The sequence below is a fragment of the Spirosoma humi genome (genome assembly GCF_054776575.1).
In genome coordinates this window covers 422,695-480,365 of sequence record NZ_BAAHBR010000017.1, presented here as the reverse complement: position 1 = coordinate 480,365, position 57,671 = coordinate 422,695, and the positions used below count along the sequence as shown (strand labels likewise).

Genomic DNA, 57,671 nt, shown 5'->3' with positions numbered 1-57,671 from the left:
GGCTTGCACAGACCGCAGATCGCCAACGTTGTACTCGCTCAACTTATTCTTGATCAGGCGTGGTACCGAAATACTCAGGTACGTTCGGTCGTTGCTCAGGTAAATACCGGTGCCAAAATTGGGTAGGATCTTCGAGATGTTACTGGCGAAGGCTGGATCGATCTGGCCATCAGGCGACGTTTTGACCTCCGTTAGATTTGCCTGATAGCTCGATGCACCGGCCTGAAGACCTAACGCCAGAGTACTTTTTTCGCCTACTTTGATGCGGAAGGCGTAGGAAGCGAACGCACCCGTTTCCTGGATAACACCCGCTTTATCGCCGTACAACTGTAGACCGATACCAACACGCTCATTATTGAGGGGCATATCTGCCGTAAACGTTGCCGTTTGCGGAGCCCCGGGCAGCCCGGCCCACTGGTTCCGATAAAGGGCTGACATGCTCAGCACATCGCGACTGCCGGCATAAGCCGGGTTGAGGGCCATCATGTTGAACATGTACTGCGAGAACATCTTGTCCTGCTGAGCCCGGACCTGACTGCTACCGATCCCGAGGATCAGTAGCAGCGCGACTGCCGACTGTTTTATTGACAACTTGTTTGACATCGGTATTAGCGGTTAATCGTCATGTATCGTATAAACTTGCGCCCGTCGCTGGTATTGATCACGTAGTAGTACGTTCCATCCGGCACACCGTTCGCATCCGAACTGATGGAAATTCCTTGGTTTGGTTTGCCATCCCAATCGTTGCGATACTCCTCGTTTTTATAAACCATATGTCCCCAACGGTTGTACACTTCCAGGCTCACGGTTAACCCGGCCGTACCCCGAATGACGAACAGGTCATTGATACCGTCGCCGTTTGGCGAGAAGCCTTCCGGAATGAAAATCGACAGGAACGTCTGTGGCAAGTTCAGAGCGGTAGCCTCGCGCTCGTTCGAATCGGTTGGATTGTTATTGCCATTCAGATCAGGATTCAGTCCGCTCGTCGATATGTCGCTTACCTTCCCTGATTTCGCCAACCCCTCCGCATAAGCCGAGTTCAGGAAGGTGGTCGTGCTACCACTGCTTGCCACATTGACAACCATATGAAGCGTATCCACCTTGCCCGCAGCTAAGGTACTGGTGCTGTCGCCAAGTACCAGAACGGGGTCCGAATCTCCATTGTAATTTGGGTTCAGTTTCAGAGCGCTGCCGGTAGAGGTTGTGAAAGGAGTTTTGACCACCCTGAAGGTCGAGCCAGTCTGGCTATTGAAGACCTTCGACAGGGTATCGGTGATGCTCACATTTTTCAGATTCTCTGAACCGTAGTTTTTCACCACAATCTGGTAGGTAACATTGAAGCTACCGTCTGTTTGCCGGACCGTATCCCGTACGCTCATCGCCAGCCCGATGTACGATGAGGTGGAGAGACCGTTCAGCACAATCGGCGTTGGATTATTGTTGTTCCGTGGATCCAAATCATTATCCGGATCATTGTTGACACCAGCCGTTGACCTGTCGTTTACTACTTCGTTCGTTGGGGTCAATGCCGTTGCATCAGCGACGTTGAAGAATGTCAGCGAATCAGCATTTTTCACATCTACCCGAACCGTGAAGCTTAGCAGGCTCCTGGCACCAACGGCCAGCGTACTCATCGAGTCGATCAGCATTTTGGTAACCGTTCCCTGACCTGTGTAGAGCGAATCGACCGCGATATTGCCCGTGCTGGTCACTTTGACACGGTTGCTTACGATCAGCGCACCATGCCCAAACGTCTGCGCAAGGTTGTCCACTACCTGTACATTCTTCAGGGGTACGGTTCCCATGTTGCTCAGCAGGATGGTGTATGGAACATCGTAGATACCTTCCTGAACCAATGTGGGCGTCCCAACGGATTTAGCCACACCCAGCAATCCCTTGGGCAGGTCGAACCGAACCGTTGTCGATACAGAACCAGCCGGAGCCGGGTCAATTCCGTTGTTCGAAATGTCTTTGACCACCTGACTCGAATCGACCGTATGACCAACTACCGTTGCCGAGGAGTAGAACGGACCGTTGTTACCGTTAGGCTTAACGTTTACCGTAATCAGCACCGTATCCTGAACACCGACAGCCAGCTTGCTGGCACTCGTCAGGATAGTCGGCTCCGCGTTTCCATTGAAGTTAGGATTGACGACCAATGTGCTGCCGGTTCCAACAGCCGGGCTGCCAACGACGCTGTAGGATGCGGGAGACGCAAACACACGAACCAGACTATCGGTCAGTACAATTCCTTCCAGATCGACATTACCAGCGTTTTTGAGCGTTGCTTTGTAAGTAACATTGTACGAACCGTCTGGCAGGGGCTCCACCTTGACAACCGCCAGCGCCAGACCAAGGCTTGGAGACTGAGCTTGTGGGGGAATCAGGGTGAAGGTTGAGAAGCCCATGTTGTTGGTCGGATCGCCGTCATTATCTGGGTCCGTATCCCCCCCATTCACCGACATATCCGTTACCAGCGTCAGGCTGTTCATAGCCGATACATTCGCGATGTTCCTGAAGGTCATGGTTGTATCCCCAGCCGTGCGTTTAACCGTAACATCCAGCCTGAACGTCTGCGAAGCACCAGGTAAAATGGTACTCAACGTATCAAGCAACTGGAAGTTTGGTACATGACCGGTAAAGGCAGGGTTCGCTTTCAGTGTAGAGCCGTTTGCCAGGATTATCTTCGTCGATTGTATTTTGTTGGGCGAGAACGCATACGCCAGATCGTCCGTCACCTTAACCGTACGCAGGGTGTCGTTGCCGAAGTTTGTCACCAGGAAGCTATACGAAACCCTGATGAGTGAGTCACCTATGGCTACGGGGTTACCCAGCACCGCTTTTGCCAACCCAATTCTACTGGTCCGGCGCGTCGATGATGTATCCTTCACCGTTACGCTCGATGTATTGTTGGTCAGGTTGGTGTCTTTATTATCGACATAGGTAATTTCGGCTTTATTCACCACGTCCTCACCGTTGATCGTCACACGGGCCGCAAAGACGATCTGTTCAGACTGCCCTGCTTTCAGGCTATCGATCCGTTTGGTGATAACGCCGTTCGACACCTTGTAGCTGGCGGTTGACGCTGGCAGCAAATCCAGACCTTTCGGCAGAATATCGCGAATATCAATGTTGTGAGCCGTGTATGGGCCTGCGTTGCTCACCGTAATGGTGTACGTTACAGGAGCCCCATTTTTCACGAAGGCGGTGCTGGCCAGTTTAGCAATGCGCACGTCGGCGGCCAGTGTATCGGCCGCGCAGTTGAAGACTTTAACGACCACTTTAGCCGGTGCACTGAAGCACCCCGAAGCATTCCGCTCAACAATCCAGTAGTTTCCTTCAGAAACCGAATCCGGACGGCTAACGATGTTCGATGTCGTGCATTCGCAGGTCCGGTAGCTATAGGAACTGCCTGCTCTTGGCGACAGCACCGCTTTCGTTAAATCAACAATTTTGGCCGGGCACTCATTGCGCAGGTTCGACACAACGGGCGCCTTTACCGGCTCCGCAACCGTCACGGTTACGGCATCCGATTTTGCCGAGCTACAGCCTTTCGTATCGAACAATTGAACCGTGTAGACACCGCTCGTTTTCACGACAATGGATGGGGTCGTGGCGTTGTTGCTCCATTTGTAACTCGCAGCACCGTCTGGCGCTTTCAGCGTTACGGAGTCGCCGAAGCAAAGTTTAGTCCCACCCACTACCGCGACTACCGGTATAGATTTGATGCCATCGATGGTCAGGATCATATCATCCTTGGCAACCGGACAGGCGGCATTGTTGGTGCTTACCGACAACGTCAGGGTTACTTTGCCGGATAGGATGTCTTCCGAACTAGCCGTATAGACGGCATTCAGCGCGTACGAATTATCGAAAGACCCGCTACCACTGGTGGTCCAGTGAGCGGTTTTACCCGCTCCGCCCATACTACCCTTCAACGGGTAGGTTTTGGCTACGCAAATGCTGGCATCTGCCCCCGCGTTTGCCGTTGCTGGATTCTTCGCATCGCAAGGCGTTGGGTCAACGCAGGCGTTGATCAGCACCTGAATGGCAGCGGGTAAACTCATACAGCCATTGACCGTTTTCTCAACAACGTAGTACGTTCCGGTACCAACCGCGGCAGGATTAGCCACTTTCAGCGCACTGCTTAGCGTAGCATCCGTATAATACTCGAATACACCTCCGGTCGTTGCGGTTTTGCTGGTGACAGCAGAAGCCAGATCGACCGTTACCGATGGGCATGTATTCGTTTTATCCACCACAACGGGTTGCGGCACCTTTGGTATCACGGTCAGGACAATTGGGTTCGACGGAGCACTCTTGCATGAGCCCGTGGTATAACACTGGGCTGTGATGGTCGTTGAGCTGGTCAGTGATACCGTGATCGACGGACCAACCTGCTTGTTCGACCAGATCACAGAACTGCCTGGCGAGCAACCTGCAGCAGTCAACGTGATGGGTGCGCCGGAGCAGGCTATCGTACCGGTCGTTGACCCAATGAGCGATAGTGTCGGGGCGGCCGGAACGCCAACCTTAATGGTCGTGTACGCTGACCAATCGCCCAGGCATTCGCCAATTTTGCAGCGCACGCGGTAGCGCACATCGGCCGTTGGCGTGATCGTTAGTGTATTGCCAACGGTCTTGTTGTCAGACCAGAGATATGCACCACCTTCACAACCGGTTGCCGTCAACGATAGAACTTCGCTTACGCAAACCGTTAGTGCATTGCTTGCAACAGTTGGGATAGCGGGTGCTGCCAGCGTAATTTTCAGGCCTGCTGATGGTTTGCTTGCACAACCGTCAATTGTGCAGGTCGCGGTCAGCGTTCGGTCACTGTTTATCGGTTTCGAGTAGGTTGCCCCCACCGTACCGTCAGACCAGTTTATTGTGCCCCCGACACAGCCGGTTGCGGTTAATGATACCGGACTGCCGTTGCAGACCGTAAGAGATGACCCACCGGATAAAATTGGCGGATCGACCACGCTCACCTTCACGGCAGCACCGGCTACATCCAGACTCGCACATTTGGTACCAATCAGTTGCAGCACATCCGTAGCGGTGGTAATCCCCGGTTTCAGGGCCGACAGATCGAGGTAGTTTTTGTCCGTCGCGTCGGCAGTATAGACCAGCGTATGGATGGTGTAGGCGGCTGCATCTGACGACACAACGAACTGAGGTATCGGGCTGGTTTGCTGAACGACTTTCTCCGTTCCTTTCGTCAGCACATACAGGATAGCGTAGCCAGTTGGCTGTACTAACCCACCATTCAATGAAGCCCCGATCGTTACCGTTGTGCTGGAGCCTCCGCATATGGTTCCATTTACCGCTACCAGCGTTCCGGCTTTAGCGGTGCAATTGCCCGGATTGACAACGATCGTTGCAGATGGATCGCTCAGGCAGTCGCGGAACTGACACTGCGCGTAGTAGGCCTGCGTACCTGCTGGCCGCACGACGATAGAGGTTCCTTTATTGTTTCCGTTGATGTCAATGGCCGACCAGATAACCGTACCAGCGCAACCTGCTGCCGATAAGGTAATCGTGCCACCTGGCTCAACCACCGTAGCCGAAGCGGTGATGATTGGGGCAGCTGTTGGAATTACGGTAATAAGGTACGGCTGCGTACTGGTACTCTTACAGACCCCGTCCTGACAATATACCGAGTAGCCCGTCGTAACGGTTGGCGATACAACAATGCTCGTTGTCGTTTCGCCATTACTCCAGGTGGGTGTGCCCTGGCAATTCGTTACCGACAGTTTCACCTGCTCGCCCGGACAGATCGTGTCCGTACTGCACAGGCAGCGAACGATGGACGGCGTTGGTGTAGGCGTTACGTCTACATTGATAATGTTCGACTTACCGGTACCGCACTGCGTACCAACCTGGCAAAGGGCGTAAAACTCGTGATTGGCAGTCGTTGCCGTCACCGACACGACTGACCCTGTCTGACCGTCAGACCATTTCACTACCCCATCACAACCCGTTGCCGTCAGCGATACCAACCCACCGCTACAGGCGGCCAATGTGGAGGCCGTGACGACCGGGGCTGGAGCCGTAGACGAGCTGACCGATACACGAACCTTGTTAGAGGCCTCGCTTTCACAGGTTCCCTGTTTGCACGTTGCATAGTATTCGAGCGTGCCCGTTGGGTAGATCTCGATGCTCGCGCCGGTTTTATTAACGCCATGCCATTGCACCGTACCGGCACAACCTTTCGCGGTGAGCGTTAATTTATTGCCGCTACAAAGCGTTGTGCTGCTGACCGAAATAATTGGCGTTGCTGGTGTGGCCACGGTAATGGTTACGGTATTTGACTGGGCACTCAGGCAGCTTCGGTATTTGCACTGGGCGAAGTAGCTGATGCTGGCCGTCGGATAGACCGTTATGCTCGGACCAGTCTGACCACTTACGTTCCACACAACCGTACCGTTACAATCAGCCGCCGTTAAGGTAACTGCGCCCTTTGCACAAACCGTGTCTGCACTGGCTGTTATCGTTGGAACGACCGGCGCGACAATACCGATCGTGTATACGGGTGACGACTTGCTCGCACAGGCCCCATTCTTACAATATACTGAGTAGCTGTTGTTACCAGGGGTTGGCGTTACAACAATACTGCTTGTCGTTGCCGTGCTGCTGTTCCAGACGGGTGTACCGAGGCAGTTTTCAACCGTTAATATCACGCTCTCGCCTGGGCAAACAACGGTTGTGCTGTAGGCAATCGTTGGCGCCGGACCATCCGTTACAATACCGATCGTTTTTGTAGCCGGGCTACTCAAACAGCTACCCAGAAGGCACTGAGCCGTATAGGTCGTTTTGGTATACGGCGTCACGACAATCGACGCACCGGTCTGGGCTTTATCGGACCATTCGATGATACCACCAGGGCAACCTGAGGCCGTCAGTGTTACAAACGCACCGGGACAGACATTGTCTGCACTGGCTGTAATCGTTGGTATTTTCGGATCAAGGACAACTACCTCAATGGCATTCGACGCAGTGCTTACGCAGCTACCCACCACGCAACTTGCCGTGTATGTGGTCGTTGTTCTGGGTGTTGAGAAGATAGTCAATCCTGTTTTTCCATTCGACCATTTTACAGTACCATCAACACATCCATTGGCACTTAGCGTTGTCGTTCCACCTCGGCAAATCTCGGTGATAGCACAGAGAATCGTTGGTGGCTGAACGGCACAGGCGTTGATATCAATGGTAACGGACGACGTATCATTTTCCGAATGGGCGGGATCGTTTTGCGGGCTACGAATGACTGCCGTACTCTTTGTTGAACCAGGCGTAATAACGGTGGCGTCAACGAGCAGCGTACGATCGGAGCCAGCGGCTAAGGTGCCAATTGTCCAGATACCCGTTGCCGAGCTGTATTCATCGGCTGGTGTTGAACTCACGTACGCTAATGAGGCAGGTAAAATATCACTTACATCGACACTCGTGGCGGTCATCGGACCCTTGTTCGTTGCCGTGATTGCATAGGTGATTTTCTGACCCACACTATAAGGCCCTGGCGTTACCACCGTTTTTACGACGGCCAGATCGGTCAGACAAGTGCCAACCGTGATCGTCAGCGATGTGCGTGCGCTTACACAACCGGCCTCTGTGAACGATTCGGCATAATACACAACCGCACCTGCTTTAACCGGTGTGACAATCAGTTTGCCTTCATCCGGGGTTGTACCAATCAGCTTACCATCCTGGTCGTACCAGTTGATCTGGCTACCGGGGGCAAAGCCAATCAGTTTGGTGCTGCTTCCCAGACAAACAAATGCGTCATCGCTGGCAACGTTTACCGGCGCTGCCGGACGCGTATTGATTTTGGCAATCAATGAACTGGTTGCCGATTGACAAGTACCTCCTGGTCCATCCGGATCGTTGGTTGTTGCCGTTAAGAGCACATTGCCCGTTGTGATGTCGGCGGCCGACGGTGCGTAAGTTGTTGTCAGACTGGTTGGGTCGCTGAACGTACCCGTACCATTCGTTGCCCAAACCACCGTTGTTGCCGAGCCGGAGAGAGTCGCTTTGAGCGGAATAATATCCGCAGCGCACACGGTCACGCCGGGACCAACATCGACACCCGCTACCTGTTGACAGTTGCAATCAACGATGCCAACCGTCAATACGGCCGGGGCGCTGTAGCAGTCGCCTGATTTCGCAAAGAGGTAATACTGGCCAGCGCCAACAGCCGTCAGATTCGTTACCATGGTCGATGCCGACCGGTTTTGGCTGGTGTACCACTCATAGGTATTCCCTGTGGCCCGGTTGCCGATATCAATCTTGGTTAGATCGACCGTCGTTGCCGGACAGGCATTTTGTATGTTGCCCAGAATGGCTGGCGTTGGCAGTGTGGTAACCGTTATAACAACGGGCTTGCGGGCACTGACGCAACCGCCATCCTGCGTGACAGCTTCCGCATAATAAGTCGTTGACTGGGTTGGGTATACTGTTGACGTTTGTCTGGATATACTTAGCGTGTCAAATGCGGTTCCCCCATTCGGTGTCAGATACCACCGCACGTAGGAAACCATCGTTGATGCGGTTAGTACAGCCTTCTCTCCACTACAAATCGTTGCATCGCCCGATACGACTAAGGTGAAGTCCGTTGGACATGATGGATAGAAACCAGCGTCCAGACTGGCATTGAACTCACCACTGGCCAGCGTCACCGATTGTGTTTTGCCCGTGGTTGGGTCAACGTCCGAGTCTTTGGTATCATCTCCACCAATGTGGGCCAGCGTTGCGGTATATCCTGCCGGAGCCGTGAAGGCAACCGAGTAGCTTTTGCTGCTGCCAAAAGCCAGTCCCGTAAACGAGTATAAACCGCTGTCGTTGGTAGTGGTATTTACTGAAACGACACCATTGACATGTAATGTTACTTTGACACCTCCCAAACCCGACTCACCGGCATCCTGAATGCCATTCTTATTCTGATCCATGAAGACAAAGCCGCCTAAGCCAGTGCTTTGCCCATAGAAACCCGCATCCACCGTCAGATTATTTCGGGCTGTGCTGGAGGTTGGCTGACTTGTATCGATCGTGTACACACCCGTAAATCCACCCACGCCAGCGTCACTGTTCAAATCGTCGGCGACACCGGCGGCATTAGCGGTGGTCAATTGGTAAGCTGCCGGCGTCAGGAATCGAACGACATAACGACCATCGGTCAGACTGTCGAACAAGTAGTTACCGCCACCAGCGGTAACCGTCGAGTCGAGCTTTGTTTTCCCGGACTGATCGTATAAGTACACGGTTACCTTATCGATACCGGGCTCCCCTGGCGTCTGGGCACCATCTTTATTCAGGTCATTGAATACGAAATTGCCCAGGCTACCATAAAGCCCAGGAATGACCTGAATAGCGCAGCAGTTTGTTGCCGGGCAACCCGTACGAAACGTCATAAACCGATAGGTTCCAACGCTTTTTATGGTCAGCGAGAAATCACTGTTGACTTCGGCAAGTGAAGTTGATACGGCCGATGTGCTGATCGGCACATCGTTACGGTACCATGTAATGTTATCGTAGCCGGACGGGATTGTTACGGTATACTCGTCACCAGGATACCAGAGGATGGGAATCGAAAAACAGACGGTATCGTAATCGTCTTCGGTCAGACTTTGATTATTCGGAACTGAATTTAGATCGGTCTGGCCAGCCGATACCACTTCCGCTTTGTTAAACCAGACTCCCGGTTGTTTTACCGTCGCGCTTAAGGTCAATACGGCAGAGTCGCCCGGCGCAATCGATGCGATACTCCATATACCTGTATCAGCAGCGTATGTCCCCGTACTGCGGACGATACTGGCTGAGCCTGGTACATAGGTGACTCCTCCGTCCGGTAACTCCTCTTTAACGGATACCGCAGTAGCGGTCGTTGACCCAGGGGCGTTTGCGACAACAAGTGTGTAAGTAACGACATCGCCAATTTTTGGTGATTGACTACTGATCTTATTATGAAGACTTAAGTTGATCGTTGTCGTCTGCGCCTGAGCTGATGAAACGACCAGCCAAAGCAGCAGAGTCAAAACGAAAAAAAACCCTTTCGCAATCGGAAGGAACATGCATTGAGAAATTCTGCCAAACGAAGCGGGTGAGCTCGAAAAGCCGCTCGTCCTCAATGCTTTCCCTCGCAACAACATAGCTCCTCCATCGGCGTCTGCTGCTAACTGGGGAGGATCTACGTGAAGTGATTCGTTTAGTATAAGTTGTTCATTCATTGTACGTTGTGTATGAGTAGTAGAGGATTTTGTGAATGGTAGGATTGAAAACCTAAATTTGAAGCAGAACGACCGGGTGACTCGCCATGAAACCTGGCAAACTCATCAACCACACGCGCTATACTGTTCAAAAATTCGGTTGTTGTCGGCAGCAACTTAGCCGTATGTGAAGACGTAGCTTTCTCCAGAGCCAGCCATGGCTTACGCAATACATCCAGAACGCACGTAATTGACCGTCCGGCGAAAGCAGCTACCTGGTTTTTCCAACCAATTGACAAGCCATAGGCGGTTGCCGGTTCAGCAGGAGTCAATAAGTTGAAACAGGTTGTATATAAGGTAGATCCTTCTTCCATCTGCAACTTCATTCGGGACGGTGTACTATGAGCAAGTTGAGAGCTGCAGGTTCATAAATAATTCAGACCAAATGACCGGCAATTGGTCACGGTTTATTACTTCTTAATCCGGGATCTCTTGTGCGATTAAGCCTTTCGCTAAAACTATGCCAAACCCCTCTACCAGGTATAAACTTGCCACGAATAACCAATAATACTCTGGTCTTTAAGCTATTACGATAAGGCTACTTGCTCCTACAATCGAGCGATTGGTCATCGCTGATCGAGCGTTCCTGATAGAGGAGGCTGCACGGGTCAGCAACAGACTAGCGAAAACTATGCCAACTATGGAATATCCAATTATATTCTGGTTACCTACCTCAGTCGAAGCGGTTCTCGATGCCAATGACAACAGCAAACGATAGCGGACTAATCGGATAAAGAGGGGGAAGAAGTGTACTAATAGCCATTTTTAACTACTACTCGTTAAAACTGAGCGAATATAGACAGGAAGACGCCTATTTTGTCCCTATTTTCCGTTCGGTGGTTCTTTAAATAAAAAATAGCCGCCCTTTTGGGGGCGGCTATCCAGCGCGAGTTCACGCTAACCTAAAAATCATATCCTAAGGTCAGGTAAGGGATTGGTTTGCTTACCGTGCGGTCTTCTAATCCCCAGCCATAATCGAACTTCACAAAATAACCAAAAATCATTGTCCGTATTCCGGCACCGTAGCCAATCAGGAAAGGGTTTTTGAAATTGGTTACCGTAGCCCTAAACGGTATACTTCCCCCGCCGACAATTTCTGTGTTCAGGCTATTCTGCTGACTGAATGGTCCACTACCCGTCCAGGCAGTGCCAATATCGGTGAAGGCGACCAACTGTAGGTTACGCAGAAAATTGGATGTGATATTTCCGCGGTACAGGTACCGAATAAGTGGTAAACGCAACTCCGCATTGAACAGCATGTAGCTGTTCCCCGTCAGCTTGCCCTGATTGAAGCCTCGCAATGGAGCAGCAAAATCCAGGAAGAAAACATCCCGATAATCATACGGAATTTCATTTTGTACGGCATTCGGTATCAGCAAAGGATTAGAGCCAACAAGTTCTTTTTTTCCACCGATCCAGTTTTCCATCCCGCCTAATGTGCTTTTCTTGGGGGCGGCTCCGCCCGATTGACTGAATGAGAACCGGGTAGCCAGAATCAGGTCGCGGTGAATCCGCTGGTAATGACGCAAGTCGAGCGACAGCCGCCGGAACCCTTGCGATGGGCCCCGTAAACCGGCATATTCCTCAAACCGAAGTTTGGCTTTCGTCCCAACAGTCATATTCATGCCGTTTACTTTGGTGTTGTCGAAAACAAACTCACCCCGCAAACCGGCATAATCTGACACACGATCCGGCTCTTCGAAAGATGATAGATCAATCAACCTTGTGATGGCGTAAAAAGGCGACACCGTAAAACGGCTGTTCACCGAAATCGGGTACGAAACATTTACCGCGACCCGGTTGTACCGGTATTTCTGCAGAATACCGGATCCATCCGCGAAAAGCGTTTGCCGATCCACACGAGCGCCATAATCAATGCGATGCGTCAGGTTTGTGTACTCGGCAAACAGATCGCTGTTCCGTAGGGTATTGGTTAAGCTCAGAAATCCACCAGCCCTGAGTACATGGTTCTCCAACAAGTCGGTTAGCGTAACTTCCTGCGCATACCCGAAGCCTTTGATGGGGTCGACACGCCAGTTGGAGGGGGCCTCATTGATACCAAAGGTAGACTTATAGTCGAATGGTCCGCGGATGGTGATATTTTCCCGGCGCCGATTACGGGGAAGCGTCGTGGTCAGACCAGGCGAAACACCCGTCACCGACCGGCGCTGGCGATACTCAGCCGCCTTGACTACTTCAGGATCAAACTGATAATTGTCCGTATCGACTTCGCCAGGCTCCAAAGCCAGCTTTGTTCCGGTTGCAGGCGATGCACCGGTTCCCGTGCGCCCGGCCGCCGTCGAATCGGCAATAGCCCGATTAGGCTGCTGAGTCGAATCGGTTTTGGCGGTACTAACCCGTGGTGTGGCAGGCGAATTCGCCTTGTTGAGCGCAGCACTCCGCTGCGTGGGTGGTACCTGAACCGATTGGGTAAGGCTTAGTTGAGAACGGAATCCGATATACTCATCCCCATTTTTCAGACTGCTATACACGAACCCACCATTCGCGGGTTTGAGATCGTAGAGCCGGATGCTTTCCGGAAAAGCGGTCAGTTGGCTGACCGACTTGCTTTCTGTCTCAAGCCGATACAGGTTCCGAATACCGCTGGCATCGTTAAGAAAATAAATCGTCGTTTCGCTGGCCGGAATGGGTTGTGTTGCCTGAGAGAGTGAATCCGTCAGGCGGACCAGCGATAAATCCCGGGCGCTGCCTTCGTGCGAAAACAAGCTTAACCGATCCCGAACGGTGCGGTACGACCCTTTGTCTACACCCAGCGTATCGTCTTTCCGGTTAGAGCTGAATACGACCTGACGAGCCGTTCGCCCCACGAAAGCGGGGTATAAATCGTCGTACAGATCGTTGGTCAACTGCTGATAAGAACCTCGATTGATACTGTATAAGAATAAATCATTCTGTCCTTTCCGGTCAGCACTCATGATCAGGCTGCCGCCATCCTCAGAGGCATTCATCCAGACAACCTGCGACAGGCCATTGACCGGCCGTTTGAATTCTCGTTTGGGCCGTTTATCGAAGCCACTGAACTGATACAGATTTGTTTTCCCCAACTCATCCGTAACAACGAGCAGGTTGTTGTCGCGTTGCCAAGCCAGTAATGGCGTGCTTGTTTGGGTTATTTGTCCGTCGAGCCGGTAACCACCTGTCAGTACAGTCATCTTTTTTCGGTTGGTCGTGTTGACGACCTCAACGCTGAACTTTCCATCGCGAAGCACAGAATAGGCAATAAACTGTTTATCAGGGCTTAGCTTCAGGCTGATCAATACCGTCTTGTCATCGGACGAGCCAACTTTCATCTGAAAATCGTCGGTACTGGCCCGATACGACTGCGCGACACTACTGGCCATGCCCGCGTAATAATCACGCCACTCGCGCAGGAACCGGTTGTAGGGCACTCCCAGTGTACTGGAGATACTACTTTGCTCATTCCGGATTATACGCGTCAGGTTCAGAATATTCGAGACGTTGTCACGGCCATATCGCTGAACAATGTAGTTCCAGATGGAATGCCCAACCCGCTCGGCATCGGTACCGGATAACAGCGATGGTTTCTTGACGGGGCGATTCAACGACACGTCGCGCATATAATCGTCCAGTTCCAGGCTATTGCCCTGAGCGATATAGGACGCAATTCCGGGCATAAACCAATCCGGCAGCGTCAATAAAAGGGAACTTTGAAGGGCATCTTTGAGGCTTCCTCCATACAGCATGTCATACACGAACAGCATCGCAATGTCGTGAATGATCTGTTGACGGAAGCTGATCTGATCGCCCGTGAAGGCCAGTTCAATGCGGGACTTGGATAGGTTTTGCTCACGACTGCTCAGGCCACCCTGCGCCGTGAGCCCAATGTTGTTTTGAGCCAGTTCTTCCGGCGAATTGAACAGAAAAATTTTAACGCGATTGTAGGGAGTATAGCCCAACAACTCGGTGACCCGGTCAAACTCCGATTCGGCGTACTGGGCCGTCAGGTTAGCGATCTGGTTGCCGTCCTGATAATAGTAGATCTCAAAATTTGACGTTCGGATGATCTTCCATTCGAAGCTGCGGTACTGGATACGGTTTTTCCCAAACCGCTCCAGCGATGGATAGTTTTGTGCCGTAGCCACGCCCAATCCGGCCAGCCACAGGCCCAACATCAATATGTATTGATTTCGCATACGGGTATAAAAGACGCTGATTACGAACTTTTCTGGTTCAACGTTTACGGCCAATCCACTTATCTGGCTTTGGCTTTCGGTTGACGTAAAATCCTTCGTTGGAAAACTAGTCAACTGCCATGATATAACGAAACGCACCGGCTAATATTCGCTTCCGGTTCCAAATCTTCACCATCCAGGAGGTACCGGGCAAACTGTTCTGCCAGATACGGGGCCAGCGATACGCCTTTCGTGCCCAGACCACCGAAAATACCTACTGCCGGTTTTGTTGGATGAAGGCCAATGATCGGCCTTCGATCTTTGGTTGAAGGCCGGATACCCGCCTGCTGACTGACAATCTGATAGGGGGTTTTCAGGATAGCCGCTACTTTCGTCTCTAAAAACGCACGACCATCTTCCGTTGTTTGCCAATCCAGATCGTGCCAGCTGTAGGTTGCCCCAATCCGAATCAGGCCCGGCCGGACGGGTAAAATAAAAACCCCTTGATTCACTATATTTTTGATCGGGTAGTTATCGACGACGGCGGTCAAGATCTGTCCTTTCACCGGATTGTAAGGAAGCCAGTCAAACAAGGAATTCTCGCGCGACTGAACACCGTCACAAAATATAACTTTGTCGATCTCGATTCCTTTCCACTCGACATGCCTATCCTTGATCGTCAAGTCATTGACGCCCACTCTCGCTTCAAAGAATTGATTTTTCCGGGCAAAGTACCCTTTAATGATCCGGACAAACTCGGCTAAATCCACCCATCCGGCCTGCGTTACTTCCAGACCACCTAAGGGATTATGGATAAAGGGCCTATAGGCCTGATCGTCAACGAACCTGGAAACGTACTGCTGCGTATCAGGATCGGCCGCCAAGGTTAAATAGTCAGTTTGTTCGCTAACGGACCTGAACGGGCGGTAAATATTTTTGGCATGGAAGAAGGTAACCCCAAGCTGCTGCTCAATGCCGCTGTAAAATCGATGCAGAAATGGAAACAATTCATCGGCCTTCCAGGTACGAACAAGTTTTCGGCCGGTGAGCGGATTGACCAGCCCAGCCGCCACCGACGACGCTGATGGAAGAACCGGGTCATCGACAAGCAGCACGGTGCTTCCGCGCTGGTCGAGTGTCCAGGCCAGAACCGAACCTGCCACGCCCTGTCCAACGATCAAGAAATCAACTGCCATGAATAATGTGAAAAAAGAAGAATAGGATAACTGTTTGGGTAACGTCTATTCTTCACTCTTCATTCTTCTTTTTTCCCTTTCCCGGTGCACCGCAGCCAAACGCCGATCGGCCAGTTCGATCACCCAGTCAACCTGCTCTTCGATGGTCATGTGCGATGTATCCAGCAAGATGGCATCTTCGGCCTGCCGAAGAGGGCTTTCCGTACGGGTGGTGTCGATCAGATCGCGTTTCTCAAGATTCTGAATAATGTCATCCAGGTTTATCAATTCGCCCTTGGCCAGGAGCTCCTGCTGTCGACGGCGGGCGCGGGTATACGTGTCGGCAGTCATAAACACCTTCACCTCAGCATCCGGAAACACTTTGGTGCCAATGTCGCGCCCGTCCATGACAACGCCCCGTCGGCGGCCCATTTTCTGTTGCTGAGCAACCATCGCCCAACGCACCTCCGGAACGGCACTTACTTCACTGACGATATTGGAAATATACATCTTCCGAATTTCGTCTTCGACGTTCAGGCCGTTCAGGCACGTTTCATTTTTGCCCGTGCGATTGTTGTGGTTGAAGGTAATGTGAATTTTGTCGAGGGCGGCCGTTATTTCTTTACTGTTAGACAGGGAGATCCGCTCCTGAATAAAAAACAGGCTGACAGCCCGGTACATAGCACCCGTGTCAATGTATCCATAGCCCATTTGAGCGGCCACGGCCTTGGCCGTTGTACTCTTGCCACAACTTGAATACCCGTCAATTGCAATTACGATCTTCGGCATGAACGAATCTTCCCGCCGAAGCGGTACTGTTTTTAGACAAACTGACCACAAAGATGAGGCTTTGCCGCGTAAGATTCTACTTGATTCAGCCCAGTCATGCTGTTTTGGCCCTACATTGAGCACAAAAACCCAATAACTGCCTAGATTAGCTCCCGATGTTCTGACCGAAGCATGGAAAAAACATGTTCATCCAGGTACTGGTTGTTTTTGACCGCGGCTTTCCGATGAACCGCTTCGTGCTGGTATCCGGCGGCTTCCAGCACCTTCATCGATCCGGTATTCCCTTCGAGCACGCAGGCAAAAATGCGATTTACCTGAAAATACTGAAAAATGTACCTTGTTATAATAGGCAGGGCTTCGCTCATAATGCCCCGGCCCCAATAACTCTCGCTGAGCCAGTACCCGATCTCGGCATTGTACCGGTAAATGTCGTCCTTAACCGTGAAGCCAATGTTGCCGACGGCCTGCCCATCAATCTCAACGGCGAAATTGTTAGGCTGCTGATACGATTTGTTTGAACGAACCCACGAATGGGCATCCCGTGGTGTGTACGGATACGGAAAAAAATCGCGGACATTGTTCCAGATATGGCGATTGCTGGCGTGGCGAACCAGCGAATCTTCATCGCCCTCACGCCAGGGACGTAATTGGCCAACAGAAAGCGGAAACGTAATCAACGTGGTAGTCAAGGTCGATGGAAGCAAATGGGTAATTACGTCACTAACAAGGTATGAATCCAAATGTTAACCCAAATTTATCCCACTCATCCCCTATTTCATACTGTTCTTATCGGCATTCGTCAGAAAAACCACGCAATGCGCTACCCCACCTGGTAGTTTTGACCAATCAATCGACCCACCCGTTAACTTTATAATTCTGTACCGTATGAAGAAGCCCCTCACGATTTATACACGCATCGGCGTATGACCCGCGAACAACTTATTGGTACCATTGGCCGAAATGGCAAACGCATTCAGTTGCGGGGTACTGACCTGGCTAAATTTGACTTCAGTGGCCTGGATCTGACTGGCGCTGACCTAAGCTTTTCGAACCTGGGGAAGGCCAACTTTCGGGGGGCTATCCTTCGGCAGGTGAATCTGAGCTTTTCTAACTTGAGCGGGGCCGATTTTACGGATGCCGACCTGTACGAAGCAAATTTCAACTTCAGTTCGCTGGAAGATGTCAACTTAAGCGGAGCCAATGTAGAAGGCGCTTCGTTTAATTTTTCGGGTCGCAGTAAATACCGGCCGGAGCCAACAAGCGGTAGTGATGAGCCAATTACGCTGACGACCATTCTGCAAAAGCCTGGTTGGGGAACACTCATCGGCGCACTTATCGGTGCGTTGCTGGTGTACGGTTGCAATGCCATCATTTACTTTTCAGATCTCATTTCAAAAGCTGACGATCCGGTAATGGTGGGTCTGTATCAGTTTCTGATCGTGCAGAACATGGTAGACGGAGCTACATGCTTTTTACTGACCTGGGCGCTCTCGGGCTGGTTAAGCCGTCAGTTCCGCGCCGTTTGGCTACGCCATGTCATTCTTAGCGTTGGTGTCATGTGTAGTATTCTCATGATCAATATGGGGTTATACTATGCCTTGGGAAAGCCATTTATCGACGCCCTGACCAAGTTACCGGGCGGCATTGAGCGAACCGCAGACTGGTATGTCTACATAGCGGGAGATCTGCTGGTTGCCAATGTATTTCTGTACGTTCTGCAACAGGGGCGGCAGCTAACGCGCAAACTATCCGATCAGGAATTTCAGTTGCTCAATCTGGAAAAGCTAAAAACCCGCGCAGAACTGGATGCGTTACAGGCCAAGATAAACCCGCATTTTCTGTACAACGCCCTCAACAGCATTGCCAGTCTGGTTCACGAAGACCCCGACAAAGCAGAGGAGATGACGCTTCTGCTTTCCAAACTCTTTCGCTATTCGACCGGGCGGGATGGGGAGTTGTTTGCCACCCTGTCCGACGAGCTGGAAATGGTTCGTACATATTTACAGGTGGAGAAAGTTCGATTCGGCAATCGCCTTACGTTCAGCGTTGAAATCAGCGATCCCGCGCTTAATGAATTGCGCCTGCCACAGTTCCTGCTGCAACCCATTGTCGAAAATGCCATTAAACACGGCATTGCCAAACGGGCCGAGCTGGGCCGGATCGATGTTCGTATCTATGAGAAAAGCGGGGAACTACACCTCTGTGTCCATGACAATGGACCCGCTTTCCCCGATGATATGAGCGGGGGCTACGGGCTGCGCAGTATTCAGGATAAACTCAAACTTCTTTACGGAGATGAGGCTCGGGTAGAACTACAAAACTGGCCGCTCAAACAGGTATTGATTTCTATTTTGATGATTAAAATCCAGAGTGTTCGCGACGCCGAAACACGCAGCGCTTAATTTAACGGACCATGACACTTCCCTTAAAAACAATTTTGATCGACGACGAATCGCTGGCGGTTAGCCGCCTGCGTCGCCTGTTGGACAAACACCGTGATAGCATCGATATCATTGGCGACGCAGCCAATGGCGCCGAAGGTCTGACGCTCATTGAAAGCCAGCAACCCGATCTGATTTTTCTGGATATTGAAATGCCGTTACTCAATGGCTTCGAGATGCTGTCCCGCCTGACAACCATGCCGATGGTGGTATTCGCCACCGCCTTCGATCAATATGCCATACGGGCGTTCGAAGAAAACTCCATTGATTATTTACTGAAACCGATCGAAGCCGAGCGGCTAGCCCGAACGGTTCAGAAAATCAGGATGCTGGTCGATCGGCAGGATGTGTCACAACCGCTCTTAAATCCGATGTCGGAGAGTGTGATGCGGCTGTTGGCCCAGATGCAGCCAAAGAAAGAAATCTATTCGATCTCGGTGAAAACGGGGGAAAAGATCAAGCTCGTCCCCCTTTCTGACATCGCTTTTTTTGAAGCGGAAGATAAATACGTTTTTCTGGCAACGATCGACGGGCAGAAGTTTCTGACAACCTACACCCTAACGACACTGAATGAGAAGCTCCCCGACACGTTTATACGCATCAGTCGATCAGTCATGGTGAATCGGCACAAAATTGCCGAAGTGCACCGGCATTTCGACGGCAAATTTCTGTTGGGCATGAGCGATAAAAAAGGAACGAAGCTCACCTCCGGCAGCACCTATAGTGACGCAGTCCGGCAGTTGCTGGAACTCTGAAACACAACCTTATGAAAGCAGCTACCGAACGTAAACTCATCCGTTGGTTTCATATTCTGGCCAGTATCCCTATCCTCGGGTACATCTACGGTCCGGTGGCATCTCTGCCCGAACCAGCCTTTGCGGTCAAGTTTATTATCTTACCCGCCGTAATCTTCTCGGGCTTCTGGTTGTGGCAAGGCCACCGGGTCAAAAAATGGTGGCGCACCGCATGGTGGCGCACTTGATGAAAGGGTTTATTTTTACGCGTAAATGATCCATTTATGAGTAAGAAAAACAGAACAGGCATCCTGTATTCCACCGATCCGGATTTTCAATACCAGTCCAGCGATGAACCTGAAGCCGAAACGTTGCCCCCCGCCCAGCAGAATCTCAAAATCTGGCTCGTTAAACTGGGCGGTAGCAAAGTGGTAACGACCGTGCGTGACTTTGTCGGCACCGATGCGGACTTAGCCGATCTGGGCAAACAACTAAAAGCCGCCTGTGGGGCAGGCGGCTCGAGCAAAGACAACGAAATTCTGATTCAGGGCGACCACCGCGATAAAGTGCTGGCCTGGCTCACCCATAAAGGCTATAAAGCAAAAAAAGCTGGTGGCTGACAAGATGGATGGTACAAGCGCCGAAGGGCACTACCTCATTCTATCCCACCCATCCATTTCTTCAGGGGCTTGGTAAACACCAGCAGAATAAAGCCTGACACCAGCGTAAACACCGCCACGCTTTGGAACAACTGAGGCATTTGCTGAACATTTTTTTCATCGAAGCCGCCCGCGAATAATCCCGCAATTAGATTACCCAGCGACGACCCAACGAACCACAGACCCATCAATTGACTGGTGTATCGCTTGGGTGCTAATTTAGAGAACGCACTGAGCCCCACCGGGCTCAAAAACAATTCAGCTACCGTAAAAAACAGATAGGTGAAGGTTAAGTATAACGGAGATGTGCGAACGCCGGTCAGGGCGACTTTTGCCCCAAATACCATCACGACATACGCCAACCCAAGCAATAAGAGCGAAACAGCAAACTTGGCGGGTACGGGGAATCCAATCTTATTTTTGGCCAGATACAGCCATAGAGCAGCCAGAACCGGCGAAAAAAGCAGAATAAAGGCGGGATTTAGATTCTGAAACCAGCTCGATGGCATCTCCCAGCCAAACACAGTCAGTTCTGTGTACCGATCCGCAAAAATCTGCAGGGAAGACCCCTGCTGTTCATTACCTGCCCAGTACAAAGCCGACGCCAGAAAGAAGATAAACAATACGGCCACCCGTTTCTTCTCCGTCGCATCCAGCCCACCCGTCAGCAAAATATACACGAAGTAGCTCAGCGCAATGAGTGAAATAATTGTTCCCATCGCTTTAGCCAGTCCCTGCGCTGTCGTTAAATCGAGAACGCCCGTCAATTGCAGGGTTGCCATCAAGGCCACAATAAACGCCACGAACAGGAGCAACGAGCGATTCCCCGTCATCGATGATTTGTCTTCAGCGGTTGATTCCTGAGCTACGTAATGCCCGTAGTCACCAAGGTAACGCTGCCCGAACAGGCGATACGTAACCAGGCCCAACGCCATCGCTACGGCTGCCGCGCCAAAGCCATAATGCCAGCCAATTTTCTGACCCAGGTAGCCCACAATCGAGATACCGAGCAAGGAGCCCGTATTGATTCCCATGTAGAAAATAGAGAAAGCCGCATCTTTCCGCGCCCCACCTTCGGGGTATAATTCGCCGACAATGGTGCTGATGTTTGGCTTAAGAAGGCCCGTTCCGAGCGCTACAATGCACAACCCACTATAAAACAATCCGCTGCTCGCCGGAATAGCCAAAATAATGTGCCCCAGCATGATGATGATTCCACCGTACCAGATGGATTTTCGTTGGCCCAGCAGGTTATCGGCAATCCAGCCACCGGGCAACGACAGAAGATAGACCGATGCGGTATAAATACCGTAAATGGCCGCTCCATCGGCTTCACTCAGGCCCATGCCGCCCCGAACGGTGTCGATCAGAAATAGCAGCAGAATAGCCCGCATACCGTAGTAGCTGAAGCGCTCCCACATCTCGGTAAAAAACAGCACGAAAAGGCCCATTGGGTGGCCGAATAAGGTGGCCGTGCGCATGGGCTTTACATCAGTAACGTTCATAAAATTAGGTTAAGCAATCCGTTTGCCGAAGAATAATGTTGTCCGTAACTCATTTGACTACCGACAATTAATAAAAAAATAGGTGTAAATATATCTTCGAACGACGAGACCGCCAACACATACCGGCTATAGATCTGGGGCGAAACCCACAGCGTACAGAAGAGTCAGCATCATTTGTTTGCATACTAAAACGATAATTCACTGGTGACTTTTGTCCCGTTACTCTTACTCTTTTTCAAGACAAAGTTTCTTAGACTTAGCCGATGCTTCCTGTCATTATAGTCTATTAAATTTGCACATGCTGCTCCCCTTCGATTTCCAGAAAGACCCGTTCTTACGGCTTGACTTCTCGGCGACCAACCCGGACCTTACCCCTGCATCCCAACGGCAAACCGGTCTTGACCTAACCAACACCGCCATTTTTTCAGACTATGTGTTTGGCAAAATGAGCGCAGCGGGTGTGCTGGTTGGCGTGGGAGGCTACAATGAACACCGGGTAATCTATCGCCGAAGTGAGCACTTTTCCGGTACAGAAGAACCCCGGGAAATTCACCTCGGTATTGATTTCTGGGCAGCCGCCGGAACACCGGTTTTTGCTCCGATGGATGGCATTGTACACAGCTTTCAGGACAATGATAATTTCGGTGATTACGGCCCAACCATTATACTTGACCACAGTGGGACGTTGAAAGAACCTTCGGCAGGCAAGCCGCTTTATTCACTCTACGGTCACCTCACCCGCACATCGCTCGATGGTTTATTTGTTGGTAAGGTGATTAAGGCCGGTGAACAACTTGGTGCCATTGGTCCCTTCCCCGAAAATGGCGACTGGCCTCCCCATTTGCACTTTCAGCTAATGACCGATATGCTTGGCTTAACGGGCGATTTCCCCGGTGTTTGCTCGCTATCCGACCGGGCCAGATTTTTATCTATCTGCCCAAATCCAAATGATTTGCTGGGTATTCCGGGTCTGGCTTAGAGACGAGTAAATTTGTCTATGAACAGGCTAGCGTTCTTACAGTTCGTACACGCATATGAAAATTAAACTTTCAAAATATTTTGAAAGTTTAAAAACAAATACATACATTTGTTTCATGACATTCGAGGAAGCAAAGGAAAAATTCATTCATACGTGGGGGACGCTCGCTACCCAGTGGGGCATCAATCGCTCGATGGCGCAGTTGCATTCGTTGCTATTGATCTCACCGGATGCGCTGGCAATCGAAGATATTATGGAACAACTCCAAATCTCGCGGGGTAATGCCAGCATGAATCTGCGCGATTTGATGGACTGGGGCCTGATTTATAAGCAGTTAAAGCCCGGCGAACGCAGAGAATTCTTCATTGCCGAGAAAGACATTTGGAAAGTGGCCCGGCAGGTAGCCAAAGAACGCCGTCGCCGGGAAATCACACCCGTTGTTGAGGTACTGAATGAGCTCAAAAACATTCCTACCGACACGCCCGAAGCGCAGGAATTTCATCGGGTAATGACCGGGCTTAGCAACGTAGTTGGCTTTGCGGACAATACACTTAATGCAGTTATTAAAGCGGAAGAAAACTGGTTGATGAGTCAATTCCTGAAGGTTTTTCGGTAATATTTTTTTAGGAATAATTTTCAATTATTTCTGAAATTTCAAACAAAATAACAACATAAATTAACTATCAGCTATGAATTACAACATGGTGACCTACGCTTTTTACCTGTCCCTTGTCATTCCCATTACGATATGGGTAGGTCGTACATTATTCCAAAACGGACGGGTATTTCTAATTGATATTTTCCATGCCAATACTGAATTGGCCGATTCTGTCAACAAGCTGCTGCTGATCGGATTTTACCTACTCAATTTTGGCTATACCGTTATGTTGCTGCGGGTGGCTGATCTGGTGAAAAATCCACAGGAAGTTTTTGAAGTCCTGAGCTACAAAGTAGGAGGTATTCTATTGTTGCTCGGTTTGGTTCACTTAACCAATTTATATGTGCTGTTTAAGATGCGTAAGCGCACACTAAACGAGCCAAGCCCCATAAAAATAAGCTTTCCTGAACGGTGATGGTACTAACCATTCGTTGCTGTCTTGTTGACAAGACGGCAACGAATGACTGTAAAAACGACAGCCAATTAATACGTTATCAACATCATGAAAAATACATTTGATCCTTACGAATGGCATGAAAGTCTGAACTTTCGGTGGATAGCTCTCCCCGTACTAGCGCATGTAGTTAGCTGGATGACCGGGACAAGTGGCATACTTCTCTTTCCGATTCTGGTAACGGTAGCCCAATATCTGATTTTCAACATCCATCCCGCTGTTACCCGACCAGGTGCCTGGTTTTTCACGCTACCTGTCACGTTTTTTATTTGGGCAAAATGGGGACCTGTTATGACCTATTCCAGACCTAACGGCATTCTATATGGGGTGATAGCGTATTATGCCGGACAATGTATCAATACCTGTTTATCCCTTTAATCATCAAACAGGGCCGACCCGAGCTTTTGCTAAACTGGATAGGATGCAACGTGGTAACCCTTCTGGCTTGGATAGTACTGTACTGGTTTACAACTGGTTTTGCCGGAAGCACACCCAACGTGGCAGGAAATCTTGCGCAATTCATTATTTACCCGGCCATTGCCTTGATTGCGAATACCATCAGTAGCTTTTTTCTGTTGAAAGAATAAACGCTACCCCTGCCTGTCCATCACTTTTCCAGAAAGGCCACTACGGCTTTGGCAAATTCGGGGGTGCGCATGGCCCCGCCATGATCGCCTGGCACAATGACCAGCCGGGAGCCGGGAATAGCGTCGACCAGGGTTTGCGGATCGCCATTGTCCTTGTCATTATCGCCGTTGACAACCAGCACGGGAACCTTGATTTTGCCTAATTCAGCCCGGGTAGTCACGGGCTGAAACTCCTGCAAACGAGCAAGCACGACCGTATCTGCCCCTGATTTCTTGGCGTAATCAATAGCACTCTGCAATTCAGGATGACTACCGGGCTTGGTCAATGCCTCATGGAAATTCTTACGCCGGTACCAGTTGGGGTCCGAGAAATCGACGCTGATACCGCCCATAACAGCCCGACGAACCTGCTTGTCCATGGTTACCAATTTAGCCGTCAGGATGGCCCCACGCGAGTAGCCCACCACATCGTAGTTGGTAAGGCCCAGGTGTTTCATCAGGGCCATGACGTCCTTTAATTCGGCATTATCCCGGTAAGCCTCGGCGGTGTGCGGTTTATCAGACAAGCCATTGCCGCGTAAATCGAGCATAATCACTTTAAAGCCAGCATCGGCCAGCGCCTGCCGAACAGATGCCCGTTTCCAGCTTTCGCTGTTCGAAATAAAGCCATGTAACAAAACAACCGGCTTGCCTTCGCCCAGCACATCGTAATGAATCTTTGTGCCGTCAAATGACGTAAATAGGGGCTCACGGCTTGTCTGGGCATTGGCAAAACCAGAAAAGAACAGGATAACAAGTAAGAAAACAGGCTTCATGCTGGCTAGTGATCGGTAGTGAAATTTGTCTCGGCAAAATAAGTCTAACCTTTCACTATTCTACCGGGTTATAGCTTACCACAACTAAATACGCATCGATTATGACAACGCTAGAAAACAAGCAGTTACTCATGGATGCTGAACCAGGCGGCTCCAGACTAGGCCGCATTGGTCCTAGTATTTTCAGAAATCAGGGAACGGATCCGGACGAGGATGACGATGATTTAGTAGAGAGCGACTTCGATGAAGAAATCACGGATGAGGATGGCGATCCGACCGGCGAACACGATCACCACCAGGATGACAACTACGCCTTAGGCGGCCATGTAACCCGATCGGGTGGCCTTTAACACGCGGAAAGTATTAAAGATAACCTATTCATTACGCTAAAATCCAACCACATGAACCCCAACGAAACGACAATGTATGACCCTGCTGACGATGAAAATCAGGGCATAATGACAAAAATGGTACAGGGAGAAAACGCCGACGGTGGCGTAGCACAGACTGCGTATCTGAATCCTGTTGTGAATCAGGGACCTGAGCCCGAAAAAGAAGAAGTTAACGAGTCAGATACCGAAGCCAATGGTGTAAATGACGACATGCTGGCAGAAGAAGAGGTTGAAGAAAGCGAAATAGACGAGAGCGATGACGAATAATCATCTTGCTCAACTCGTAATACGCATCGGTCTTGGAATCAACATGCTCATGCATGGGCTCGTTCGTTTGCCAAAACTCAGCGCGTTTGTGACGAAAATGGAAGCAGGTTTTGCCAGCACTATTTTGCCCACCCTGCTGACAAGAGCGTTTTTATACACGCTTCCCATTGTTGAACTGGCCATTGGCATCATGATTTTGTTGGGTGGCCAATTTACCAAATGGGGCTACTTTGCCGGTGGAATTGTTATTGCGGCACTTTTATTTGGCACGACGCTAAAAGAAGACTGGGCGGGCGCTGGTCTACAAATGACTTATGTGATAGCGTTTTACCTTGCCTTGCGGGGATTGGACTCCTCGGGGCGAAGCCGGTTCAGGTAGTTTTTTCGCAGCAGGTTTACAACGGTTGCTAATTCGGGAGAGTCAGTAGAGCAAACAAACCGAGTTAATAATGAAATCAACGTTGTTCTTAGTTGCTGCTCTCCTGGGCAGTTCACTCACGTTCACAGCCTGCCAGGATGAGAGCACTCCTTTACAGCCGGGCCTCCCCTATCAGTCTTCTTTTCAACGCAACACGGATGGCTGGTCAGCCGACATTACGGATTACGGTACGGAACAATCGGACATTATGGAGTTCAAATCAGCCTATAAAGGGCTACCGGCCCCACTCGATACGACCCGCAAATCAATAATGGTCGAAAGCATGAATCGCAGTGACGACGCGTTTATGTTTCTGAAACGAAAAGTTACGGGCCTGACGCCCAACACCGATTACTCACTTGTTTTCGATATCGAATTAGCGTCGAAGTACCCAGGCAATTCAATTGGCATCGGCGGTTCGCCCGGCGGCAGCGTTTTTCTTAAAGCGGGCGCGTCGGCCGTTGAACCCGTCAAGGTTTTAAAGGACGGTTTCTATACCATCAACATTGACAAAGGGGCTCAAAACAACGAGGGTAAAAACGCTATTTTACTAGGCGATATCAGCAGCGGAACTGAGACAGACGCTTATACACTGATAAGCCGTTCCAATGTCGATAAGCCGTTTGTCGCGCGCAGTAGCGATAAAGGCGAACTCTGGCTACTGGTTGGCACAGATTCCGGATTCGAAGGCTTAACTACGCTGTATTACAGCAAGATCAACGTAACGACCAAGCCCAACCAGTAAAGCGGTTGCCACGGGCTTATTTAATCTAAGTGAATAAGTCCGTGGCGACACTACGTATCCGGCAGGTTCGGCAAATACGAGGACCGGCAGTTGCTGGGTGCGAATAAGCCTTGATTTCGCAACTAACCATTGAGGAGAAAGTGAAATTCATACGCTTTGACGATGGACTGACTTACGAAAAGTAATCTCTAAACATGGCATTAGAACAAACATGGCGTTGGTTCGGACCAAACGATCCGGTATCGTTGGCGGATGTGCGGCAGGCAGGTGCAACGGGTATCGTATCAGCCCTTCACCAAATTCCAAACGGGCAGGTCTGGACCCGCGACGCAATCAATGAGCGGAAAGACATCATAGAAAAAGCCGGACTCCGCTGGTCGGTGGTGGAGAGCGTCCCTGTTCACGAAGACATCAAAAAACGGTCGGGCAACTATCGGCAATACATCGACAACTACAAAGAATGCCTGGTTAACCTGGCGGCCTGCGGCATCGACACCGTATGCTATAATTTCATGCCTGTCCTCGACTGGACCCGCACCGATCTGGATTATCAGTTGCCGGATGGCTCTACAGCGCTTCGCTTCGACACAACCGAGTTTTGCGCGTTTGAAGTATATATTCTTAAGCGACCCAACGCCGAGAAAAGCTATTCGGAACAGCAGCTTACCCGTGCCAGACAATGGCTCGATGCCGCCCAGGATGCCGATGTCCACCGTCTGACCCGCAACATTATTGCCGGTCTGCCCGGCAGTGAGGAAAGCTTCACCCTCGACGCTTTTGCCGATGTTCTGCAAAGTTACAAAGCTGTCGATGAAGATACGCTTCGGCAGAATCTGTACACGTTCCTCGCTGAATTGACACCCACGGCGGAAGATGCAGGCATTAGGCTGGCGATTCACCCCGACGATCCGCCGTTTCCCATTCTGGGCCTCCCCCGAGTAGTCAGTACGGAGGCCGATGCCCGGCAATTGCTGGCCGCTCACGAAAGCCCGTATAATGGCCTGTGTTTCTGCACGGGTAGCTATGGCGTACGGGCCGATAATGACCTGGCAGGCATGGTCGAACGGCTGGGCAACCGCATTAATTTTGTTCACCTACGCGCCACCCGGCGCGACGCCGATGGCAATTTCCATGAGGCCGACCACCTGGCGGGTGATGTAGATATGTACGGCGTCATGAAAGCGCTGCTAACGGAACAGCACCGACGAAAGCAGGCAGGACGCGAGGACTATCGGTTACCGTTTCGTCCCGATCACGGCCACCGGATGCTTGACGATCTGGACCCAACCAAAAAAACCAACCCTGGTTATACTGCTATTGGGCGACTGCGCGGACTAGCCGAATTACGGGGCCTGGAAATGGGTATCGAACGGAGCTTGTTTTAGCGGATGCTGCCCTAAATCTTAATCGAAGTTTTCCACGCTGCGGTCGGTGTCTTCTCCGAGGCTTGTGTCTTCATGGTCCCCATAGGCATCCGCAAAACCATCTGGATAACGTGGTTCGTGAAGATACGGGCCATGGGAATGTAACTCATGTCAGCGTACCGGCTTTACGGAAATCGCTTTCTGTATCTATATAGCTATTAGCAGATAGGCTATAGAAAGGAGATAGCTGAAATCGCGGAAAGTTTCCGATATTTGTCCAACCTGCCCGGAACGTACCCACCCGGCAGATTGTTAAAAATATATTGCCGTGGTGCAAAAACCACGCAATTAACCGAGACTATGAGCAAGGACGCGGATATTTTAGAAAGCATAACCAACGCCGAATATAAGTACGGGTTTGAGACGATAATCGAAGCCGACGAGGCCCCTGTGGGTCTTGATGAGACTACGATCCGTTTCATCTCGGCCAAGAAGAATGAACCTGACTGGCTGCTCGAAAACCGTCTGAAAGCCTTTCGGATGTGGCAGGAAATGACCGAGCCTAAATGGCCGAATGTTAGCTATCCCAAAATAGACTATCAAGCCATTAAGTACTATTCAGCTCCCAAGCAGAAAAAGACGGTCAACTCACTCGATGAAATTGATCCTGAACTGATTGACACGTTCAATCGGCTTGGCATCTCGCTGAACGAACAAAAACGGCTGGCGGGCGTCGTGGATGTACCGGGCCTGGATATGGCAACGGGTGAACGCCCACGGGTAGCCGTCGATGCCGTTATGGACTCGGTTTCGGTTGCTACGACCTTTAAGAAAGATCTCGCCGAACGCGGCATTATTTTCTGTTCCATTTCGGAGGCCATTCATGAGCACCCCGAACTGGTGAAAAAATACATGGGCTCCGTAGTGCCGGCCAAAGACAATTACTTTGCCGCCTTGAATGCAGCTGTCTTTACCGATGGTTCGTTCTGCTACATTCCGAAAGGCGTTCGCTGCCCGATGGAGCTGTCCACTTATTTCCGAATCAATGCAGCCGGAACAGGTCAGTTCGAACGGACGCTCATCATTGCCGACGAAGGATCGTATGTCAGCTACCTCGAAGGTTGTACGGCCCCCATGCGCGATGAAAACCAGCTTCACGCAGCGGTTGTCGAACTGATTGCGATGGGTAATGCCGAAATCAAGTATTCGACCGTTCAGAACTGGTATCCCGGTGATAAAGACGGTAAAGGCGGTATTTATAACTTCGTGACCAAACGTGGTATCTGCGACGGTCCGAACGCCAAAATCTCCTGGACGCAGGTTGAGACCGGCTCAGCCATTACCTGGAAGTACCCCTCGGTGATCCTGAAAGGCGATAACTCAATCGGCGAATTCTACTCCGTTGCGGTTACGAACAACATGCAGCAGGCTGATACCGGCACCAAAATGATTCACATTGGCAAAAATACCAAGAGCCGGATCGTGTCGAAAGGTATTTCGGCGGGTAAAAGTCAGAATTCCTATCGGGGTTTGGTAGAGGTGATGAAACGGGCGGAAAACGCCCGTAACTACTCGCAGTGCGACTCATTGCTGCTAGGCGATAAATGTGGCGCTCACACGTTTCCGTATCTGGAGGTAAACAATCCGTCGGCAACAGTGGAACACGAAGCCACGACCTCGAAAATTGGTGAGGATCAGTTGTTTTACTGCAACCAGCGCGGGATTCCGACGGAACAGGCAGTAGCCCTCATCATCAACGGATACGCTAAAGAAGTATTGAATCAACTACCCATGGAGTTTGCCGTTGAAGCGCAGAAGCTACTGGCAATCAGTCTGGAAGGCAGTGTCGGGTAATACGTATTTTCACAAAAAAAGCCGCTTCGTTTGCGAAGCGGCTTTTTTTATGCCGTAGCCACATTATTTCTTCTCGTGATACACCAACACGGGTATGTCCGATTTTTCAATCAGTGCCGTGGTGTGATTCGGGTGAAACAGGTTATCAAGGAATCCTGCTTTGGGCGATAATTCCATGACAATCAGGTCGGCATGGATCGTATCGAGCTTGTCTTCCGTCAGAATAACCAGTTGTGCATCAAAGGCATTCACCAGCGACTCTGTCTGGAAAGTTACCTGAGCCTGTGTTGTCTGGGCCTGCATGGCATAGGCAATGGTATGAACCTGCGCCGGCCGGATGGACTGCCCATCAGCCGTAGTCGGAACAATTAACACGGGGCATCTTGCTTCATCGGCAACATCGGTAACGGCGCTTCCGGCTAACCGATCGAAGAAGGTACTCAGATCACTACGTCCCATGACGATCAGGTCGGCAGCGCGTTCTTTGGCCACCTCCAGAATGCCATCATCAACTGCGCCGATACGCCATTCAACAGCAACCGACAAGCCCTCAGCCTGTAGTTTTGCCCCAAGCTCATTGATCTGCTGACGGCTTATCTCCTCAATTTCCTGAGAAGCCATGATACCCAGCCCCGGATCACCAACGGTGGGCAGGGTCGAATCGGGAATCATGGGCTGGTACACATGCAACAGCGTGATGGTAGCGCCCGTCTTGCGCGCAAACAGCCGCACCCAGTCCAGCGCAGCTGTTGTTTGATTCGAAAAATCTGTGGGAAAAAGCAAGTTTGTCATTTGTGCGTGAATCAGGGTTTGTTAGTGAGAACAAACAAAACGGCCAACGTTCCCAACATTTTTTCCGGAGTTTACTGTCTTAACGTCTCTCTGGCGTGGTTAGTGGCGTAATGATAGTACCCGAATCGCCAGTGGTATTCATTTTTTCGACCGCCAACAGTTGCTTCATTGTTCGATCCATTCCTTCGGTTGAGCCATCCAGAAAAATGACGTTGCCCCGCCCGTTTTCGGCGAAGTGCTTAATGGCTTCCGTCCAGATCGAGAACAGAATCAGCGAAGCATCTAACTTCGCTTCGGTCATCACTTTCGCCGACTCGGCCATTCCTTTGGCAACCTCTTCCCGGAATAAAGCAACGCCCTGTCCCCGTAGTTGAGAGGCCGTTTTTTCGGCTTCGGCCGAAATCTGAATGGCATTCCCCTCCGCTTCAGCGGCTTTGGTCTTCGTAATCAACAGGGCCTGCCCCTCGTTTTCGGCCGCGGCTTTCAGATTGGACGACGCTACGACCTGCGCCATCGACCGCATGATGACTTCATCGAAAGCGATATCGTTCAGTTGCAGGTCCGTTAAATGGTAGCCCCAGCTTTCGAGCAGGGTATCGAGTTGTGCTTTCACGTGTTCGATGATTTCGGAGCGAAGCGCCAGAATTTCCGATTGCCGCTTCGTAGCAACAAAACTTCGGATGGATCCTTCGATGGTGCGGATCAGCGCCTGCATAAAGGAGGATTCGTCGATGAATTTAAAAGCTACATTCTTAACGGTTTCTTCCTCCTGATTCAGCACCGAATACACCAGCATGGCCTTGAAGTTAACATTTGCCTGATCGGCCGTGATGGCCTGGAACGCCAGTTCGACGGAGCGGTTCTGGATGGATATCCGCCGGTAAATAACCTCGATAAAGGGAATCTTGAAATTCAGACCCGGCCGCAGAACACGGGCATATTTTCCAAAAACTGTAATTACGGCCACCGTGCCCTGTTGCACAATGACCACCGAGAGATAGACAACGACAAGCCCCAGTCCGAAAAGTAGCAAGAGAAAGTTCATGAGGTGAAATGGTTAGACATAAAAAACGGATTCCGTGTAAAGTACGGAATCCGTTGATAGGATGATAAAAGTTTTGCTGGATCGGTCTACTCTTATGGCTAAACGAGCCAATAAACGACTAATGCCCCGTAACCAGCTCGTAGCTCTCTATTTCTTCATTTTCCTCCACTCCTTTTTCTTTCTGCCGGAAATAGACGACTGCCGCCAGAAGAAACCCGGTAAATGCCAGACCAGCCCCCACCCACTCGGGCGACGCATAGCCCAGACCAGCCGCAATGGGCAGCCCACCCAGGTACGCGCCGAGGGCATTACCCATGTTGAAGCCAGCCTGACTAACTGACGAAGCCAGCATTTCGGAACCGTTTGCTGCGCGGATCATCAGAATCTGAATAGGCGCTCCCAACGAAAACGCAATGGCCCCCGTTATAAATGTCATGATTAACAGAGGAATCTGATAAGAAGACACCAGATAAACGCCTATCAGCGACAAGGTCATCAATAATAAAAACAATGCGGTGGCTTTACTGGGCGAAATCAAGTCGGCGATACGTCCGGAGATCAGATTGCCTGTTGCCATGCCCAGCCCCGCCAGCACCAGAATCCAGGTGATCTGACTGCTGCCAAAATGAGCTACCTCAGTCAGCAGGGGGGCAATGTAGCTGAACCAGGCAAACAGACCACCGGTTCCGATGGCAGTAATGCCCAGAATGAGCCACGGATCGGTTTTCGTGAACAGCTTGAGGTCTTTCCGCAAATTAGACTCGCCTACCACGGGCATAACCGGCAGCAATTTGTAAATGCTGAACATGGTCACCAGCCCGACAGCAGCTATAATGATGAAAGTAATCCGCCAGCTCATGGTGTGGCCGATATACGTTCCGAGCGGCACGCCAATAATGTTCGCTACGGTAAGGCCCGCAAACATCATCGAAATAGCCTGAGCTTCTTTACCCTTGCCCGCCAGCCTGCTGGCAACTACGGCTCCTACGCCAAAAAAGGCGCCATGGGGTAGCCCAGACAGGAGTCGGGTAATCATCATGATCTCATAGTTGGGTGCAAACGAAGAGAGGGCATTGCAAAAGGTAAAAAGAGCCATCAGGCCCAGCAGAATTTTCTTGGGTGGATAATTGCCGGCAATACCAACCAGCAACGGAGCGCCCAGCACAACGCCAAGGGCGTAGGCCGAGATAAGGTGACCAGCTACGGGAATGGAGATGTGTAAGGAACTTGACACATCGGGTAAAATGCCCATGATCACGAACTCCGTCATACCAATGCCGAAGCCGCCTATAGCGAGGGGTAACAGACTTTTTTTCATTTGCAGCGTACTATTTTCTGACAGCTTGTGCGCACTTCCAGTACAGAAAGCGCCCTACAGATCACTTACGTAAGTAATCTGTATGATCAGAGAAATAAAAAAAGTGCAAAATTGTTCCCCTCTCTACAAATGTTCTAATTTAATAACCAGCCGGTGCAATTTAGCCATCTTTACGGTCTATTCATTGAATAGAAAACCACGCTAAAGTCTTGAAAAGCATTATCTGCCCCTATTTAAGACTTGCTTCCTCAAGTGCAGCTATTGCCTCGGCGAAGCAACAAAAAATCCGAATGCGGTTTAAACCGCATTCGGATTGATACCCTTTTACCTTAAAATTATTCAATTAGTCAAACAATTAAGGAAGGCGCTTACCGGGCATATCCCGTCCATTCTGATGTAGAACGAGTCGCTCGACTTCCCCTTTATCGTTGCTGACAAACGTTACCTGAGCGTCTACTACTTTGAGGAAAAACTTGGTTTTGGATTCAGCAAATAACTCAAATACTGGTTGGCCAGTTGCCTGTCCAAACAGTTTATCTCCTTTCCGGGTAATTTCAATGGAAAAAGTGGGTGCCAGCTGGTAGGTCCCGACATACGATGCCAGCGTGGCTTCATCGACGGCAACCGTTACCTGTTTAGGTGCTTCAACAGCTTCACCTAATTCGTTTAACTTATCGAATCCATTCGTATTGCGCGGGTTGAGCGATACGGACTTTTTATAATCCTGAATGGCCGCCGATTTATTCCCGGACGTCATATACGCTTCGCCCCGGCTGTCATAGACATTATAAGAGTTTGGAAAAGCCTCTACATTGAATGTAAAGACGCTTATCGATTCGGGCAGTTTGCCATCGCGCATGAGTTCGTACCCCAGGTTGTTCAGGTCGTTTTCATTGATGCCGTACGTTTTGTCCGTTTTCCAGGTCGTAAATTTTTCCCGTGTTTTGGCTAGCGGCTCAGATAAAATCGACTGCCGCAACAAATCGGTAATTGGCTTTTTGGGTGATTCAACGGGCTGGTCATACAGAATGCGCAGAATGTTCTGACGCATATCGCTGAGCGGTGCCCCGCCCGTATTATTCAGTAACACAACTAACTGCTTGTTTTTGGGCAGACGGCTGATGATGGTATTGAAGCCATTGATGCCTCCACCATGTTCAATCAGTAACAAACTATCGTTTAGCGACCCAACCTTGGTTTTGCCAACTATCCACCCATAGGCGTACCCAAAACCTTCTTCATAACTTCCCCGGAATGGCGTAAACAGGGTCGCTTTTCCACGCGCAGACAACAATTTATCCGTATACAAAGCCTGGTCCCAACGATACAAATCCTCAACCGTTGAATACATGGACCCGGCTGCGTATGGAATTGACATATCCAGATACGGAGCATTTACATACTTGCCTCCCTGCTTTTCATAACCGGCTGCCCGTTTGGGTAAGATAGGGCTGAATAAGTCGTAGCCCGTATCGGCGAGTTGGGCAGGTTTAAGAATATTTTCGGATAGCACCGTAGCGTAGGACTTTCCGGTCACCTTTTCGATGATAACGCCCAACAGGAAGTAGCCGGAGTTGCTGTAGTTGAACTTGGCTCCTGGTTCAAAATCCAGCGGCAGGTTAGAAAACTCTTTTATAAAGGCCTGAGGTGTATAGGGGTTACGGGCGAGCGTTTCAAAAAATCTCGGCACGTTGGTATAATTCGGAATACCTGATGTATGCGTAAGCAGGTGATGGATGGTGATTTTATCGCCGGTTGTTTTGGGGTAATCCGGCAAATAGTCGGTAATTTTTCCGTCTAATTTAAGCTTGTTCTGCTCAACCAGTTGCATAATGAGCATCGCCGTAAACTGCTTGGTAATGGAGCCGAGCCGGAATTTCGTATCGGGCGCGTTTGGAATGTTCCACTCCATATTGGCCATACCGTAGCCTTTCTTGAAGATCACTTGCCCTCGATCGGCCACCAGTACGGCTCCGTTGAACTGCCGGTTGGCTACATACTGGTTAACAAGCGCATCAATCTTAGTGGCTTTCGTTTGGGCAAACGTTGCTGACACAGCCGGCAAACCGACCATCACAGTCAGAAAGAGCAGTCTTTGTATAAGTGAGTTTTTCATGGCAGAGAATGGAGGGGTGATTGTTCACGAAGATCAAAACTTCCTGTTTTGCGGCCTACCAAAAGTTAATTGTCGGCAACATGCGTTGATAAATGGCACTAACAATTCCACGTTACCACAAATAATGAACCGGGTTTTTAATTCGCTCATCGTAGATTCTCTTCACGGCGGCCATCTGCTCGGCGGAAGGCGCGGGCCGGTCAAGGGCTTGCAAATTAGCCATCAGGTGATCCGGTTTCGACGCTCCGGGAATAATGCAGCTCACCGCATCGAAGGTTAGGATCCAGCGCAGGGCATCCGGTGCAAGATTCGCAGCATCGGGAAAAACAGCCCTTAGCGCATCGACAGCCGCCAGCCCTGTTTCATAATCCACCCCGGAAAAAGTCTCTCCCTTATCGAAAGCGGCACCCTGCCGGTTAAAATTCCGGTGATCATCGGCCGAGAAGGTGGAATCAGAACTGAACTTGCCGGTCAGTAAGCCACTCGCCAGCGGGACGCGCACAATGACGCCCACATCCCGCCGATGAGCCTCGGCAAAGAACAACTCAGCGGGGCGCTGCCGGAACATGTTAAAGATAATCTGTACCGTCGTCACGTTCGGAAACTCAATGGCTTTTAAAGCCTCCTCTACTTTCTCGACGCTGACGCCAAGATGCTGGATTTTCCCTTCCTCTCTTAGTCGGTCGAATTCCTCGAAGATTTCGGGTCGGTAAAAAACATCGGTTGGCGGGCAATGCAACTGAATGAGGTCAAGGGTTTCCAGGCCCATATTGCGCAGACTATCCTCCACAAAAGCACGCAGTGCGTTGGGCTGATACGCTTCACTGGTGTGCGGCTGCAACCGACGACCGCACTTGGTGGCGACATAAATCCGTTCAGATCGTGACCGCACAAGTCGGCCTACAGCTTTCTCGCTTTCCCCGTCGCCATATACATCGGCGGTATCAATAAAATTAATTCCTGCATCAATGGCTGCATTAAGAATCTGGTCGGCGTTGTCGTGGCTGAAGGGATCTCCCCATTTACCACCTACCTGCCAGGTGCCCAAACTGATTTCGGAAACGCTGAGGCCTGTTTTACCAAGTTTTCGGTACTTCATTTAGTTGAGTTTATGTAAGAAGTGATTGAATTAGAGCGTAATGCCAAAGCGTTCGCCAAGCTCCTCCAGACTTTTCACGACGGGTTCTACAACGGGAATGCCATTTTTGAGTCGTTCCGCTTCCATCTCCCGTTCGGGATCACCGGGAATAAGGACCTGCTTTCCTTCGATCGCTTTGGCTTGCCGGAAGCGTTGAATCCAGGTATCCATGTGCGTTTTAAACTCGTTGGCAGGACGAAATGCGTCGATGCGCATGGCCCCGAAAAAATGCCCTGTACCTGCCCCAACACCTTCATTGGCCTGCATGAAGCCCGCCGTAGCAAACGGTGGTACCCAGGGGCCGTAATTTGCGCCTGACAACACGCCCGAAAAAATATCGACGATAGCGCCCAGTCCGTAGCCCTTGTGCGAACCATGTTCGCGGTCGGTGCCGAGCGGAAGCAGCGCCCCACCATTTCGAATTGCGTTAGCATCCGTTGTGGGCTGGCCTTCGGCATCCTGCGCCCAGCCCACCGGTACATCCTGTCCCTTGCGCTGAAGAATTTCGAGTTTGCCATATGCCACCGCTGTCGACGCAAAATCGGCCAGAAAAGTCGGCTCGGTAGCTGCCGGAATAGCTACGGCTATTGGGTTCGTCCCCAGGAGTTTATCCAGTGAAAAGGTAGGCGCTACTAGCGGGGCCGCATGGGTCATTGCCTGACCGATCATGTCATGCTCAGCCGCCAGCAAAGCATGGTAACCGGCAATGCCAAAATGGTTGGAGTTGCGCACGGCCACCCAGCCGGTTCCGGCCACACGAGCTTTCTCGATGGCTACCTGCATAGCCCAGGGACCTACAACAAGGCCTAAGCCCCGATCGCCGTCGACCACCGCTGTTGAGGGCGTTTCGTGAACGACACGGATATGGGGTTGCGGATTGATCCGGCCGTTGTCGTAGAGCCGAATATAACCCGGTAAACGCGCTACGCCGTGCGAGTCGACACCTCGAAGATCGGCGCTAACGAGGACATCAGCAGCCAGTCGGGCATCTGTTTCAGAGCAGCCTATGGCCAGAAAAATTTGTTCGGTAAACAGTCGGAGTTGGTTCGCGGTAATCATGGCCGCAAATTAGCCAACACGCGGAGAATGGGTTAAATTTTTCTAAAAAATGGGCCCACTACGTAAAATATACTGTTATTGATCTTAGATTCATTCACTCACACATGCTATGAAGTCCTTATTCCGATGTCCATTCATGCTGGCGTTTGTCCTTATAAGTCAATTCGCCATCGCTCAACCACAGGATACCCTCACCACCGAACAACTCCTGCAACGCAAAGGCACCGCCTACGCAGCTTTACTACGACCATCCCGCTATCTGGCCCTCGACGTGAATCATTTTATTGGGGGCTTTCAGCGATACCGTTTTTTTGTGGGCGATGAACTACATTTCAAATCGGGGGGCGAAAAATACCGGGAAGAACTCTATGATGTTACTGATAGCACGTTCAGTGTCCTGATGGCCAATCAGGTCATGAACCGGGATGAGCCGGTAACCTTCCGCTTCGATGATGTTCAGAAAGTGTATCTGCATCGCCGGATACCGTTTATCACGGCAGCCGGAACGCTTTTCCCCATTGCCGGGGGCGTTTATCTGTTGGCGGATGTGGTCAACAACCGAGGATTTTACAGCAATACATTACCTGTTGTCGGGACCCTGGTCTTAAGTGGGGCCTTGTTCCATATCATTAGTAATCCGCATATTCGAATCAATAAAAACCACAAATTGAAGGTGTTACGAACCTATTGACAGGCTTTCTACGAAGCGAGTTTCTTGCTTTCCGAGGGTGTGACGATAGGACACGCAGTATCCTGCGCTACGGCCATAAAAAGTGATAACCAAGTCTTACTCTGTGTCAAAATGACACAGAGTAAGGGAGTGTTTGGTTTTATCAAAACCGTTTTACATTTGTCCTATGTCAACTTCTATCGAAACGCTTCAAACTGATTGGTACAAGCACTACGCTACGTATACAGATGCCTACCAAGCGGGCCGTTTGTCGTTTATAGCCAACTTACTACCCCAGACGGCTGTGCAGTTTTCGGTGTACCAAACGCTGGAAATTCTGCACAAACGACTGGGTCATGAGACGCTTCGCCGGGCGCTGGACCCGGCCGAAACGATAGACAGCCCTGCCCAGCTCTATTCGGATGGCTCGTGGTTGAAACGCACCAACATGGTTGGGGTAAATGTTCGTACGCTGGGTTCCTTCTGGAAAGTAATTACGTATGTGCTGACCTTACCCGCCAGTCACGACAGTATTCATTTGCTACCGATCTGGGAACCGGGAGTGGTTGGAAGTTTATACGGCATGGTAAGCTGGCAAATTAACCCGGAGTTTTTTGATGTCGAGCTGGCCCGTTTCGTACCCGGCCTCGACTCCGTCGAAAAACAGTTGAAGGTGGTAACCAACCTGCTCCACGCGATGGGCCGAACTGTTGGCATGGACGTAATTCCGCATACGGATCGCTTTTCAGAAATGGTACTGGCTTCTCCATCCTTATTCGAATGGGTGCAGCGCGACGAAAAAGGAGGCAACCCGACTACGCTGATTGATCATTCCAGTCTGGTATATCGGTACGTGGAAGAAGCGATCTGGCAATTTCTCAAGTTTCGCGGAGCCGCCGACGGAACTCCCCTGACCTTTACCAAAGACGCTTTCTTCGCAATGACGTCGACGGCGGGCGTACCCGGCTTTACGGATGACCAGCGCCAGCGAATCTTATTTGGCAATCCAACTGATTATAACGGACGCCTGACCCGACGACTAGGCCTGATTCGGCACCTCACCGCGCAGGGGCTGGAGACCCTGCCCATGACAATGGCTCCCCCGTACCGCGGTTTACACATCGATGCGGACGACTACACGACGGATGATTTCGGGCAAATCTGGTATCAATATGCGTTCGATGAGCCGCAGCTTATGTCGCGGGTGTTTGGCCCACTGGCCCGGTATCGCTTCTATGAGTCGAAGGACGATAACCAGCATTGGGAGCTCGACTTTGAGCGGCCCAATTTGCCAGCCTGGAACTACATTTGCCGGAATGTGAAAGATTGCCAGCAGCGATACAACTTCGATTTTATGCGGGGCGATATGGCCCACGTACAGCTTCGGCCAGCGGGTGTTCCAACCAATCCCGATGCATTTTACGACCCTTTGCGGGCCATAAAGAAATTCGTACAGGCGAGTGGCGTTCCCTATTTCGCGTTTTTCGCGGAAACCTTTCTGGCTCCTCCCGACACAATGGGGTATGGTGACGAACTCGATCATCTGGAAGCCATCGATGCCGATTCAACACTGGGCGACTTACAATCGCTGGTAGTTGGCTCGACTGAGTTCAGGCAGCAGTTCGCGGTTTATGTCGACCACCTTAGAACGCGTCGCTTTGCGCCCAATTTTACGGTGATGACCGCCGACAAGGATGACCCGCGTTTTGATGCGTTCTATCGAACCGGCAACCTGTTTCGTTACTTCACAGCGCTTTTCCTGACCGACATGCCCAGCTATGTCGGGCTGGGTTTTGAGGTCCGGAATCTGCACAAAAAACGGGGGCTTAATGAAGAGTACACAAAACTCTATGTTTTTCAGATTGAAGACGACCGCCAGCCCGATAAGGTAACGCATGGCCCGTTTATGTGGGGCCAAAATGCGGAACAATTTGCCGCTATCGTCCGGATGCGGGTGTTTGCAGAAAGCATCTGGCCTACTATCGCTGGTAAAGAAACCCGCTGGCTGGTTAGCCCGACTGATGGCGAAAGCTACATTGCCTGGACGCATACCGAACCGACCGGATATACATTTATCGCTAGTATGACCAGCGATCTACATGAGATAGGCTCAGGCCTTGTGGCTGGAGAAGTTGTTTTTGAGGAGTCAGGTTGCCAGGTTTATCAATTGCCTTAGCAAGAAAGTTGGCAAGTAACAGCTTTTAAAAAAGCTCGATTCATTTTATTGAGTATTACCTTTACTACATGAATCGCAACCTACTCGATGGCCTTAACTTCGCTTCCAAACTAACGCCTAAGCGGATCGCCAACGCACTGAAGGTCGTGTATAGCTATTATGAGTCCCGCCGAACGGGCAAAGCGAGGCAACGAGGCCTGCCCATGTCGATCTCGTTCGAGCCAACGACTTCCTGTAACCTGCGTTGCCCAGAATGCCCCAGCGGATTACGATCATTTACCCGCCCGACTGGTATGCTTGGGGAAGACCTTTACAAACGCACCATCGACGAGCTGCATGATACGTTACTTTACCTGATTTTTTATTTTCAGGGTGAGCCTTACCTGCATCCTCAGTTTCTGGAACTGGTCCGCTACGCTACAGATCGTAATATTTACACGGCTACCAGCACCAATGCCCATTACCTGACCGACGCCAATGCCCGTAAGACGGTGGAATCGGGCCTGGATCGACTGATTATATCGATTGATGGCACCACGCAGGACGTGTATGAACAGTATCGGGTGGGTGGAAAGCTGGAGAAAGTACTCGAAGGCACTAAGAATATCATACGCTGGAAAAAAGAACTCAAGTCACGTACCCCGCACGTGGTCTTTCAGTTTCTTGTTGTAAAGCCCAACGAACACCAGATTGCCGAAGTTAATAAGTTGGCCCGCGAATTGGGTGTCGATGAAGTCGGCTTGAAAACGGCCCAGATTTACGAGTACGAACACGGCTCCGACCTGATACCAACCCTGGACAAGTATAGTCGGTATGCGCCACAAGCCGACGGAACCTATCGCATCAAAAACGGCTTCGGCGATCACTGCTGGAAAATGTGGCACTCCTGTGTCATTACCTGGGATGGCCTCGTTGTTCCCTGCTGCTTCGATAAAGATGCTCACCACCGACTCGGCGACCTCCAAACCGAATCCTTCGCCGACCTCTGGCAAGGAACCGACTACACTAATTTTCGCCAAACCTTACTCCGCTCCCGCTCCGAGATCGACATGTGCCGCAACTGCACAGAAGGCACACAGGTCTGGGCCGATTAACGAGTGAACGAGCGAATGCGTAAATGAACGAGTTGCTAACGTGGTGAAAACTACCGGATGGCTTCGCTCTTTCACTCATTCATTCTTTCGCTCTTTGATTTTTTGTGAAACATTCCGTGAAACAGTTCTTGCTTTCGTGAAAACTAACCGGCATCTTTGAACCTGCATCGCACAGACCCATGGGCAAAGTCATTGCTATCGCCAACCAAAAAGGGGGCGTCGGTAAAACCACAACAACTATCAACCTGGCCGCCAGTTTGGCCGCCCTCGAATTTCAGACGCTCATTGTTGATGCTGATCCACAGGCGAATTCTACGTCAGGGCTCGGCTACAATCCGAAAGAAATCGAGAACAGTATTTACGAATGTATGGTTGAGGGCGTTCGTCCTCAGGATGCTATTATTCAGACGGATTTTCCGAATCTGGATTTGCTGCCATCGCATATCGACCTCGTTGGGGCCGAGATAGAGATGATCAACCTCCAGAATCGGGAGGATAAAATGAAAACGACGCTCGACAGCATTCGCGACGACTACGATTTCATTATCATCGACTGCTCGCCTTCCCTTGGTCTGATCACGATTAACAGTCTGACCGCGGCCGATTCAGTCATCATTCCGGTTCAGTGCGAATATTTTGCGCTGGAAGGTTTGGGGAAACTGCTTAATACCATCAAGATCATTCAGTCGAGACTCAATACGCATTTGGCAATTGAGGGTATTCTGCTGACGATGTACGACCTGCGCGTTCGGCTATCCAATCAGGTCGTTGGTGAGGTAACGAGTCATTTTCAGCAAATGGTTTTCAGTACCATCATTCCGCGTAACATTCGGCTGAGCGAATCGCCCAGCTTTGGCGTACCTGCCCTGGCGCAGGATGCCGACAGCAAAGGAGCCGTCAGTTACCTGAATCTGGCTCGCGAAATTCTGATTAAGAATGGCATGATGCCGCAGGAAGCTTAAATCAAGTAGGTGTGGTGTATGATGTATGCTCTAGGATGACCTGATTCTGAGCTTTCTCTAGCATACATCATACACCATACATCATACGTACTTGTCTTATGGACAACACCAAAGCACCGAATAAGAAGATGATAGGATTGGGCCGCGGCTTGGGTGCCTTGTTGCACGACAGTGAATCGGTCAGTCGGCAGTCGAAACCATCGCCCTTTGAGTCGATCGGTACGATGACTGAAATCAGTTTGTCGCTGATTGAAACAAACCCATTCCAACCCCGAACCCGTTTCGATGAAGAAGCACTGCTGGAACTGGCCGACTCGATTCGGACGCAGGGCATCATTCAGCCCATCACGGTTCGCCAGTTGGGTAAAGAACGGTATCAGCTTATTGCGGGGGAACGGCGTTTGCAGGCATCCAAAATTGTTGGCCTGAGCCATATTCCAGCGTATGTTCGGACGGCAAATGACCAGCAGATGCTGGAAATGGCGCTGATCGAGAACATTCAGCGGGAAAACCTCAACGCCATTGAAATTGCGCTCAGCTACCAGCGGCTCATTACCGAATGTAGTCTGAAGCAGGAAGAGCTGGGGGAACGAGTGGGCAAAAATCGCACAACGGTGAATAACTACATCCGGTTGCTGAAGTTACCACCCATCATCCAGGCCTCGTTGCGCGACAATCGTATTTCGATGGGTCATGCCCGCGCGATTATCAATATCGAAAATCCGGAAACACAAATACGACTCTTCACCCGAGCCGTCGATGAAGAATGGTCCGTTCGAAAGGTTGAAGAAGCCGTTCGGAATTTATCGGACGATGCCAGCGAGCTAGCACCTACCCGCAGCGTTACCCTGCCTAAGCAGGAAATGCGCAGCTTACAGTTCAAACTGTCTTCCATGTTCGGCACCCGCGTGTCCATCAAAGCCGATGAAAAGCACAAGGGAGAAATAAAAATTCCATTTACCTCGCAGGAAGAATTAACCAAAATTCTGGAAGTTCTGAATTCCCAAGCGTAAATCAACTCTGTTAAATTACCTTAAACGGTGAACGAACGGCCCGAAAAAGAGGTCATGGGCCGTTGTTTGGGCATGAAGCAGTCTTTCTTCTTACTTATAACCACCCTGCTGTTCTGCTTGCCCATCGCTACCGCGTTTGCGCAGCGTCCGGCTATTCGTCCGGCCCCAACGCCAGCCGCTATCGATTCGACCCGAAAAGGAGAAGCTGCCTTTGATACGATTCCGTCGACGATACGCCGTAACGGTGTCCAGATTCAGGTTGGCAAATCCGTGCTGACGGATGACGATTCCACTTCGCTCGATAATCCGGACACGGTTCAGGTATCGGCCAGCCAGGAAGCGAAAATTCACAAAATCATCCCCAAAAAGGCAACGATGCGGTCGCTGGTACTGCCCGGTTTAGGCCAGGCCTACAACCGACAGTATTATAAAATACCGTTCATTTACGTTGGGTTTGGCGTAATGGGCTACCTATTCGTCAAGTACAGAGGACTGGCTAAAGAAGCCGAAACAGGCTACCGGCGATTACTTTACGGCGATCCGGTGACCGATGCGCTGTTTAACTACGGCGATGGCTTTACGGCGCATCTTTCTGATGCGTATCCAATTATAAGAGGTGCAGATGTTACCAGTGTAGCTTTATACACAAAGGTAGATGAAGTCTTAATCGGGGTAAGCCCATTCAACGATAATAAAGTTATTTTTCGAACAACGGCCAACGCCAAAAATGCGTATGACACCTTCCGGCGTTACCGGGATTTGAACCTACTTTTATCGGGCGTTTTATGGGCGGTCAACATCGTTGAAGCCAATGTGGCAGCCCATCTGAAAACGTTTGATTTAACCGACGACATTTCTATGACCGTCGAACCCAATGTGCTACCGGCTCCCGGAATGGGGTTTATCCCGGCGATTCGAGTGGCGTTTACGTTTAAATGACCGGGTTTGTGGCTTATAGTTTGTCATTGGTTAACCGGTGAAAGCAGTTGACGCCGGTCCGGTCAGCCAACAACGAATTGTAAACCACAAACCGTAAACCACAAACCTAAGTGAATATTCTTCTGCTGGGCTATGGCAAAATGGGCAAAACGATCGAGCAACTTTTGCTCGAGCGTGGACACCAGATTGCCGCCCGAATTGACCGTGGAGACGGCCCCGGCCACAACCACGCTGAGTTGACCAATCTTGCCACCGACGCTGTAGACGTCGTTATTGAATTCAGCTCACCTGAATCGGCAGCCGAAAACATAACGTATTGCCTGGAGCGCGGCTGGCCGGTCGTCTGTGGCACAACGGGCTGGCTGAACCGCCGGGCCGACATCGAAGAACTTTGCAAAACCCGAAAAGGCGCTTTCTTTTATGCATCCAACTACAGTATAGGGGTTAATCTGTTCTTTCGCCTGAACAAAGTCCTGGCCCAGTTTATGCGGAACTATCCTTCATATCATGTGTCGATGACCGAAATTCACCATACCGAGAAGAAGGACGCGCCCAGTGGAACCGCCATCACCTTGGCCGAAGGCGTCATGGAACAGCTAGCCAGCAAACGCCGTTGGATTAGCAACGAAGCGGGTCATGAACCACAACCCGTGGACGAGGATGCCATTGAAATTCAGTCGTTTCGGGAAGGAACGGTGCCGGGCACACATACGGTTCGCTACGATTCTGACGTTGATCAGATTGAGATCTCACACGTGGCTCACAGTCGGCAGGGCTTTGCTTTAGGCGCTGTTGTAGCGGCTGAGTGGCTTGTCGGCCGGGAGGGCATATTTGGGATGGACGACCTGTTGGGGAATTGAATGATGAGCGGTTACCTAAAAACCAGCTCATCTTCGTAATTTCGTATCAAAGCAAGGGCCGTTCGACAACCCATTCGTAATTTAGTACCACACGGGCCATCCCGTCATCATTTATCATTTGCATACATGTCAGTAACTCAAACGAAGGCCGAAACCAGACCGGCTAAAGCCAGGAAATCGCCCATTCGGGAATGGTTTGATTCCGTCCTATTCGCCGTGGTAGCGGCCACGCTCATTCGCTGGTTGTTTATGGAAGCCTTCACGATTCCGACGCCTTCAATGGAAAATAGTTTGATGGTGGGCGACTTTCTGTTCGTGAGTAAGTTGCATTATGGCACCCGTACACCCCGTACGCCGTTGCAGGTACCGCTCACTCATCAGAAAATATGGGGAACCAATATTCCTTCCTACAGTACGGCTATTCAACTACCATCTTACAGGTTGCCAGGTTTTACGCACGTAAAAAACGGCGATGTAGTCGTATTCAACGTGCCGCCAAAATACCTTAACGATAACATCGACTACCCTGTTGATCTGAAAACCAACTACATCAAGCGATGTATCGGTATTCCCGGCGATGTGCTTGAAGTCCGGCAACGGGAAGTGCTCATCAATGGCAAACCATTTCCAACGCCACCCCGTGCGGAACAAAAATACTTTATCAAAACGACCGAAGTCCTCGACGCGACCTTCTTCCGTAAGTACGACATTGTAAATGATTACCGCGATCCAAGTCAGCCAACCGAGAACTGGAAACCGCTGGAGCAGTACAACGATTCGACCAAAACCTCGGTCATGGTGGGCTACAGTGTCAACACGACACAGGACGTAATCGCCAAATTTAAAAGCTTCGATTTCGTGAAAGGCATTGAACCTATGTCTGACAAGCCGGGCGAGATGTCGCCAATGATTTACGGTACGCCAACGTTCAAATGGAATCATGACAACTTCGGGCCGATCACGATTCCAAAAAAAGGAGCAACGATTCAACTCAGTGCACAAGCCATTGCGCTTTATGGTCCAGTCATTCAGTTGTATGAAGGCAATGAACATGTAGAAGTTGCCCCCGAACAAATCAAAATTGGTGGCCAGCCGATCAAGTCGTACACCTTCAAACAGGATTACTACTTTATGATGGGCGACAACCGCGATAACTCGCTCGACTCCCGTTTCTGGGGCTTTGTTCCCGAAGATCACATTGTGGGTAAGGCCGTATTCGTGTGGATGTCGCTGGACCCAAATCCGGCCAACGCTTGGAATAAAATCCGTTGGAATCGACTGTTCAGAACAATTGACTAATTAGTCTTAACCGCGACAGGCGGGCCATCTAGTCCGCCTGTCGCGGTTAACAATGTCGCACTACCACTCCAGGGGCGGCAATCCTTTACTTTCCAGATACGTATTGGCCTGGCTAAAATGCTTATTGCCAAACCAACCGCCGTAGTTGGCCGCCATGGGGGAAGGATGTTTTGCTTTTAGAATCAGGTGTTTTTTCCCATCAATAATGGCTCCCTTTTTTTGGGCATAAGCACCCCAAAGCATAAAAACGACATGCTGTTTCTCGTCCGAAATGAGTTTGATCACAGCGTCGGTAAACGTTTCCCAGCCCTTTCCCTGGTGCGAACCCGCCTGACCGGCCCGTACAGTCAGTGTGGCGTTTAAAAGCATAACTCCCTGACTGGCCCAGCGTTCCAGATTGCCCGATTTAGGAATGGGCTTTCCCAGATCATCCTGAATTTCTTTAAAGATGTTGACTAGCGACGGTGGCTTCGTAATACCATCCGCCACCGAGAAAGCCAGCCCATTTGCCTGTCCTTCACCATGATAAGGGTCCTGACCAAGAATAACAACGCGGGTATCATCGAAGCTACACTTGTTAAAAGCGTTGAATATCAACGCACCGGGAGGAAATACGCGCTGCGTACTGTATTCGTGTCGCAGAAATTGAGCTAACTCGCCAAAATAAGGTTTGTCGAATTCGGGTTGGAGCCGATTTCGCCAGGATTCGGCAATAGATACATTCATGAAGGAACTGATAAAGGTGTTTAGGCATTATAGGCCTACAAACGCCAGAATCCACTCCCGAAAAAAAAAATGAGAGCGGCCCTTGCGTAACAAAACTAATAAACCTAATTTTCGTTGTAAGGTTGCAAAACGACACTAATTTATGGTTTCGTCAGTCACAGAAGGCGTAAAAGTTAGCGTGAAGACAGAGTATCAGGCTGATTACTCTAGTCCGCTCCAGGCGCATTATGTTTTTACTTACCGAATTACCATCGAAAACGCGAGCGACTATACCATTCAGTTGCTCCGGCGTCATTGGTTGATTTTCGACTCCAATGGCACCGTTCGGGAGGTTGAGGGAGAAGGTGTTGTTGGGCTGCAACCCGTGCTGGAGCCGGGCGAGGTCCACGAGTATGTATCGGGCTGCAATTTGCGTTCGAGCATCGGAAAAATGGCGGGCACCTACCTTGTCGAACGTATTATTGACGGCAAACAACTTCGGATCAGTATTCCTGAGTTCACGATGGTGGTGCCTTATAAGTTAAATTGATTCATTCTTGCTGCTTGCTTATTTTCGGTATTTAAGTCGCGCCCGCGACGAACACGCGCTCCACTCCCCGTTTCTGTTTGCGTTATACACCCAGGTAATCCGGGCAAAAACCGGATCGAAACCTTTACTGGCTCCTATACGGGATCTGCGCAGACAACTTCGTAGAAGTAGACAGATTATTACCATCGCCGACTACGGGGCCGGGCCACGAAAGGCTGGCTCTAAAGTAAACGAGTCCCGGCAACGTACGGTGGGTGATATTGCGCGGAACTCACAGAAACCAGCTCGTTTTGGCCGTTTGCTGTTTCGGCTCATTCAGCGCTTTGAGGCCAGGAATATCGTGGATTTAGGGACATCCCTGGGCATGACAACGGCCTACATGGCGGCAGCAACCAACGCTTATGGCGGTCGTGTGCTCACCTTCGAAGGATGCCCCGAAACGGCGGCTGTGGCCCGGCAGAATTTCGACCAACTGACCATTCAGAATGTAGCCATTGTGGTGGGTAATCTGGATGAGACACTGGCTCCTCAGATCGCATCGCTCGATCCGGTTGATTTTGTTTTCTTCGACGCCAATCACCGGTACGAACCCACCATCCGCTATTTTGAAACCTGCCTGGCCAATATTCACAACGACACGGTATTTGTCTTCGACGATATTCACTGGTCAGATGAAATGGAGCAGGCATGGGCTTATATCAAACAACACCCATCCGTCAGCGTTACAGTCGATTTATTTTGGGTAGGGCTGGTTTTCTTTCGGCGGGAGCAGCCGAAGCAGGATTTTATCCTGCGCTTTTGACGGAATAGCGGGCAAATTATAGTATCTTCAAACGGCTTTTTTGCCCTCCTGTCACACATGAACTTCTTGACGTATAACCGGTCAGGCCTATCTATTGGTATGTCGGCTCTTTTGCTGACTATGCTCTCCTGCACGAAGAACAGTACAGAGCCGGAAGCACCGGCGGCAACGTCATCGTTCGAGTTGATTCAGCAAAAAATTCTGACGCCAACCTGCGCTACATCGGGCTGCCACTTGTCGGAAAAGGACGCCACCTTCTTTCAGCATGGCCTTGTGCTGGCTGATGGAGTAGCCTATCAAAACCTGGTCGGCGTTGACCCAAAAAATAGCGATGCGAAAGCCGACGGCTTGAAGCGGGTGAAAGCCTTTGCCTCCCTGGAAAGTCTACTCTATCATAAACTTACGCCGACCGCCAGTCATCATTCGGGAAAACAGTACGGTAATCCGATGCCACTGGGGGGCGTTTTATTGTCTGATGGGCAAATTGAGTACGTAAGGCGGTGGATTGATGCTGGCGCACCTAAGACCGGCACCATAGCCGATGCTACCTTACTGGACGACAAAACGGTGACCCCTGCGGCTTATGAGCCACTGCCGGCGCCCGCTACCGGAACGGGTTTCCAGATGGCGGTGCCTGCATTTGACATCCAGCCGAATTTTGAACGGGAGCTCTTTACCCGGCGGATAGTCGGCAATACGCAGGATGTTTATGTGAATCGGTATGAGACAAAAATGCGGAGCGGGAGCCACCATTTTGTTGCTTATGACTTTCGTAGTAAAACGTTTTTGCCGAATCTGAATGATATTCGTGACCTGCGTAACGCCGATAATTCGCTCAACTTATCGACGGCCCTGACCATGTCTAACCATGTGTATCTGGCGGGGTCTCAGGCGCCGTATCAGGACTATGTTTTTCCCGAAGGGGCCGCTTTACTCATACCGGCAGGAGCTTCGCTCGACCTTAACTCACATTTTGTCAATAAAACGACGACGGTTATGCGGGGAGAAGCCCAGATCAATCTGTACACGGTCGATAAATCGAAAGTGAAACAAGTTGTACAGACGCTGGACTTGAGTAATACAAACCTGACCATTCCTGCCAATGGACGCGTGACGCTGACCAAGTCGTTTGCTTTTAACAAAGCTCGCAAGGTGCTCACGCTCACCTCGCATATGCATAAACTGGGTGAGAAATTTGTGATTAAACTACTGGGTGGCCCTCGCAACGGCGAAATTGTTTATACATCCACGGATTGGGCGCATCCCGATATTATTACGTTCAAAACGCCCATTGAGTTGCAAAAAGGTGAGGGACTTATCTCAGAGATCACCTATAACAACACCACCGGTAAGGCGGTTAGTTTTGGCTTGACCAGTGAAGACGAAATGGGCATTATCTTCGGCTACTACTTCGAAGAATAAACGAGCCATCCGGTACCTCGACCCTGAGCCATCCTAATTTTCTGGAGAAAGACTCAGGATTTTGTCTATTTTAGTCGCCAACGGTATTGCCTGTAGAAACGGCCATTGAAGCCTTTTCTGGAATCAAAACCCCTGCATACCTGTTGTTATTGAAAGGGATTTCCCCTGTTTTTCTTAGCAATTTGTAAGGTCAAAACGGCTCGATTGTCGCCAAGACTTTCGACCTTTGGCTTACTGACCCGTTACTTCTTTCGAATGGCCAAACCGACTAAAAAACTGTTTTTGTTAGACGCGCTTGCACTCATCTACCGCGCTCATTTTGCTTTCAGTAAATCCCCCCGCATTTCGTCGCGGGGCATCAACACGTCGGCTGTCTTTGGCTTCATGAATGCCATGATCGAGGTATTGACCAAGGAGAAACCAACCCATATCGGTGTCGCTTTCGATTCGGCCAAAAAGACGTTTCGGCACGAGTCGTTTCCGATGTACAAAGCAAATAGGCAGTCACAGCCCGAAGATATCAGCGTAGCCATGCCGTACATCAAGCAGATTGTGGAAGCCATGCACATTCCTATGCTGATTCTGGACGGATACGAGGCCGACGACATCATTGGCACCGTTGCCAAGAAAGCGGCTCTCGCTGATTTTGAGGTGTATATGATGACACCCGACAAGGATTACGGGCAGTTAGTCGAAGAACACATTCATATTTACAAGCCCGCCTTTATGGGCAAACCCGCCGAGAAGCTGGGCGTAGCCGAAGTCCTGGAACGCTGGCAAATTGAGCGGATCGATCAGGTGACAGATATGCTCGGGCTGATGGGCGACTCGGTCGATAATATTCCGGGAATTCCGGGTATTGGCGAAAAGACCGCACAAAAGCTGATCGCTGATTTCGGAACGGTAGAAAACCTGATTGCCCGCGCCGACGAACTAAAAGGGAAGCTCAAAGAAAACGTTGTCAATTTTGCGCAGCAGGGCCTGCTATCGAAAGAGCTGGCCACCATTCATTTGGATGTTCCGGTTCCGTTTGATGAAGAGCACCTGCGCCACACGGAATACGACAAACCCCGGTTAGCCGCTTTGCTGGATGAGCTGGAATTCCGGCAAATGAAAACCCGTTTGCTGGGTGGTAATTACGACGAAAAGCCGATGCCGGCCGCCTTCAAAACGGGTGATACATCGCAGATGAATCTGTTTGATTCACCCGGCCGGTCCGCCGATGCGGTGGACACACCCGCGTTTTTGCCTTTTCCCAATATGGGCGCGTTGAACCCTACCGGTGCTGATGACCTGCCTTTCGATTTTGGTTCTGGTACACCACCGGCTCCGGTCGAAAAACCGAAAAGCAAACGCACGTCTGTGAAAGTGCCCGTTGCGTCGGGTGCCGAGGCCGCTACCAAAAACGTGTCGGACACCATCACAACGGACGATGCCGTAGGGACCGAGGTGACCGAAACCAAAGACGGCCAGACACCGGCTTATCTCGACGTGTACCCGGATTACGAACTAGACGAGAATCAGCCTGAACGACGCAAGACGATTCTCTCCGTAAAACACGACTATCGGCTGGTCGATACCGCCGAGCTGCGGGCCAGTCTGGTGCATTTTCTCACGCTTCAGCCGAGCATTTGTTTTGATTCGGAGACGACAGCCCTTGATCCCGTCGAAGCCGATTTAGTCGGTCTATCCTTTGCTTATCGTACCGGCGAAGCGTTTTATGTGCCGGTTCCTGCCGAGCGCAACGAAGCGCAGGCCATTGTCGATCAGTTCAAGCCTGTTTTCGAGAATCCCGCAATTGAAAAAATCGGGCAGAACCTGAAGTACGACCTGCTGATGCTCAAAAAGTACGGCGTGGAAGTGCAGGGCAAACTGTTCGATACCATGATTGCCCATTACCTGATTGAACCGGAAATGCGCCATAATATGGACATGATGGCCATGACCTACCTCAACTATAGTCCGGTCGAGATTGAATCGCTGATTGGCAAGAAGGGAAAAGGCCAGCTCACCATGCGCGACGTAGATATTCAGAAGGTCGTTGATTACGCGGGTGAGGACGCCGATGTTACGCTTCAGCTTAAAGAAGCCTTCGCCCCTCGCCTTGAGAAAGATAATTTGCACAAGCTGTTCGACCAGGTAGAGATGCCGCTCGTTCAGGTGCTGACCGACCTGGAACTGGAAGGTATCACCATCGATACCAACGCTTTGGCCGAACTTTCTGCCACGCTCGACGTCGATATGCGGCAGGTACAGCAGGAAATTTTTGCCATCGCCGGAGAGCCATTTAACATTGGCTCTCCGAAGCAACTAGGCGAGGTTCTGTTTGATAAGCTCAAGCTCGATAAAAACGCAAAAAAGACCAAAACTGGTCAATACGCAACGGGCGAAGAGATTCTGTCGAAGCTCGAAGCGGAACATGAAATTGCCCGTAAGATTCTGGATTACCGGGAGTTGATCAAACTCAAAAATACGTACGTAGATGCTCTGCCACTGCTCATCAGCAAACGCACCGGGCGAATTCATACGTCGTTCAATCAGGCCGTAGCGGCAACGGGTCGCCTGTCGTCGACCAATCCGAACTTGCAGAACATTCCCATCCGTACCCCACGCGGGCAGGAGATTCGTAAAGCATTCGTGCCGCGCGGACCGGAGTTCGTCATTATGTCGGCCGATTATTCGCAAATCGAACTGCGGATTATGGCGGCTTTCAGTGGGGATCAAACCATGCTCGAAGCTTTCAACAATGGCGTTGATATTCATACCCAAACGGCCAGTAAAGTATTCCACGTTGGGCTGGATGACGTAACGGGCGACATGCGTCGGAAGGCAAAAACCATCAACTTCGGCATCATTTACGGCATTTCGTCCTTCGGGTTATCGCAGCGGTTGAAGATTCCGCGCAAAGAGGCCTCTCAGATTATCGAAGAGTACTTTGCCGGATTTCCAGCGGTAAAAGACTATATCGATCAGTGCATCGAAAAGGCGCGGGGCTTTGGCTATGCCGAAACCATCCTGGGCCGTCGCCGGTACCTACGCGACATTAATTCGCGCAACCAAACGGATCGGATGTTTGCCGAGCGCAATGCCGTGAACGCGCCCATTCAGGGCAGTGCCGCCGATATGCTCAAGATCGCTATGATTCAAATTCACGCGTTCATGCAGGCCGAACGGCTGAAATCAAAAATGATCTTAACGGTGCACGATGAACTTGTCTTCGATGCCCACCGCGACGAGATTGACTTGCTCCGTGAGCGGGTGGATGAAATCATGCGCAACGCCATCCCAATGGGCGTAAAGATGGAAACGGGTATCGGTACCGGCGAAAACTGGCTGGTGGCGCACTGATAAATTTTCAAATTGGTCCCCACGATGTTTCCTAAAACCTCATCTCGACTTTTAATCAAGTAAGCCGTTAATGACAAAGACCCAGTCGAGGCTGGGTCTTTGTCATTAACGATACCATAACCTGTCGGTTAGCGACCTGCCACCGCTTTCTTAAACGTACCGTCGGAGCCAAACAGCAGGGCAACCCGCTTTTTATCCGCTGTCGTAATGGCGACTAGGTAGTTCCCGGACATTTTTTCCTGCACAGCTTTATCAATCGTGGCACCGGCATAGGTTGTGTTGATGTAAGATGTGATAGCGGCTGGCAGGTTCGACACGGCCACGGTCGTTACATCGGGGCCTTTGCCGGGCCGAGGATGATTGGCGGAATCAGCTTTGGGCGGTTTAGGGTGACTCAACGAATCACCGTGCGGGTGCCTGGGGTGATGTGCCGAATCGCTGGGAACATGGTTAGCCGAATCGCGGGGAGGACGACCGGGTCTGCCCTCAACTACTTTCACGAATGTACCGTCAGCCTTAAACTGTAATAGCTTCAGGGTGCTGTTTACCGTAATCGCCACCAAAAAATTCCCCTTCTCATCTTTCAAGGCTTCCTTAATGGTTGCGCCCGCGTAGTTCGTAGTAATGTAAGTAGTAATAGCGGCTGGTAAGGTAGCTGCTTCTACGACGGTCAGGTTGTGGGGTCCGGTAAGCGACGTGCTCACAACACCCCCCAAACGGGCAGAAGCATCGGCAGTGTCGGGATCAACGGAGTTACGGTTACAGGCGTTCAGGCTCACCACCAGGGCAGCCACGCAACTAAACATAAGCAGTGCTTTCATATATGTATTCGGTTGGTTTTGTTAAAAAAATACAAACGGAAACTAAACCAGAGGCAGACTCGTTTCCCGGCCATGTTTACTGTACGTACTAGGTATATCTACCGTTGCAACTACGAAAAAAAAGGCAGGCAGACGCAACGAGTACCTAAAACCGTGGTCGGATAAAACCTTATATACGGAACACAGCTAGTATGTATACCTCTGCCTGATCAATCATTGACTTGCCAGAAGTGTATAAGCCATTACAATTCCTTACATTTACAGTGCTTCCTTTGCGTATTATTCAGCCATACACGATTCTGTTTGGCAAATTATCCCTATTGCCATATATTGTTCTATGAAAAAACAAAAGGCCCGCCAATCTCAATCGCAAACGCTCAATGGAATGACTCAATCCCAGGGTCAGCACAATGGTAATTTTTCGTTTAGCGATTATAACACTGAAGATTTTTTTGATGAGATGTTTGCCAGCCAGATGCAGGTCAGGGACGGATATGTTCCTTTTCAGCAACGCGTTGAACAACTCACCCGCGAGGATCTTATTGGGCGACAGCATGCTGCCGAACGGGCGTTGATGAGCATGGGCATTACTTTCAATGTCTATTCAGAAGGCGAAGGCACCGAACGCATCATGCCCATCGATATCATTCCCCGCATCATCGAATCGGCCGAATGGGATCGGCTGGAAGCAGGCCTGATTCAGCGCATCAAGGCCATCAATATGTTTCTGGACGATGTGTACAATGAACAGCGCATTTTGAATGACGGCGTCGTTCCCCGCGACCTTATCGAGTCCAGCAAATCATTTCTGCCTGCCTGCCTGGGTGTCAGACCGCCCAAAGGGATCTGGTGTCACATTACCGGTACCGACCTCATCCGGGGCGCCGATGGTACGATGATGGTTCTGGAAGACAACCTGCGCTGCCCGTCGGGCGTTTCGTACATGCTCGAGAACAGGGAACTCAATAAGCAGACTTTTCCGGAAGTTCTGGCTCAGACGGGCGTTAGGCCCGTATCCGATTACCCGACCCGGCTGCTTCAAATGCTCCAGTATATTGCCGACCGACCCAACCCAACGGTTGTTGTGCTGACGCCGGGCATTTATAATTCAGCCTATTTTGAGCATTCGTATCTGGCCCAGCAGATGGGCGTCGAACTGGTTGAAGCTCGTGACCTGGTTGTGTCCGGTGGTTACGTAAAGATGCGCACCACCAAGGGTTTCCAGATCGTCGATGTCATTTACCGCCGTATCGACGACACCTTTCTGGACCCGCAGGCCTTCAACCCGGACTCGATGATTGGGGTACCCGGCATTTTTGAAGTCTATAAAAAAGGGCGGGTGGCGTTGGCCAATGCGCCCGGTACGGGGGTTGCCGATGACAAAGTAATTTACGCCTATGTTCCCCGCATTATTCAGTACTACATGGGCGAAGAAGCGATCATTCCAAACGTGCGAACGTACATCTGCCGCGAAGAAGAGGATTGCCAGTATGTCATGGACAATATTGAACAGCTGGTTGTTAAAGAGGCCAACGAAGCCGGGGGCTATGGCATGCTTATCGGCCCCAAAGCCTCGCCGGAAGAGCACGACTTGTTCCGCCAGAAAATCAGAGAGAATCCTCGTAATTACATTGCCCAGCCAACTATTTCGCTGTCCAGAGTACCCTGCATTGTGGGCGATCATGCCGAAGGTAGGCATGTGGACCTTCGGCCCTATATTCTCTACGGAGACGGTGTAAACGTTATTCCGGGCGGACTCACCCGGGTAGCCCTTCGCAAAGGGTCTCTCGTAGTTAACTCTTCGCAGGGCGGAGGAGGAAAAGATACGTGGGTGTTGTATTGAGGGCTTAAGGTCTACGGCTGGTTGCTTTCGCCGGTCCGCCGATGCAGTCAGCCAACCGTAGACCACAAACCAATCTATCTCCTTTTTCACAATAAAAATACGTTGCCTGACCTTTGCCTTATCAGCATTCGTCAGGCCAAAGCCTCCTTACTTTTTCTACTCAACTCAGACACGCTCCTGATCGACTGTCATCAGCAAAAAAGGATACGCTTTTTCCATTTGTTTACGTTTAAGATGCAAATGGAATAATGGTATGCGGTTTATTTACAGTCTTAGCCTTTCAGTCTTTTTTTTGAGTTGCCTCCTGTCGCCCACGATCAGCCGGGCCACCCACGTACGGGCAGGGGAAATCACGACCAAACGAATTTCGGCGACCTCCCTGACATACGAAATTACGTTCACGGCCTACTACGATTACACGGGTGGCCCAACAGGCGGAAAGCAGGCGGCCGACGCGGCCAACGAGTACACCATGTGTTTTGGCGACGGCACTACAGAGGTCGTTAAGCGAAGTAAAATAACGTACATCAATGGCAATACGTCGTCTATAAACATTTATAAGACCGTTCACACCTATGCCGGTCCAGGTACTTTTACTATTGGCATTACCGTTGTCAATCGAAATAAGGGGACTATTAATTTACCTCCGCCCGACCTGTCACTAAACATTCCGTTTTTTGTCTCGACGACGATTTACATCAACGCGGCCCTGCTGACCAACTCCACCCCCGTGATGCTCAACCCACCCCTGGACTCGGGACGCGTGGGCCAGAAGTTCTGCCACAACCCGGCCGCCTTCGATGCCGATGGCGATAGCCTCGCTTACCGATTAAGCGTACCAAAGACGGATCCCCTGGGCAATAGCTGTACTGGACGACCCATCGGCGCCTATCAGGACCCCACCCGCTTCAGCACCGCCCGCGAAGACGGCAGTGCACCCCCCACCTTCTCGATCAACCCCATCACCGGCGAACTCTGCTGGGATGCCCCCGGTCAGATCGGCCAATTTAATTTCGCCTTCATTGTCGAAGAATGGCGCAATGGGGTGCTCATCGGCGAGATCACCCGCGACATGCAGATCATCGTCGTCGACAGCCCCAACAAACGACCCCTCATCCAGCCAATCCCCGACCTCTGCGTCCAGGCCGGCACCCTTATCAACCAGCCCGTCAACGCCACCGACCCCGACGGACAACGCGTCATCATCTCCGGCTTCGGCGGAGTATTCAACATCGGTCCCGACCGACAGCCCCTGCCAGCGGCCGAACTCATCCAGCCCGCCTACGCCCGACTCATCAACGGCGACATCACCCAGAACCAGCCCGCCACGGCCACCTTCTCCTGGCAGACCAACTGCAACCAGCTCCGGGACACACCCTACGATGTGACCTTCAAGGTCAGCGACGTGCCCAACCGGCCCACCCCCTCGCTGGTCTCCTTCCAGACT

At 50.8% G+C, this 57,671-nt stretch carries 43 protein-coding genes and 1 pseudogene (1 of these 44 running past the window's edge); 28 read left to right on the top strand and 16 right to left on the bottom strand.

Translation table 11 applies throughout. The features are described from left to right. The 6 genes from ACYU8Y_RS24200 to ACYU8Y_RS24175 form a co-directional block, all read right to left on the bottom strand. Positions 1 to 603 carry the 5' portion of a PorP/SprF family type IX secretion system membrane protein gene (locus ACYU8Y_RS24200; RefSeq protein WP_460940725.1) on the bottom strand. 372 nt of this gene lie to the left of the window's left edge, so the window shows 603 of its 975 coding nt (coding positions 1-603); it begins with the start codon at positions 601 to 603; its stop codon lies off the left edge, out of view. 5 nt (positions 604 to 608) lie between these two features. Beyond that, a complete protein-coding gene (locus tag ACYU8Y_RS24195) occupies positions 609 to 10,223 on the bottom strand; it encodes an SdrD B-like domain-containing protein (protein ID WP_460940724.1) in 9,615 nt (3,204 codons plus the stop codon). A 941-nt stretch (positions 10,224 to 11,164) separates the two neighbouring features. Then, the gene (locus ACYU8Y_RS24190; protein WP_460940723.1) at positions 11,165 to 14,437 is read right to left on the bottom strand and encodes a hypothetical protein; all 3,273 of its coding nucleotides are present in this window, start codon (positions 14,435 to 14,437) and stop codon (positions 11,165 to 11,167) included. A gap of 110 nt (positions 14,438 to 14,547) precedes the next feature. Continuing rightward, a complete protein-coding gene (locus tag ACYU8Y_RS24185; protein WP_460940722.1) occupies positions 14,548 to 15,612 on the bottom strand; it encodes an NAD(P)/FAD-dependent oxidoreductase in 1,065 nt (354 codons plus the stop codon). Between the two features lie 45 nt (positions 15,613 to 15,657). Next, entirely contained in the window at positions 15,658 to 16,380 is a 723-nt protein-coding gene (gene cmk, locus ACYU8Y_RS24180; protein WP_460940721.1) for a (d)CMP kinase, read from the bottom strand. 140 nt (positions 16,381 to 16,520) lie between these two features. Further along, entirely contained in the window at positions 16,521 to 17,069 is a 549-nt protein-coding gene (locus ACYU8Y_RS24175) for a GNAT family N-acetyltransferase (RefSeq protein WP_460940720.1), read from the bottom strand. A gap of 234 nt (positions 17,070 to 17,303) precedes the next feature. On the opposite strand from ACYU8Y_RS24175, the gene ACYU8Y_RS24170 reads away from it, so the two are divergent. Genes ACYU8Y_RS24170 through ACYU8Y_RS24155 form a run of 4 tightly spaced genes read left to right on the top strand, consistent with a single transcriptional unit; the run spans position 17,304 to position 20,175 of the window. After that, positions 17,304 to 18,782, top strand: a complete 1,479-nt coding sequence (locus ACYU8Y_RS24170) for a histidine kinase (protein ID WP_460940719.1) — start codon at positions 17,304 to 17,306, stop codon at positions 18,780 to 18,782. A gap of 11 nt (positions 18,783 to 18,793) precedes the next feature. Then, positions 18,794 to 19,576, top strand: coding sequence for a LytR/AlgR family response regulator transcription factor (locus ACYU8Y_RS24165; protein ID WP_460940718.1), 783 nt, complete (start codon positions 18,794 to 18,796; stop codon positions 19,574 to 19,576). 11 nt (positions 19,577 to 19,587) lie between these two features. Beyond that, positions 19,588 to 19,803: a hypothetical protein gene (locus ACYU8Y_RS24160; protein WP_460940717.1), complete on the top strand. Its 216-nt coding sequence runs from the start codon at positions 19,588 to 19,590 to the stop codon at positions 19,801 to 19,803. Positions 19,804 to 19,839: 36 nt separating this feature from the next. After that, the gene (locus ACYU8Y_RS24155; RefSeq protein WP_460940716.1) at positions 19,840 to 20,175 is read left to right on the top strand and encodes a translation initiation factor; all 336 of its coding nucleotides are present in this window, start codon (positions 19,840 to 19,842) and stop codon (positions 20,173 to 20,175) included. Between the two features lie 35 nt (positions 20,176 to 20,210). On the opposite strand, the gene ACYU8Y_RS24150 is transcribed toward ACYU8Y_RS24155, so the two are convergent. Next, positions 20,211 to 21,719, bottom strand: coding sequence for a peptide MFS transporter (locus ACYU8Y_RS24150; protein ID WP_460940715.1), 1,509 nt, complete (start codon positions 21,717 to 21,719; stop codon positions 20,211 to 20,213). A gap of 298 nt (positions 21,720 to 22,017) precedes the next feature. On the opposite strand from ACYU8Y_RS24150, the gene ACYU8Y_RS24145 reads away from it, so the two are divergent. The 4 genes from ACYU8Y_RS24145 (at position 22,018) to ACYU8Y_RS24130 (ending at position 24,188) form a co-directional block, all read left to right on the top strand. Beyond that, complete coding sequence (locus tag ACYU8Y_RS24145) at positions 22,018 to 22,698, top strand: peptidoglycan DD-metalloendopeptidase family protein (RefSeq protein ID WP_460940714.1); 681 nt, start codon at positions 22,018 to 22,020, stop codon at positions 22,696 to 22,698. A 115-nt stretch (positions 22,699 to 22,813) separates the two neighbouring features. After that, entirely contained in the window at positions 22,814 to 23,314 is a 501-nt protein-coding gene (locus tag ACYU8Y_RS24140; RefSeq protein WP_460940713.1) for a GbsR/MarR family transcriptional regulator, read from the top strand. A gap of 73 nt (positions 23,315 to 23,387) precedes the next feature. Further along, positions 23,388 to 23,771 (top strand): hypothetical protein, encoded by a 384-nt coding sequence (locus tag ACYU8Y_RS24135; RefSeq protein WP_460940712.1) that lies wholly within the window; start codon positions 23,388 to 23,390, stop codon positions 23,769 to 23,771. Between the two features lie 87 nt (positions 23,772 to 23,858). After that, the gene (locus ACYU8Y_RS24130; RefSeq protein ID WP_460940710.1) at positions 23,859 to 24,188 is read left to right on the top strand and encodes a hypothetical protein; all 330 of its coding nucleotides are present in this window, start codon (positions 23,859 to 23,861) and stop codon (positions 24,186 to 24,188) included. Between the two features lie 229 nt (positions 24,189 to 24,417). On the opposite strand, the gene ACYU8Y_RS24125 is transcribed toward ACYU8Y_RS24130, so the two are convergent. Continuing rightward, the gene (locus ACYU8Y_RS24125; protein ID WP_460940709.1) at positions 24,418 to 25,212 is read right to left on the bottom strand and encodes an alpha/beta fold hydrolase; all 795 of its coding nucleotides are present in this window, start codon (positions 25,210 to 25,212) and stop codon (positions 24,418 to 24,420) included. Between the two features lie 101 nt (positions 25,213 to 25,313). Between ACYU8Y_RS24125 and ACYU8Y_RS24120 the strand changes: the two genes are divergently transcribed. The 6 genes from ACYU8Y_RS24120 to sufB all read left to right on the top strand — a co-directional run bounded on the left by ACYU8Y_RS24120 (position 25,314) and on the right by sufB (position 30,252). Then, complete coding sequence (locus ACYU8Y_RS24120; RefSeq protein ID WP_460940708.1) at positions 25,314 to 25,562, top strand: hypothetical protein; 249 nt, start codon at positions 25,314 to 25,316, stop codon at positions 25,560 to 25,562. A gap of 51 nt (positions 25,563 to 25,613) precedes the next feature. Next, the gene (locus tag ACYU8Y_RS24115; RefSeq protein WP_460940707.1) at positions 25,614 to 25,871 is read left to right on the top strand and encodes a hypothetical protein; all 258 of its coding nucleotides are present in this window, start codon (positions 25,614 to 25,616) and stop codon (positions 25,869 to 25,871) included. Then, the gene (locus ACYU8Y_RS24110; protein WP_460940706.1) at positions 25,861 to 26,250 is read left to right on the top strand and encodes a DoxX family protein; all 390 of its coding nucleotides are present in this window, start codon (positions 25,861 to 25,863) and stop codon (positions 26,248 to 26,250) included. The genes ACYU8Y_RS24115 and ACYU8Y_RS24110 overlap by 11 nt, the downstream gene beginning before the upstream one ends. A 70-nt stretch (positions 26,251 to 26,320) precedes the next feature. Next, positions 26,321 to 27,034, top strand: coding sequence for a hypothetical protein (locus ACYU8Y_RS24105; protein ID WP_460940705.1), 714 nt, complete (start codon positions 26,321 to 26,323; stop codon positions 27,032 to 27,034). A 194-nt stretch (positions 27,035 to 27,228) separates the two neighbouring features. After that, positions 27,229 to 28,419 (top strand): mannonate dehydratase, encoded by a 1,191-nt coding sequence (gene uxuA, locus ACYU8Y_RS24100; RefSeq protein WP_460940704.1) that lies wholly within the window; start codon positions 27,229 to 27,231, stop codon positions 28,417 to 28,419. Positions 28,420 to 28,758: 339 nt separating this feature from the next. Continuing rightward, positions 28,759 to 30,252, top strand: coding sequence for a Fe-S cluster assembly protein SufB (gene sufB / locus ACYU8Y_RS24095; protein ID WP_460940703.1), 1,494 nt, complete (start codon positions 28,759 to 28,761; stop codon positions 30,250 to 30,252). Positions 30,253 to 30,315: 63 nt separating this feature from the next. Here the strand turns inward: sufB and ACYU8Y_RS24090 are convergent, their stop codons facing one another. The 6 genes from ACYU8Y_RS24090 to ACYU8Y_RS24065 form a co-directional block, all read right to left on the bottom strand. After that, a complete protein-coding gene (locus ACYU8Y_RS24090) occupies positions 30,316 to 31,044 on the bottom strand; it encodes a universal stress protein (protein ID WP_460940702.1) in 729 nt (242 codons plus the stop codon). A 79-nt stretch (positions 31,045 to 31,123) separates the two neighbouring features. Next, complete coding sequence (locus ACYU8Y_RS24085) at positions 31,124 to 32,089, bottom strand: SPFH domain-containing protein (protein ID WP_460940701.1); 966 nt, start codon at positions 32,087 to 32,089, stop codon at positions 31,124 to 31,126. Positions 32,090 to 32,207: 118 nt separating this feature from the next. Further along, entirely contained in the window at positions 32,208 to 33,407 is a 1,200-nt protein-coding gene (locus tag ACYU8Y_RS24080) for an MFS transporter (protein WP_460940700.1), read from the bottom strand. A 355-nt stretch (positions 33,408 to 33,762) separates the two neighbouring features. Next, entirely contained in the window at positions 33,763 to 35,523 is a 1,761-nt protein-coding gene (locus ACYU8Y_RS24075; protein WP_460940699.1) for a serine hydrolase, read from the bottom strand. A gap of 112 nt (positions 35,524 to 35,635) precedes the next feature. Next, the gene (locus ACYU8Y_RS24070) at positions 35,636 to 36,622 is read right to left on the bottom strand and encodes an aldo/keto reductase (protein WP_460940698.1); all 987 of its coding nucleotides are present in this window, start codon (positions 36,620 to 36,622) and stop codon (positions 35,636 to 35,638) included. Positions 36,623 to 36,652: 30 nt separating this feature from the next. Next, positions 36,653 to 37,720, bottom strand: coding sequence for an Ldh family oxidoreductase (locus tag ACYU8Y_RS24065; RefSeq protein ID WP_460940697.1), 1,068 nt, complete (start codon positions 37,718 to 37,720; stop codon positions 36,653 to 36,655). 109 nt (positions 37,721 to 37,829) lie between these two features. On the opposite strand from ACYU8Y_RS24065, the gene ACYU8Y_RS24060 reads away from it, so the two are divergent. The 8 genes from ACYU8Y_RS24060 (at position 37,830) to lepB (ending at position 46,733) form a co-directional block, all read left to right on the top strand. After that, a complete protein-coding gene (locus ACYU8Y_RS24060; protein WP_460940696.1) occupies positions 37,830 to 38,411 on the top strand; it encodes a hypothetical protein in 582 nt (193 codons plus the stop codon). A 166-nt stretch (positions 38,412 to 38,577) separates the two neighbouring features. Then, a complete protein-coding gene (locus ACYU8Y_RS24055; RefSeq protein ID WP_460940695.1) occupies positions 38,578 to 40,566 on the top strand; it encodes an alpha-amylase family protein in 1,989 nt (662 codons plus the stop codon). A 68-nt stretch (positions 40,567 to 40,634) separates the two neighbouring features. Then, positions 40,635 to 41,660 carry an SPASM domain-containing protein gene (locus ACYU8Y_RS24050; RefSeq protein WP_460940694.1) on the top strand — a complete coding sequence of 342 codons (1,026 nt, stop codon included), beginning with the start codon at positions 40,635 to 40,637 and terminating at the stop codon, positions 41,658 to 41,660. A gap of 179 nt (positions 41,661 to 41,839) precedes the next feature. Next, on the top strand, positions 41,840 to 42,622 hold the full coding sequence (locus ACYU8Y_RS24045) for a ParA family protein (protein WP_041615784.1): 783 nt from the start codon (positions 41,840 to 41,842) through the stop codon (positions 42,620 to 42,622). Positions 42,623 to 42,720: 98 nt separating this feature from the next. Then, positions 42,721 to 43,635: a ParB/RepB/Spo0J family partition protein gene (locus ACYU8Y_RS24040; protein WP_460940693.1), complete on the top strand. Its 915-nt coding sequence runs from the start codon at positions 42,721 to 42,723 to the stop codon at positions 43,633 to 43,635. Positions 43,636 to 43,662: 27 nt separating this feature from the next. Continuing rightward, positions 43,663 to 44,574, top strand: a complete 912-nt coding sequence (locus tag ACYU8Y_RS24035; RefSeq protein WP_460940692.1) for a DUF5683 domain-containing protein — start codon at positions 43,663 to 43,665, stop codon at positions 44,572 to 44,574. 110 nt (positions 44,575 to 44,684) lie between these two features. Next, positions 44,685 to 45,434, top strand: a complete 750-nt coding sequence (dapB, locus tag ACYU8Y_RS24030) for a 4-hydroxy-tetrahydrodipicolinate reductase (protein ID WP_460940691.1) — start codon at positions 44,685 to 44,687, stop codon at positions 45,432 to 45,434. Between the two features lie 126 nt (positions 45,435 to 45,560). Continuing rightward, entirely contained in the window at positions 45,561 to 46,733 is a 1,173-nt protein-coding gene (gene lepB, locus ACYU8Y_RS24025; RefSeq protein WP_460940690.1) for a signal peptidase I, read from the top strand. A gap of 60 nt (positions 46,734 to 46,793) precedes the next feature. Here the strand turns inward: lepB and ung are convergent, their stop codons facing one another. After that, positions 46,794 to 47,459 (bottom strand): uracil-DNA glycosylase, encoded by a 666-nt coding sequence (gene ung, locus ACYU8Y_RS24020; RefSeq protein ID WP_460940689.1) that lies wholly within the window; start codon positions 47,457 to 47,459, stop codon positions 46,794 to 46,796. Between the two features lie 142 nt (positions 47,460 to 47,601). Between ung and apaG the strand changes: the two genes are divergently transcribed. The 4 genes from apaG (at position 47,602) to polA (ending at position 53,560) form a co-directional block, all read left to right on the top strand. Beyond that, positions 47,602 to 47,988, top strand: coding sequence for a Co2+/Mg2+ efflux protein ApaG (gene apaG / locus ACYU8Y_RS24015; protein WP_460940688.1), 387 nt, complete (start codon positions 47,602 to 47,604; stop codon positions 47,986 to 47,988). A 7-nt stretch (positions 47,989 to 47,995) separates the two neighbouring features. Then, positions 47,996 to 48,790, top strand: coding sequence for an O-methyltransferase (locus ACYU8Y_RS24010; protein ID WP_460940687.1), 795 nt, complete (start codon positions 47,996 to 47,998; stop codon positions 48,788 to 48,790). A gap of 57 nt (positions 48,791 to 48,847) precedes the next feature. Beyond that, positions 48,848 to 50,212 carry a monooxygenase gene (locus tag ACYU8Y_RS24005; protein WP_460940686.1) on the top strand — a complete coding sequence of 455 codons (1,365 nt, stop codon included), beginning with the start codon at positions 48,848 to 48,850 and terminating at the stop codon, positions 50,210 to 50,212. 255 nt (positions 50,213 to 50,467) lie between these two features. Continuing rightward, on the top strand, positions 50,468 to 53,560 hold the full coding sequence (polA, locus tag ACYU8Y_RS24000; protein ID WP_460940685.1) for a DNA polymerase I: 3,093 nt from the start codon (positions 50,468 to 50,470) through the stop codon (positions 53,558 to 53,560). 128 nt (positions 53,561 to 53,688) lie between these two features. Here the strand turns inward: polA and ACYU8Y_RS23995 are convergent, their stop codons facing one another. Further along, positions 53,689 to 54,381 carry a PepSY-like domain-containing protein gene (locus tag ACYU8Y_RS23995; protein ID WP_460940684.1) on the bottom strand — a complete coding sequence of 231 codons (693 nt, stop codon included), beginning with the start codon at positions 54,379 to 54,381 and terminating at the stop codon, positions 53,689 to 53,691. A gap of 337 nt (positions 54,382 to 54,718) precedes the next feature. Here ACYU8Y_RS23995 and ACYU8Y_RS23990 point away from each other — a divergent pair, with 337 nt between their 5' ends. Further along, positions 54,719 to 56,224 (top strand): circularly permuted type 2 ATP-grasp protein, encoded by a 1,506-nt coding sequence (locus ACYU8Y_RS23990; protein ID WP_460940683.1) that lies wholly within the window; start codon positions 54,719 to 54,721, stop codon positions 56,222 to 56,224. A 292-nt stretch (positions 56,225 to 56,516) separates the two neighbouring features. After that, positions 56,517 to 57,671 (top strand): annotated as a pseudogene (locus tag ACYU8Y_RS23985) (gliding motility-associated C-terminal domain-containing protein); the annotation flags it as partial.

Coding starts and splice junctions, on each gene's coding strand:
- ACYU8Y_RS24185 (WP_460940722.1), bottom strand. CDS start 15,612: ATGGCAGTTGATTTCTTGATCGTTGGACAGGGCGTGGCAGGTTCGGTT.
- ACYU8Y_RS24150 (WP_460940715.1), bottom strand. CDS start 21,719: ATGAACGTTACTGATGTAAAGCCCATGCGCACGGCCACCTTATTCGGC.
- uxuA (WP_460940704.1), top strand. CDS start 27,229: ATGGCATTAGAACAAACATGGCGTTGGTTCGGACCAAACGATCCGGTA.
- ACYU8Y_RS24160 (WP_460940717.1), top strand. CDS start 19,588: ATGAAAGCAGCTACCGAACGTAAACTCATCCGTTGGTTTCATATTCTG.
- ACYU8Y_RS24045 (WP_041615784.1), top strand. CDS start 41,840: ATGGGCAAAGTCATTGCTATCGCCAACCAAAAAGGGGGCGTCGGTAAA.
- ACYU8Y_RS23990 (WP_460940683.1), top strand. CDS start 54,719: ATGAAAAAACAAAAGGCCCGCCAATCTCAATCGCAAACGCTCAATGGA.
- ACYU8Y_RS24120 (WP_460940708.1), top strand. CDS start 25,314: ATGACAACGCTAGAAAACAAGCAGTTACTCATGGATGCTGAACCAGGC.
- apaG (WP_460940688.1), top strand. CDS start 47,602: ATGGTTTCGTCAGTCACAGAAGGCGTAAAAGTTAGCGTGAAGACAGAG.
- ACYU8Y_RS24195 (WP_460940724.1), bottom strand. CDS start 10,223: ATGAATGAACAACTTATACTAAACGAATCACTTCACGTAGATCCTCCC.
- ung (WP_460940689.1), bottom strand. CDS start 47,459: ATGAATGTATCTATTGCCGAATCCTGGCGAAATCGGCTCCAACCCGAA.
- ACYU8Y_RS24075 (WP_460940699.1), bottom strand. CDS start 35,523: ATGAAAAACTCACTTATACAAAGACTGCTCTTTCTGACTGTGATGGTC.
- ACYU8Y_RS24130 (WP_460940710.1), top strand. CDS start 23,859: ATGAAAAATACATTTGATCCTTACGAATGGCATGAAAGTCTGAACTTT.
- ACYU8Y_RS24135 (WP_460940712.1), top strand. CDS start 23,388: ATGAATTACAACATGGTGACCTACGCTTTTTACCTGTCCCTTGTCATT.
- ACYU8Y_RS24085 (WP_460940701.1), bottom strand. CDS start 32,089: ATGAACTTTCTCTTGCTACTTTTCGGACTGGGGCTTGTCGTTGTCTAT.
- ACYU8Y_RS24140 (WP_460940713.1), top strand. CDS start 22,814: ATGACATTCGAGGAAGCAAAGGAAAAATTCATTCATACGTGGGGGACG.
- ACYU8Y_RS23995 (WP_460940684.1), bottom strand. CDS start 54,381: ATGAAAGCACTGCTTATGTTTAGTTGCGTGGCTGCCCTGGTGGTGAGC.
- ACYU8Y_RS24040 (WP_460940693.1), top strand. CDS start 42,721: ATGGACAACACCAAAGCACCGAATAAGAAGATGATAGGATTGGGCCGC.
- ACYU8Y_RS24190 (WP_460940723.1), bottom strand. CDS start 14,437: ATGCGAAATCAATACATATTGATGTTGGGCCTGTGGCTGGCCGGATTG.
- ACYU8Y_RS24080 (WP_460940700.1), bottom strand. CDS start 33,407: ATGAAAAAAAGTCTGTTACCCCTCGCTATAGGCGGCTTCGGCATTGGT.
- ACYU8Y_RS24065 (WP_460940697.1), bottom strand. CDS start 37,720: ATGATTACCGCGAACCAACTCCGACTGTTTACCGAACAAATTTTTCTG.
- ACYU8Y_RS24125 (WP_460940709.1), bottom strand. CDS start 25,212: ATGAAGCCTGTTTTCTTACTTGTTATCCTGTTCTTTTCTGGTTTTGCC.
- ACYU8Y_RS24105 (WP_460940705.1), top strand. CDS start 26,321: ATGAAATCAACGTTGTTCTTAGTTGCTGCTCTCCTGGGCAGTTCACTC.
- ACYU8Y_RS24170 (WP_460940719.1), top strand. CDS start 17,304: ATGACCCGCGAACAACTTATTGGTACCATTGGCCGAAATGGCAAACGC.
- ACYU8Y_RS24060 (WP_460940696.1), top strand. CDS start 37,830: ATGAAGTCCTTATTCCGATGTCCATTCATGCTGGCGTTTGTCCTTATA.
- ACYU8Y_RS24050 (WP_460940694.1), top strand. CDS start 40,635: ATGAATCGCAACCTACTCGATGGCCTTAACTTCGCTTCCAAACTAACG.
- ACYU8Y_RS24145 (WP_460940714.1), top strand. CDS start 22,018: ATGCTGCTCCCCTTCGATTTCCAGAAAGACCCGTTCTTACGGCTTGAC.
- ACYU8Y_RS24110 (WP_460940706.1), top strand. CDS start 25,861: ATGACGAATAATCATCTTGCTCAACTCGTAATACGCATCGGTCTTGGA.
- lepB (WP_460940690.1), top strand. CDS start 45,561: ATGTCAGTAACTCAAACGAAGGCCGAAACCAGACCGGCTAAAGCCAGG.
- ACYU8Y_RS24165 (WP_460940718.1), top strand. CDS start 18,794: ATGACACTTCCCTTAAAAACAATTTTGATCGACGACGAATCGCTGGCG.
- cmk (WP_460940721.1), bottom strand. CDS start 16,380: ATGCCGAAGATCGTAATTGCAATTGACGGGTATTCAAGTTGTGGCAAG.
- ACYU8Y_RS24115 (WP_460940707.1), top strand. CDS start 25,614: ATGAACCCCAACGAAACGACAATGTATGACCCTGCTGACGATGAAAAT.
- ACYU8Y_RS24090 (WP_460940702.1), bottom strand. CDS start 31,044: ATGACAAACTTGCTTTTTCCCACAGATTTTTCGAATCAAACAACAGCT.
- ACYU8Y_RS24070 (WP_460940698.1), bottom strand. CDS start 36,622: ATGAAGTACCGAAAACTTGGTAAAACAGGCCTCAGCGTTTCCGAAATC.
- ACYU8Y_RS24055 (WP_460940695.1), top strand. CDS start 38,578: ATGTCAACTTCTATCGAAACGCTTCAAACTGATTGGTACAAGCACTAC.
- polA (WP_460940685.1), top strand. CDS start 50,468: ATGGCCAAACCGACTAAAAAACTGTTTTTGTTAGACGCGCTTGCACTC.
- ACYU8Y_RS24155 (WP_460940716.1), top strand. CDS start 19,840: ATGAGTAAGAAAAACAGAACAGGCATCCTGTATTCCACCGATCCGGAT.
- ACYU8Y_RS24005 (WP_460940686.1), top strand. CDS start 48,848: ATGAACTTCTTGACGTATAACCGGTCAGGCCTATCTATTGGTATGTCG.
- sufB (WP_460940703.1), top strand. CDS start 28,759: ATGAGCAAGGACGCGGATATTTTAGAAAGCATAACCAACGCCGAATAT.